Annotated in this window: 58 protein-coding genes and 2 tRNA genes (2 of these 60 cut by a window edge); 3 read left to right on the top strand and 57 right to left on the bottom strand. The window is 42.0% G+C overall.

The genetic code is table 11. The features are described 5' to 3' along the window. From oppC to QM873_RS05590, 4 genes are all read right to left on the bottom strand, one after another. Positions 1-573, bottom strand: the 5' portion of a protein-coding gene (oppC, locus tag QM873_RS05605; RefSeq protein WP_023022222.1) for an oligopeptide ABC transporter permease OppC. The gene continues 354 nt to the left of window position 1, outside the view; 573 of the gene's 927 nt are visible here — the first part of the coding sequence; the start codon lies at positions 571-573; its stop codon lies off the left edge, out of view. After that, positions 573-2,072 carry an ABC transporter permease gene (locus tag QM873_RS05600; protein ID WP_023022220.1) on the bottom strand — a complete coding sequence of 500 codons (1,500 nt, stop codon included), beginning with the start codon at positions 2,070-2,072 and terminating at the stop codon, positions 573-575. Before QM873_RS05600 ends, oppC begins: the two co-directional genes overlap by 1 nt. Before the next feature lie 64 nt (positions 2,073-2,136). Then, positions 2,137-4,122, bottom strand: a complete 1,986-nt coding sequence (locus tag QM873_RS05595; protein ID WP_219074983.1) for a peptide ABC transporter substrate-binding protein — start codon at positions 4,120-4,122, stop codon at positions 2,137-2,139. Between the two features lie 191 nt (positions 4,123-4,313). After that, positions 4,314-6,278: a peptide ABC transporter substrate-binding protein gene (locus QM873_RS05590; protein WP_342992243.1), complete on the bottom strand. Its 1,965-nt coding sequence runs from the start codon at positions 6,276-6,278 to the stop codon at positions 4,314-4,316. 173 nt (positions 6,279-6,451) lie between these two features. Between QM873_RS05590 and pbp3 the strand changes: the two genes are divergently transcribed. Beyond that, positions 6,452-7,693, top strand: a complete 1,242-nt coding sequence (gene pbp3, locus QM873_RS05585) for a D-alanyl-D-alanine carboxypeptidase PBP3 (RefSeq protein ID WP_272125623.1) — start codon at positions 6,452-6,454, stop codon at positions 7,691-7,693. 68 nt (positions 7,694-7,761) lie between these two features. On the opposite strand, the gene QM873_RS05580 is transcribed toward pbp3, so the two are convergent. From QM873_RS05580 to QM873_RS05535, 10 genes are all read right to left on the bottom strand, one after another. After that, positions 7,762-8,331: a hypothetical protein gene (locus QM873_RS05580; RefSeq protein ID WP_414278963.1), complete on the bottom strand. Its 570-nt coding sequence runs from the start codon at positions 8,329-8,331 to the stop codon at positions 7,762-7,764. A 20-nt stretch (positions 8,332-8,351) separates the two neighbouring features. After that, a complete protein-coding gene (sufB, locus tag QM873_RS05575; protein ID WP_129822743.1) occupies positions 8,352-9,764 on the bottom strand; it encodes a Fe-S cluster assembly protein SufB in 1,413 nt (470 codons plus the stop codon). Positions 9,765-9,909: 145 nt separating this feature from the next. Further along, on the bottom strand, positions 9,910-10,344 hold the full coding sequence (gene sufU, locus QM873_RS05570) for a Fe-S cluster assembly sulfur transfer protein SufU (protein WP_125335834.1): 435 nt from the start codon (positions 10,342-10,344) through the stop codon (positions 9,910-9,912). Beyond that, positions 10,331-11,557, bottom strand: a complete 1,227-nt coding sequence (locus QM873_RS05565; RefSeq protein WP_048692027.1) for a cysteine desulfurase — start codon at positions 11,555-11,557, stop codon at positions 10,331-10,333. Before QM873_RS05565 ends, sufU begins: the two co-directional genes overlap by 14 nt. Before the next feature lie 2 nt (positions 11,558-11,559). Continuing rightward, positions 11,560-12,822: a Fe-S cluster assembly protein SufD gene (gene sufD / locus QM873_RS05560; RefSeq protein ID WP_343094296.1), complete on the bottom strand. Its 1,263-nt coding sequence runs from the start codon at positions 12,820-12,822 to the stop codon at positions 11,560-11,562. 41 nt (positions 12,823-12,863) lie between these two features. Further along, complete coding sequence (gene sufC / locus QM873_RS05555; RefSeq protein WP_048692034.1) at positions 12,864-13,634, bottom strand: Fe-S cluster assembly ATPase SufC; 771 nt, start codon at positions 13,632-13,634, stop codon at positions 12,864-12,866. A gap of 86 nt (positions 13,635-13,720) precedes the next feature. Further along, positions 13,721-14,878 (bottom strand): glycosyltransferase family 4 protein, encoded by a 1,158-nt coding sequence (locus QM873_RS05550; protein WP_129822740.1) that lies wholly within the window; start codon positions 14,876-14,878, stop codon positions 13,721-13,723. Next, a complete protein-coding gene (gene mecA / locus QM873_RS05545; RefSeq protein ID WP_129822739.1) occupies positions 14,875-15,621 on the bottom strand; it encodes an adaptor protein MecA in 747 nt (248 codons plus the stop codon). Before mecA ends, QM873_RS05550 begins: the two co-directional genes overlap by 4 nt. A 164-nt stretch (positions 15,622-15,785) precedes the next feature. Beyond that, entirely contained in the window at positions 15,786-16,622 is an 837-nt protein-coding gene (locus QM873_RS05540) for an undecaprenyl-diphosphate phosphatase (protein ID WP_023022205.1), read from the bottom strand. A gap of 159 nt (positions 16,623-16,781) precedes the next feature. Continuing rightward, positions 16,782-18,689: a DUF2207 domain-containing protein gene (locus QM873_RS05535; protein ID WP_343094295.1), complete on the bottom strand. Its 1,908-nt coding sequence runs from the start codon at positions 18,687-18,689 to the stop codon at positions 16,782-16,784. 119 nt (positions 18,690-18,808) lie between these two features. On the opposite strand from QM873_RS05535, the gene QM873_RS05530 reads away from it, so the two are divergent. After that, on the top strand, positions 18,809-20,371 hold the full coding sequence (locus QM873_RS05530) for an ABC transporter substrate-binding protein/permease (protein ID WP_343094294.1): 1,563 nt from the start codon (positions 18,809-18,811) through the stop codon (positions 20,369-20,371). Beyond that, complete coding sequence (locus QM873_RS05525) at positions 20,371-21,111, top strand: amino acid ABC transporter ATP-binding protein (RefSeq protein WP_343094293.1); 741 nt, start codon at positions 20,371-20,373, stop codon at positions 21,109-21,111. Before QM873_RS05530 ends, QM873_RS05525 begins: the two co-directional genes overlap by 1 nt. Positions 21,112-21,306: 195 nt before the next feature. On the opposite strand, the gene QM873_RS05520 is transcribed toward QM873_RS05525, so the two are convergent. From QM873_RS05520 to QM873_RS05310, 43 genes are all read right to left on the bottom strand, one after another. After that, on the bottom strand, positions 21,307-21,522 hold the full coding sequence (locus QM873_RS05520) for a capsule biosynthesis transcriptional regulator (RefSeq protein WP_006594972.1): 216 nt from the start codon (positions 21,520-21,522) through the stop codon (positions 21,307-21,309). A 109-nt stretch (positions 21,523-21,631) separates the two neighbouring features. Continuing rightward, positions 21,632-22,519 (bottom strand): SPFH domain-containing protein, encoded by an 888-nt coding sequence (locus tag QM873_RS05515; RefSeq protein WP_023022202.1) that lies wholly within the window; start codon positions 22,517-22,519, stop codon positions 21,632-21,634. Positions 22,520-22,578: 59 nt separating this feature from the next. Then, entirely contained in the window at positions 22,579-23,829 is a 1,251-nt protein-coding gene (gene ilvA / locus QM873_RS05510) for a threonine ammonia-lyase IlvA (RefSeq protein WP_414278962.1), read from the bottom strand. A 215-nt stretch (positions 23,830-24,044) separates the two neighbouring features. Next, on the bottom strand, positions 24,045-25,067 hold the full coding sequence (ilvC, locus tag QM873_RS05505; RefSeq protein ID WP_223356143.1) for a ketol-acid reductoisomerase: 1,023 nt from the start codon (positions 25,065-25,067) through the stop codon (positions 24,045-24,047). A 64-nt stretch (positions 25,068-25,131) separates the two neighbouring features. Further along, positions 25,132-25,608 (bottom strand): acetolactate synthase small subunit, encoded by a 477-nt coding sequence (gene ilvN / locus QM873_RS05500; protein WP_006594976.1) that lies wholly within the window; start codon positions 25,606-25,608, stop codon positions 25,132-25,134. After that, positions 25,601-27,301, bottom strand: coding sequence for an acetolactate synthase large subunit (locus QM873_RS05495; protein ID WP_414278961.1), 1,701 nt, complete (start codon positions 27,299-27,301; stop codon positions 25,601-25,603). The genes ilvN and QM873_RS05495 overlap by 8 nt, the downstream gene beginning before the upstream one ends. 187 nt (positions 27,302-27,488) lie before the next feature. After that, positions 27,489-28,088, bottom strand: coding sequence for a response regulator transcription factor (locus tag QM873_RS05490; RefSeq protein WP_414278960.1), 600 nt, complete (start codon positions 28,086-28,088; stop codon positions 27,489-27,491). A 1-nt stretch (position 28,089) separates the two neighbouring features. Further along, the gene (locus tag QM873_RS05485) at positions 28,090-29,187 is read right to left on the bottom strand and encodes a sensor histidine kinase (RefSeq protein WP_414278959.1); all 1,098 of its coding nucleotides are present in this window, start codon (positions 29,185-29,187) and stop codon (positions 28,090-28,092) included. Continuing rightward, the gene (locus QM873_RS05480) at positions 29,184-29,924 is read right to left on the bottom strand and encodes an ABC transporter permease (RefSeq protein WP_414278958.1); all 741 of its coding nucleotides are present in this window, start codon (positions 29,922-29,924) and stop codon (positions 29,184-29,186) included. Before QM873_RS05480 ends, QM873_RS05485 begins: the two co-directional genes overlap by 4 nt. Continuing rightward, positions 29,893-30,810 carry an ABC transporter ATP-binding protein gene (locus QM873_RS05475; protein ID WP_414278957.1) on the bottom strand — a complete coding sequence of 306 codons (918 nt, stop codon included), beginning with the start codon at positions 30,808-30,810 and terminating at the stop codon, positions 29,893-29,895. The genes QM873_RS05480 and QM873_RS05475 overlap by 32 nt, the downstream gene beginning before the upstream one ends. After that, positions 30,797-30,994 carry a hypothetical protein gene (locus tag QM873_RS05470; protein WP_048714779.1) on the bottom strand — a complete coding sequence of 66 codons (198 nt, stop codon included), beginning with the start codon at positions 30,992-30,994 and terminating at the stop codon, positions 30,797-30,799. The genes QM873_RS05475 and QM873_RS05470 overlap by 14 nt, the downstream gene beginning before the upstream one ends. Next, complete coding sequence (locus tag QM873_RS05465) at positions 30,991-31,182, bottom strand: hypothetical protein (protein WP_014712940.1); 192 nt, start codon at positions 31,180-31,182, stop codon at positions 30,991-30,993. Before QM873_RS05465 ends, QM873_RS05470 begins: the two co-directional genes overlap by 4 nt. 127 nt (positions 31,183-31,309) lie before the next feature. After that, entirely contained in the window at positions 31,310-31,879 is a 570-nt protein-coding gene (locus tag QM873_RS05460) for an SP0191 family lipoprotein (protein WP_154854537.1), read from the bottom strand. A 161-nt stretch (positions 31,880-32,040) separates the two neighbouring features. Next, positions 32,041-33,705, bottom strand: a complete 1,665-nt coding sequence (locus QM873_RS05455) for a DAK2 domain-containing protein (protein ID WP_048691480.1) — start codon at positions 33,703-33,705, stop codon at positions 32,041-32,043. Positions 33,706-33,707: 2 nt separating this feature from the next. Then, the gene (locus tag QM873_RS05450; RefSeq protein WP_006594986.1) at positions 33,708-34,073 is read right to left on the bottom strand and encodes an Asp23/Gls24 family envelope stress response protein; all 366 of its coding nucleotides are present in this window, start codon (positions 34,071-34,073) and stop codon (positions 33,708-33,710) included. Between the two features lie 142 nt (positions 34,074-34,215). Further along, positions 34,216-34,404 carry a 50S ribosomal protein L28 gene (rpmB, locus tag QM873_RS05445; RefSeq protein WP_001140948.1) on the bottom strand — a complete coding sequence of 63 codons (189 nt, stop codon included), beginning with the start codon at positions 34,402-34,404 and terminating at the stop codon, positions 34,216-34,218. Positions 34,405-34,522: 118 nt separating this feature from the next. Then, positions 34,523-35,218, bottom strand: coding sequence for a LiaF transmembrane domain-containing protein (locus tag QM873_RS05440; RefSeq protein ID WP_195348239.1), 696 nt, complete (start codon positions 35,216-35,218; stop codon positions 34,523-34,525). 4 nt (positions 35,219-35,222) lie between these two features. After that, on the bottom strand, positions 35,223-35,669 hold the full coding sequence (locus QM873_RS05435) for a LytTR family DNA-binding domain-containing protein (protein ID WP_048788766.1): 447 nt from the start codon (positions 35,667-35,669) through the stop codon (positions 35,223-35,225). Between the two features lie 177 nt (positions 35,670-35,846). Further along, a complete protein-coding gene (locus QM873_RS05430; protein ID WP_195348238.1) occupies positions 35,847-36,158 on the bottom strand; it encodes a LiaF transmembrane domain-containing protein in 312 nt (103 codons plus the stop codon). 328 nt (positions 36,159-36,486) lie between these two features. Next, positions 36,487-36,559, bottom strand: a tRNA-Thr gene (locus tag QM873_RS05425). Positions 36,560-36,605: 46 nt separating this feature from the next. Continuing rightward, positions 36,606-37,067 (bottom strand): GNAT family N-acetyltransferase, encoded by a 462-nt coding sequence (locus QM873_RS05420; RefSeq protein ID WP_195348237.1) that lies wholly within the window; start codon positions 37,065-37,067, stop codon positions 36,606-36,608. A gap of 38 nt (positions 37,068-37,105) precedes the next feature. Then, on the bottom strand, positions 37,106-37,891 hold the full coding sequence (locus QM873_RS05415; protein ID WP_195348236.1) for an ABC transporter permease: 786 nt from the start codon (positions 37,889-37,891) through the stop codon (positions 37,106-37,108). A gap of 1 nt (position 37,892) precedes the next feature. Continuing rightward, positions 37,893-38,711: an ABC transporter permease gene (locus QM873_RS05410; protein WP_195550221.1), complete on the bottom strand. Its 819-nt coding sequence runs from the start codon at positions 38,709-38,711 to the stop codon at positions 37,893-37,895. Position 38,712: 1 nt separating this feature from the next. Then, positions 38,713-39,705: an ABC transporter ATP-binding protein gene (locus QM873_RS05405; protein ID WP_195550222.1), complete on the bottom strand. Its 993-nt coding sequence runs from the start codon at positions 39,703-39,705 to the stop codon at positions 38,713-38,715. Between the two features lie 477 nt (positions 39,706-40,182). Continuing rightward, positions 40,183-41,589 (bottom strand): 6-phospho-beta-galactosidase, encoded by a 1,407-nt coding sequence (lacG, locus tag QM873_RS05400; protein ID WP_324252812.1) that lies wholly within the window; start codon positions 41,587-41,589, stop codon positions 40,183-40,185. Positions 41,590-41,802: 213 nt separating this feature from the next. Next, on the bottom strand, positions 41,803-43,503 hold the full coding sequence (locus tag QM873_RS05395) for a lactose-specific PTS transporter subunit EIIC (protein ID WP_195550224.1): 1,701 nt from the start codon (positions 43,501-43,503) through the stop codon (positions 41,803-41,805). Next, the gene (locus tag QM873_RS05390) at positions 43,503-43,820 is read right to left on the bottom strand and encodes a PTS lactose/cellobiose transporter subunit IIA (protein WP_117745228.1); all 318 of its coding nucleotides are present in this window, start codon (positions 43,818-43,820) and stop codon (positions 43,503-43,505) included. Before QM873_RS05390 ends, QM873_RS05395 begins: the two co-directional genes overlap by 1 nt. Before the next feature lie 42 nt (positions 43,821-43,862). Beyond that, positions 43,863-44,696, bottom strand: coding sequence for a transcription antiterminator (locus tag QM873_RS05385; RefSeq protein ID WP_306474854.1), 834 nt, complete (start codon positions 44,694-44,696; stop codon positions 43,863-43,865). A gap of 291 nt (positions 44,697-44,987) precedes the next feature. Beyond that, the gene (gene lacD / locus QM873_RS05380) at positions 44,988-45,968 is read right to left on the bottom strand and encodes a tagatose-bisphosphate aldolase (protein ID WP_048691508.1); all 981 of its coding nucleotides are present in this window, start codon (positions 45,966-45,968) and stop codon (positions 44,988-44,990) included. A 1-nt stretch (position 45,969) separates the two neighbouring features. Then, the gene (locus QM873_RS05375) at positions 45,970-46,899 is read right to left on the bottom strand and encodes a tagatose-6-phosphate kinase (protein ID WP_195550226.1); all 930 of its coding nucleotides are present in this window, start codon (positions 46,897-46,899) and stop codon (positions 45,970-45,972) included. A gap of 11 nt (positions 46,900-46,910) precedes the next feature. Next, positions 46,911-47,426, bottom strand: a complete 516-nt coding sequence (gene lacB / locus QM873_RS05370) for a galactose-6-phosphate isomerase subunit LacB (protein ID WP_195550227.1) — start codon at positions 47,424-47,426, stop codon at positions 46,911-46,913. A gap of 15 nt (positions 47,427-47,441) precedes the next feature. Beyond that, a complete protein-coding gene (gene lacA / locus QM873_RS05365; RefSeq protein WP_195550228.1) occupies positions 47,442-47,867 on the bottom strand; it encodes a galactose-6-phosphate isomerase subunit LacA in 426 nt (141 codons plus the stop codon). A 222-nt stretch (positions 47,868-48,089) separates the two neighbouring features. Continuing rightward, on the bottom strand, positions 48,090-48,845 hold the full coding sequence (locus QM873_RS05360) for a DeoR/GlpR family DNA-binding transcription regulator (protein ID WP_414278956.1): 756 nt from the start codon (positions 48,843-48,845) through the stop codon (positions 48,090-48,092). A 154-nt stretch (positions 48,846-48,999) separates the two neighbouring features. Beyond that, a complete protein-coding gene (locus tag QM873_RS05355) occupies positions 49,000-49,881 on the bottom strand; it encodes a class II fructose-bisphosphate aldolase (RefSeq protein WP_048717658.1) in 882 nt (293 codons plus the stop codon). 177 nt (positions 49,882-50,058) lie between these two features. Next, positions 50,059-50,144 (bottom strand) — tRNA-Leu (locus QM873_RS05350). Between the two features lie 163 nt (positions 50,145-50,307). Continuing rightward, positions 50,308-51,003 carry a B3/B4 domain-containing protein gene (locus tag QM873_RS05345; RefSeq protein ID WP_414278955.1) on the bottom strand — a complete coding sequence of 232 codons (696 nt, stop codon included), beginning with the start codon at positions 51,001-51,003 and terminating at the stop codon, positions 50,308-50,310. 258 nt (positions 51,004-51,261) lie between these two features. Further along, positions 51,262-51,840 (bottom strand): DNA-directed RNA polymerase subunit delta, encoded by a 579-nt coding sequence (rpoE, locus tag QM873_RS05340; protein WP_048691524.1) that lies wholly within the window; start codon positions 51,838-51,840, stop codon positions 51,262-51,264. A 218-nt stretch (positions 51,841-52,058) separates the two neighbouring features. Then, entirely contained in the window at positions 52,059-53,342 is a 1,284-nt protein-coding gene (gene tig / locus QM873_RS05335) for a trigger factor (RefSeq protein WP_414278954.1), read from the bottom strand. Between the two features lie 218 nt (positions 53,343-53,560). Next, entirely contained in the window at positions 53,561-54,124 is a 564-nt protein-coding gene (locus QM873_RS05330; RefSeq protein WP_006595013.1) for a TIGR01440 family protein, read from the bottom strand. 3 nt (positions 54,125-54,127) lie between these two features. Beyond that, a complete protein-coding gene (locus tag QM873_RS05325; protein ID WP_048691530.1) occupies positions 54,128-54,598 on the bottom strand; it encodes an ECF transporter S component in 471 nt (156 codons plus the stop codon). Then, positions 54,588-55,349, bottom strand: coding sequence for a bifunctional hydroxymethylpyrimidine kinase/phosphomethylpyrimidine kinase (locus QM873_RS05320; RefSeq protein WP_414278953.1), 762 nt, complete (start codon positions 55,347-55,349; stop codon positions 54,588-54,590). Before QM873_RS05320 ends, QM873_RS05325 begins: the two co-directional genes overlap by 11 nt. Next, positions 55,342-56,088, bottom strand: a complete 747-nt coding sequence (gene truA, locus QM873_RS05315) for a tRNA pseudouridine(38-40) synthase TruA (protein ID WP_414278952.1) — start codon at positions 56,086-56,088, stop codon at positions 55,342-55,344. The genes QM873_RS05320 and truA overlap by 8 nt, the downstream gene beginning before the upstream one ends. 144 nt (positions 56,089-56,232) lie before the next feature. Beyond that, on the bottom strand, positions 56,233-57,671 hold the 3' end of the coding sequence (locus QM873_RS05310; protein ID WP_414278951.1) for a family 20 glycosylhydrolase. Its footprint extends 2,125 nt past the window's final position; only the last 1,439 of its 3,564 coding nucleotides appear in the window; the start codon falls outside the window, past its right edge; it ends in the stop codon at positions 56,233-56,235.

Genomic DNA, 57,671 nt, shown 5'->3' with positions numbered 1-57,671 from the left:
TTGGACACGGATAGAGTAAGCAATCCCAATCCATCCTGTCACTGTCATCGCCAAAATCAAGTTCCAGAAACCAGCACCAATTGAGTAAGTCAAGACAATAACAATCAACATGAATGGAACATTTGAAATAACGTTATAAACTTCCATCATGAAGCGGTCGATTGATTTTGACACACCCCAAATCCCGCCGATCACTACTCCAATCACAACGTTGATCAAGGTAGCAATAAAGGAGATGATAATCGAATTGCGGGCACCAAACCAAACTCCATCAAACAAGGATTTACCATTGTTATCCGTACCAAAGAAGGCCTTGGTGCTTGGCGGATTCAAACGGGCAGTAAAGTCATTTACTTTACTTACATCATTGTAATCAAAGTTTGAAAACATTGGGTATACAAAACTCATTAAGAGAATAGCAACCAAAACGGCTAACATCAAAATGGTTGATTTCTTTTTGAAGAATTGACGGAATACGGATTTCCAATAGGAGTAAGACGGCGCATCAATTGTCTCAGAGGCAAAATCATCACGTTCCACAAATTGGAATTTCTTCTTATCGATTGTAGACATTATTTGCCTCCTTTCTTAGTTGTTAGTTTGATACGAGGGTCTACCATAACCATAAGGATATCTCCAGCCATTGCTCCAAATACAGCAAGAACAGTAAAGATGAAGACAAGACCAACTACCATGGTATTATTGGATGCCTTGATAGAATCAATCAACATTTTACCCATACCAGGGAAGGCAAAGACAGTTTCTGTCAAAGTTGCCCCTGAAATGACTAGAACCAATTGAACAGGAATCCCTGTAACGATCGGAACCATGGCGTTTTTGAAGATATGTTTGCGGGAAATTTCTTTCTCAGAAAGCCCTTTGGCACGTGCAAAACGGACAAAGTCTTGAGAATGCAAGTCGATCATGTAACGGCGAATCCAAACTGCCAATCCTGGTGCACTCAAGAGACCCAAAATCACAGAAGGTAGTACATAAGAGCGCCAATCCTGAGCCCCTAACACTGGGAAGGAATCTGGTAAGCCGATAGAAGAGCCAGCCAAGCGAACGATGTAAACCAAGGCAATCGTCGGCAATGACATCATAAATGTTAAAGTTGCCGTAGATGCACTATCAAACCAAGTATTCTTCAACAAGGCCATATAAGATCCTAAAGGAATAGCAATCAAGTAGGCAATCGCAATCCCGATTAAACCGATAATGGCTGAGCTCACAATCATGGATGGATTTTCATAGTTGCTCAATGTTGCTGTATAAGCATCTCCTTTACCAAAGCGGGCGATATCTTGAGCATCTGCCTTGCTTGGTGATTTGTATGTACGAGAGTAGATATTGATAGAAGATTCTTTTTTTCCTGTTGGGAAGTTTACTTCACTCTTCTTAGTTGTACCTTGTCCTTGTGTAATAACCTGAAGAACAGGTGTATTTGAATAAGTTGGGTAAGATTCACCCAAGTTTAAGGATACAAAATTTTGATGAATGAACGGGAATTGACCATTGAAATACAAAAGATATTTATGTTTAGTCCCCGAACCAACTACTGACCAACCAATAGCTGGGTCATTTTCAATTCGAATATAGCGTTCAAGTTTTGGATTAGAAGCATCTTTGATGACATTTGGATGGTCAATCTGAATCAGATTACCATAGAATCCAATAACACGTTCAAAGACAGGGACTTCACGAGTAGCGTAAAAACCTTTGTTTTCAGGGAAACGTTTCAATACCCAGCCATTTCCAAGGTTAGAAATGTACTTTTTGTAGATCTTCTCGTTTTCTTTAGTAGGCTCTACTGTTACTGATGAGTCTTCCTTGCTTGCTTTTTCTTTCAAAGCTTTTGAATCAAGATATTCTATATACCCCATGCGATCATAGACTGTATTTTCATAATTGATTTTAGAGTCTTTTGTTTTCGCAATCTTGTTATAGTTAGGGTCGTTTTTGAAAATTAAATTTCTTGGGGTTAGCGTATAAATAATTGTATACGTCAATGTCGTAACCAAAAAGATCGACACCAACGAACGTAAAATACGCATAAATATATATTTTTTCATATTCCGTTCCTTTAATGTTCAAAAGAACTTTCTCCCCTATTAGAGAAAGTTCTGATGAAGGTGATTATTTGACGTGTTTTTCAAGATCTTGCTGAGCCTTCTTGTTTGATTCAGCTTTTTCTTTCAACCATTTTTCACGTGCTTGATCATATTGTTTTTTAGTGACAGGTTCATCTTGAATTTCAACATATTTGAAATAAGTTGATCCTTTGTTACCTGTTTGTGATGAAGGTTCAGAGAATGGAACCACTTTTGAAACCACTGTAGCTGCACCAGAGCTTGTCATAGTTGGAATTACCAATGCGCTATCTGTTAACCAAGCTTGCGCTGCTGCAAATTTTTCATAACGTGTCACTACGTCTAGGGTTTCTTTTTCTGCATCATCAAGCAACTTCGCATATTCATCTAAGCCAACAGCCTTAGCAGAGGCATTATCGACACCACCAGCAAATCCAAGATAAGTCTTAGTTTGGTCTGGAGAAGATGGTTGCAAGGTATCAAGGTAAGTAGATGGGTCATCATAGTCTGGATTCCATCCTACAAGTCCTTGAAGGTCCCAGTCAGTTTCTGCAGCTGATGGTACGTTAAGAGTAATGTTCAAGACTTCATCTTGGTCCATCATTTGAAGGTCCACAACAACGTTTTCTGTACCAAGTGTTTCTTCAACTGATTGTTTGAAGGATTGCATCCGTGACACAAAGTTTGTTGAGTTTTGTGCAACCGGAACATCCAAGTGGATTGGGAATTGAACACCCTCTTTTTGGAGTTCAGCTTTTGCCTTTTCAAACTGAGCTTTTGCTTTTTCCTTGCTATAGAGTCCGTTTTGACTGTCTGCAAGATTCACACCGCTCCATTGATCCCCATAAGTTTGCAACTTGTCTGCTACTACATCACCAAAGTCTTTACCGTTTACTTGAACAAAGGCAGGTGCAGTGTACATATTTCGAATAGCAGCCTTAGCGTATTCTTTACCATTAACTTGTGCTGAATAATTTTCGCGGTTCAAGGCAAAGGTGATGGCTTGACGGAAATCCTTGTTCAAGATAGCTTTCTTCGTAGAAGATTTCTGCTCATCTGATGTTTTAGAAGTATGGTTGTAGGCTTGACGGTCAATGTTGAAACCTAAGACTGCGACACCAGAACCAGGCTGTGTGTTGTAGATATTGTCTTTGTATTTTTCTTCAACAGACGCAAAGTTAGAGCTAGCAGGGTATAGACGCGCCTTGGTATATGAACCATCGCTAAAACCGCGCGCTATGGAATCTTGATCTGATCCATCATAATAAGACAATTTAATCTTGTCAATATGAACGTTGTCTTTATCCCAGTAATCTTCGTTCTTTTCAAAAGTGATTTCTGATTTAGAAGTGATTGATTTCAAAAGGAATGGACCATTGAACAAGATTGATTTGACATTACCTGGTTGACCAAATTCATCACCCTTGCTCTTCAAGAATTCTGTACTAATTGGGAAAAGAACTCCATTAGTTGTTTTTGAATTCCAAAAAGTTTCTGGTTGATTCAAAGTATACTCAAGTGTATAATCATCTATTGCTTTGACCCCAACCTCAGAGAAGTCTGAAATTTTTCCTTCTGAGTAGTCTTTCAATCCTTTGATTGAGTCTTTCACCAATGGAAGAGATTCTGATTTCTTGTCTGCCGCATGCTTCAATCCAGTAACAAAGTCATGGGCTGTTACTTCACCATGCTCTTCGCCGTCGGCATCATACCATTTAACACCCTTACGGATTTTGTAAGTATAAGTCAAACCGTCTTTTGAAACAGACCAATCTTCAGCAATAGATGGCACAAGGTTTCCGTATTTGTCATTTTCCAACAAACCATCTACACCGTTTGTTGTAATATCGTGTACGGAAGCTTTTGAAGATACGGTGTAATCCAAAGTTGTAGGATCATCTGTATAAACATAGCCATACGTTGTATCTTTTTTTGATGCAGACTTGCTATCTTTTGAGCCAGAACATGCTGCAAGGAAAGTTGCTGCGAGCAATGTTACTCCGGCAAATGCAAAAACTTTACTTTTTTTCATTTTGAGTCTCCATTTTATTGAATTTAGATAGAATTATAGCATAAGTAAAGAAAAAAGTAAACTAAATTTTCTGAATATTTGGCAAGTGAAAGGAGCCACTAAGCGGGGGACTGTCTAAAAAATCAATCCTTTTTAGTGGCTCCTTCCCTTAAATAAACTTATGCCTTCTTACTATCCCAATTATTTTTCATCTATTTCGATTCGATGTGGTTCTTTAATTCTTCTTGAGCTTTTTTATTGGATTCAGCCTTTTCTTTTAACCATTTTTCTTTGCTTGCATCGTAATCCTTTGTCTTGATGACTTCTTCTGACAGTTCAAGATATTTATAGTTGGTTCCAGTTCCTTTTGTTCCAACCCATGAAGCCGCACGACTATATGGAACAGTCCGTTGCAACATTGGAGTTCCACCATTTGAAACAGTCGGCAAGATCAATGAACTATCAGTTAGCCATGCCTGAGCAGCTGCGTATTTCTCATAGCGTACAGCTTGATCATTCACTTCAGCATTGGCATCTTTTAAGAGTTCTGCATACTTCCCAAAGTCAACTGCTGGAATAGCAGGACTATTTGAGCCTGCATCCACACCTAGATAGTAGAAAACAGAACCGTTAACAGGACTTAAGCTCTCTAAATAAGTAGATGGATCTTGGTAGTCTGGAACCCATCCACCTCCTGCAAGGTCATAATCTTTCTCAGCAGCAGTATCTGTGAAATAGGTAATATTGTTAAAGTCATCATCAGATAATTTCTGAATATCTACGACAACATTGTCTGCACCGAGAACAGCTTCTACGGATTGTTTAAAGGAGCTAGCCTGTTGTACCTGACTGTTATCTGTTTGACTGACAACGTAATCCAAATGAATTGGGAATTCTACCCCTTCTTTTTGCAGTTGTTCTTTAGCTTTTGCAAACTCAGCCTTGGCTTTTTCTTGATTGTAGAGAGTGGTTTGGGCATCATCTAGATTGACATCTTTCCACTCATCTCCATAGGTCACCAATTGTTTCTCAACAACCTTACCGAACTCTTCTCCATTTACTTGAACAAAAGTCGGTGGAACCAAGGTATTCCGAAGAATCTTGGTCGCCGCATCTGCTCCCGATGTTTGAGCTGCATAGGCTTCACGGTCAAAGGCAAAGTTTACAGCTTGACGGAAGTCTTTGTTTAAAATCGCTTGTTTTGTGGACGATTTCTGAGCATCTGTTGTTTTGGCTGTATGGTTATACTTCTGACGATCAATGTTGAATCCGAGGTAGTATGATGTTCCGTATTGAACACCATAAACAATATTATCACCAAATTTCTTTTTCACACTCTTATAAGTGGAGCTATTTGGCATTACTGTCGCAAATGAATATTGTCCATTCTCAAATTTCTTGATGACAGATTCTGGATCTGATCCGTCATTATAGGTCAACTTCACATGATCAATATGAACATTCTTTTCATCATAATATTCCTTATTTTTCACAAGTTCAATCTGTGATTTTGAAGTTAAATTCTTCAAATAATAAGGACCATTATAGAGAATACTACTTGGCTTCAAAGAACCGAAGTCTTTCCCTTGAGATTCTAAGAAAGCTTTGTTAACCGGGAAGAGGACGCCTGAGGTCGTCTTAGAATTCCAAAAACTTTCTGGACGTTCCAAGGTATATTGAACGGTATAATCATCTAGGGCTTTCACGCCAACTGTATTGAAATCTTTTGTTTCACCTTTGACAAATGCATCTAAGCCTTTAATCGAATTTTGGATTAAGAAAAGACCCTCAGATTTTGCTTCCACAGCGTGTTTGATACCTGTCACAAAGTCCTGGGCTGTTACAGCACCATACTCTTCTCCCTCACTGGTATACCATTTTGCATCTTTTCGAAGTTTATAGGTATACACCAAGCCATCTTCTGAAACTGTCCAGTCTTCTGCCAAACTTGGGATTAAATTTCCATATTTATCATTTTCTAACAAACCATCAACAAGGTTACTTGTAATATCAGACGTCGTTGTACGAGTCGATGCAATGTAGTCCAATGTATTTGGATCTGTTGAATAAATATAAGAATAAGTAGATTGATTGCTGCTTCCACCACCGCAGGCTGTCAATAGAAGAGCGCTGGCTAGAGAAACACCGGCCAGTACGAACCGTTTATTTACTTTCATCACTATCTCCTTATGTTAGGTTTTCTACCATTATACACTATTTCTTCCATTTTACCAACTATCTTTCAAATTTGCCTATGACCTTTGAGTCCTAATAGAGCAAAATAGGATTAGAGCAGTTGCCTTCTTTTATGATACAATAGTAGAGACAAAAAACAATCGAGGATTCAAACGTGAAAAAAATAATCACCTTACTTCTTTGTCTAATACTTGCGCTTCTCAGTACGTCTCCTGTAAAAGCGGAGGACCTAGACCTTGGAGCCCAGCATGCTATTGCGATTGATGGGACAACAGGTAAAATACTCTATGAAAAAAATAGTGATGAGAAAAAAGAGGTTGGCGGAATCAGCAATCTCTTGACTACTTATCTCGTTTACGAAGCCATTCAGCAAGGAAAAATCTCTTTAACTGATGATGTGGATATTTCTGATAAAGCCTATCAACTGACAGCTGTTGAAGGAATCAGCAACGTTCCCATGGAAGCCCGTAAATACAAGGTTAAGGACTTGCTCACTGCTCTCCTCGTATCAAACGCCAATAGTGCCGCCATCGCCTTAGCTGAAAAAGTAGCTGGTAGCGAAGAAAAATTCGTCCTCCTCATGAAAGCAAAGCTCAAAGATTGGGGAATTACAGATGCGACGATTGTGAATGCTAGTGGATTGAACCAATCTATCATTGATGGGGATGAGGAAAATAAAAAGAAAAATACCGAAAATAAGCTGAGCGCTTATGATGTGGCAGTCATCGCAAAACATCTTCTAGAAGACTTTCCTGAAGTTACAAAAATCACCTCCCTCTCCCATGCAGAATTTGCTGGAATTCAATTGGAGAGTAGCAACTATATGCTGGAAAACATGCCCAGCTATCGAGCTGGGGTGGATGGTCTAAAAACTGGAAATTCCGAAAAAGGAGGGATCTCATTTGTCGCTTCTACTAATCAAAATGGGATTCGAATGATTACCGTTGTCATTGGTGTTGAGGCAATCGATGGTGACCCTTACGCACGATTTGTTGCAACAGCCAACCTGATGAATTATGTGAGCCAAAACTTCGTTCCAAGCCTCATTATCAGCAAAGGCGAAGCATACAACAACAGTAAATCAACGGTTCACGATGGCAAGAAAACAAACGCCACTGCTGTTGCCAAGGATGACTTCATCGTGATCGAACGACAAGGAAGCCAAGCAGAAGCTAAAATCACCTTTAAAAGTAACCAATCTTCATTTAGCGCTCCTATAAAGAAAGGTACTTCTCTCGGAACCCTTACCTACACTGATCCAGAACCCATCGGTCGAGGGTATATCGAAGGTAAAGCCCCTAGTATGGAAATGGTGAGCGGAGAAAATATCCAAAAAAGTTTCTTCTTAAAGGTGTGGTGGAATCAATTTGTTCGCTACGTCAACGAAAAACTATAAATACTCATAAACAAAAAAAGAGGTCACCCTCTTTTTTTGTTTATTCAATTCCGTCAACAGAACTTCTATCAAACTTCGAAATAAGGAAAAGCAGTATCGCTGTCTATTGGATGAGTCGGGATTTCTTGTTCAATCACCGCACGCCAACCTGCTACCAATTCTCCAAAAGATAAGCTAGCTTCAGGTGTAGCTGTTGTTAGCTTCCGACCAAACCAAGCCATGGTCGCCGTTTCTAATTGAAGCATGGCATAACTAATCACAGGAACATTGGCAGCTTCGTAATTTTCATTGACTGCATGGGCTACTGCTGGTGCTTGAGGCAAGAATTGAAGGCGGATTTTTTCTACAAGTTCTGGATCCAATTCTTGCCAAGAAATTAATTTCCCATCGATTTGATAATACAAATCAAATGTTTCTTGACCCGGCTTAAAATTCACTAGCATAAAGGCACGATCCGCTTTATCAGGACCGCCAACAGCCTTCACAGCATTGATCAAGAGATTTTGTTCCATCTGTCTCCAATAATCATCTGCTTCTTCTGCTAGATCAATTGTAAAGGGTGGAACAATTTCCTCAACAGGAATTTCGCCCTTATTCGCTTTTTCAACATTACCAAATAATTTTTTTAAGAATCCCATTTGCTTCTCCTTTTATCCCCTTAACCGACAGATCCTTCCATTTCATAGCTAATCAAGCGGTTGAGCTCAACTGCATATTCCATTGGAAGTTCTTTAGTGAAAGGCTCTACAAATCCCATGACGATCATTTCAGTCGCTTCTGATTCTGATAAACCACGGCTCATGAGGTAATAGAGTTGCTCTTCAGAAATCTTAGAAACCTTAGCTTCGTGCTCCAAAGCAACTTGCGAGTTATGGATTTCATTAAATGGAATGGTATCTGACGCAGATAAGTCATCCATGATAATGGTATCACACTCAATGTGACTGACAGATTTCGCTGAATCTTTATTAAAGGTCACTTGTCCACGGTAGTCAACCTTTCCTCCACCTTTCGCGATGGATTTTGAGACGATTGAAGAGCTGGTATGTGGAGCATTGTGGATCATCTTGGCACCTGTATCTTGGTGTTGCCCCGCATTTGCAAAGGCGATAGAAAGCATAGTCCCACGCGCACCTTCTCCATCCAGATAAACAGACGGGTATTTCATGGTCGTTTTAGCTCCGAGGTTTCCATCGATCCATTCAACTGTCGCATCTTTGGTTGCTTTGGCCCGTTTAGTTACCAAGTTATAGACATTGTCGGACCAGTTTTGGATGGTCGTGTAACGCATATAAGCACCATCCAAGGCAAAAATTTCGACAATGGCTGCGTGCAGGCTATTGCTTGAATAAGTCGGTGCTGTACATCCTTCTACATAGTGGACGCTAGCGCCTTCGTCAACAATAATCAAAGTCCGCTCGAACTGACCTGTATTTTCATTATTAATCCGGAAGTAGGTCTGCAACGGAACATCGACCTTTACACCCTTCGGTACATATATAAAGGTCCCACCTGACCAAACAGCTGAGTTGAGGGCTGCCAACTTATTATCCGTTGGAGGTACCAACTTAGCAAAGTATTGCTTAAACAAGTCTGGATATTCCTTCAAAGCCGAATCTGTGTCCGTAAAGATAATTCCGAGCTTTTGGAATTCTTCCTTCATATTATGGTAAACTACTTCAGACTCATACTGAGCAGCTGCTCCGGCCAGGTAAGCACGCTCTGCTTCTGGAATACCAATCCGTTCAAATGTTTCCTTAATTTTTTCAGGCACTTCATCCCAGCTACGTGCAGGTTTATCAGATGGTTTTTGATAATAAATCAAATCATCAAAATCAATATCTGACAAGTCCGCTCCCCAAGTTTGCATCGGCATTTTTTTAAATACTTCATAAGACTTCAAACGGAACTCCAGCATCCATTCTGGCTCATTTTTCGCAGCAGACAACTCACGAATAACCGATTCATTCAACCCTTTTCCTGTTGACAAGATTGGGTCTACATCATCGTGAAAGCCAAATTTATATTCACCAAGATCAATTGGTTTTGGTTCTACTCTTTCTTCTGTCATATCTTTCCTTTCATTTTCTTTTTAGTGCTCTTTACATGTGATTACTTTTTCTAGCCTGGACCATCAGCAGCCGAATGTTAATAGCACTTCTCACCAGAAGCTCGGTTAAAAAACAGACTTGAATCTTCATCACTTTTATTCATCATTAGGCTTGAGCATCGATTGCTTTTTTGAGAGCATTCCAAGCCAGGGTCGAGCACTTGATCCGTTGTGGAAATTTAGCAACCCCAGCTAAAAAGGCTGCATCTCCCAACTGGTCTTGACGGGCATCTTCTTTGCCTTGGACCATTTCTGAAAAAATAGTCGCCAACTCTAGCACTTCTTCCTTGGATTTTCCTAGGACAACGTCTGTCATCATACTAGCAGAAGCCGTCGAAATCGTACAACCTGAGTTGACAAAGGCAATGTCCTTGACTAGTCCTTCATCATCAAACTGAACAGACAAACTAATCACATCGCCACAGGTTGGATTGTTTAAGTTGATTTGTTCAACCCCTTCAATCTTTCCATGGTGGTGGGGATTTTTTGAATGGTCAGCTACTACAGCCATATAGAGGCTATCTAATTTAGAAAGTGCCATTGAAAAACTCCTTTGTTTTTATCAGCGCTTCTACAAGCTTATCACAGTCTTCCTTTGTATTGTAGAGATAAAAGCTAGCTCGAGCAGTCGCTGGAACCTCCAAATACTGGATCAAAGGTTGAGCACAATGGTGGCCTGCCCGAACGGCAACCCCTTCATAATCCAAGGCAGTCGCAAGATCATGAGGATGCAGATCCCCTAAGTTGAAGGAAATCACCCCAGAGCGTTTCGCTAAATCTTGGGAGCCATAGATTTTCAAGCCTTCAATTGCTTGAAGTTTGGGAAAGACGTAGGCAATCAAGTCTTGCTCGTGATGCTCAATTGCATCCATGCCAATGGCCTCCAAATAATCAATCGCCGCAGCTAAACCAATAGCGCCAGCCATATTTGGAGTCCCAGCTTCGAATTTCCAAGGGAGTTCCTTCCAGGTTGCGGATTGTTCATAGACAAAGTCAATCATTTCCCCACCAAATTCAACAGGTGACATTTGGTTGAGATAGTGCTCTTTTCCATACAAGACTCCAATTCCTGTCGGTCCAGCCATTTTATGCCCGGAAAAGACAAAGAAGTCTGCATCTAGTTTTTGCACATCAATTTTCATATGCGGGACTGATTGAGCCCCATCCACTACCATAATGGCTCCTTTTTCATGGGCCAATTGAGCGAGTTCCTGGATAGGATTGATCACCCCGAGAACGTTAGAAGCATGGGTAATGGAAACAAATTTGGTTCGATCTGTCAATTTTTCTCGGAAATCCTCTAGATCCAGACCACCGTCTTTCAAGTAGGCATAGACCAACTTCGCCCCTGTCTTCCGACAAGCTTCCTGCCAAGGAAGGATGTTGGAATGGTGTTCCATAATAGAGATGAGGACCTCATCCCCCTCTTCGAGGATTTCCTCTGCAAACCGCCCAATCCAGTTCAAGCCTGTCGTAGTCCCTCTCGTAAACAAGACCTCTTTGGTCGAGGAAGCGTTTATAAAACGACGGACCGTTTCTCTTGCTGCTTCATAGGATGCGGTCGCCCGTTCCGCCAAGGTATGAACCCCGCGGTGAACATTGGCGTTATCCTCTTGGTAATAGCGATTCACTGCCTCTAAGACAGCTTTTGGTTTTTGTGTCGTCGCTGCATTATCTAAATAGACAAGCGGCTCATCATTCACTATTTGATCTAAAATCGGGAAATCTTTCCGAATCTTTTCGACATCTATCATGTTTATCTCTTCAATAATTTATCTTCAATGGTTTGGATCATTTCTTCACGAACTTCTTTGACTGGAATCTCCACAATCACTGATCCAAGGAAACCACGAACCACTAGGCGTTCTGCAGTTGCCTGATCCAAGCCACGGCTCATGAGGTAGTACATGTCTTCTGGATCTACCTGACCGATAGAAGCTGCATGGCCTGCAGTCACATCATTTTCATCGATCAAAAGAATTGGGTTAGCATCGGAACGAGCTTGGTCAGAAAGCATCAATACACGGCTTTCTTGTTGGGCATCTGCCCCTTTTGCTCCCTTAATAATGTGGCCAATCCCGTTGAAGGTCAAGGTTGCCTTTTCAAGAATGACACCATGTTGGAGAATGTTCCCTACCGAATTGCAACCATAGTTGGTTACGCGGGTATCAATCCCTTGTACCTGACGACCACTAGATAGGGCTACGACCTTAAGGTCTGCATGGCTGCCGTTTCCTATCAAGTCACTATCAAAGTCAGCAACGACATTTCCTTCGTTCATGACACCGATCGCCCAGTCAATGCTAGTATCCTTGCCTAGTTTTCCACGGCGGCTAATGTAGGCAGTGACATTCTCACCAAGACGATCAATCGCAGCAAACTTCACTTGCGCACCCGAACGGGCAATGACTTCTACTGTGATATTAGCAGTTGCCTTAGCACTACCTTCTCCACGTGACTCTAACCGTTCAAGGTAACTAATCTTACTGTTCTTACCAGCGATAATCAAGATGTGCTTGTTAAATGGCACATCGCTATCACTATCCTGGTAGAAGACACCCTCGATTGGCTCCGCGATTTCTACATGATCTGGAATATAGAGAACAGCTCCACTATTGAAATAAGCTGTGTGGTAGGCTGCCAACTTGTCATCATCATATTTAACAGATGACATGAAAAATTCCTCTACGACCTCTGGAATTACTTCCAAGGCTGAGTGGAAGTCTGTAAAGATGACTCCCTGGTTGGCCAAGTCAACTGGAATCTGTTCAAATACTGTATGGGTTCCATGCTGAACCAATTTTAATTGATTGTCAATCGCAGTGAAGTCTGGCACAGCAGTGAGTGGCTCACTTTCTGTGATCGTTCCATCGCCAAGATTCCAACGATGAAATTTCACGCGTTCAATCACGGGTAGTTCTAAATCATCAATTTTATCAAAAGCCTTCTGGCGTAATTCCTGCAACCATTGGGGCTCTGCATGCATTTCTGAATAAAGTTTGATATTTTCTTTGGTCATTTACTCCTCCTCAAAGATCCTGTTCAGTTTTGGACACAAGATTAGAGTTCTTCTTTGTAGTCGTAACCTAACTCTTCTGCTAATTTCGCGTATCCTTCACGCTCCAAACGCACAGCAAGTTCAGGACCACCTGAAAGGACGACACGACCTTCCATCATCACGTGAACCACATCAGGAGTAATGTAGTTTAAAAGACGTTGGTAGTGGGTAATGATCATGGCACCAAAACCTTCGCCACGCATTTCATTGACCCCTTTTGAAACCACTTTAAGGGCATCGATATCCAAACCAGAGTCAATCTCATCAAGTAGAGCAAACTTCGGTTCCAACATCAACAATTGCAGAATTTCATTGCGTTTCTTCTCACCACCTGAGAAACCTTCGTTCAAATAGCGTTCTGCCATTTCTTCCTTCATATTGAGGAGTTCCATTTTCTGGTCCAATTTTGTGATGAAATCACGAACAGAAATCTTTTCGTCCTCTTCTTTGCCTGCATTCATGGCTGCACGAAGGAATTCAGCATTGGTAATTCCTGGAATTTCTGATGGGTATTGCATAGCCAAGAAGAGCCCCATACGAGCACGCTCATCCACTTCCAACTCAAGGATATTTACTCCATCAAATAGAATTTCACCCTTGGTCACTTCATAGTTCGGATTCCCCATGATGGCTGCAGATAGGGTTGATTTCCCTGTCCCGTTAGGTCCCATGATGGCTGCAATTTCCCCTGTTTTAAGGGTCAAGTTCACGCCTTTTAAAATTTCCTTGCCTTCAATTTCTACATGAAGATCTTTAATCTCTAATACTGACATTTGTATTCCTTTCTGCTATAGAGTTTTGTCTTATCTAGTATAACAAAAAAAAGCCTAAAAGGCTTTTCTCATGTTTAGAATCGTTCTTATTTAGTCTTGTTTTTTCTATTTTGTCGAACTTCCTCTCGATAGGCAGAATTCCCTATATAGCGTAAGCAATTGAGGAGCGGACTATGGTGAGGACCTAGGACTCCAATCAATTCTGCTAAGAGCTCCACCCCTAATACCAAACCGATGACAAGCAGAACCCCGCCAATACGAGTAGAGATATTCAACAAAAGAGAGATCATAGCAAAAATCATCGAAATCCCATAGATAACCAAAACGGTTCCGCGATGCGTTAAGCCCAAAGAAAGTAGGCGATGGTGCAAGTGATTCCGATCTGGCGCATAAAACTTCTGACCAGAGAGAGTCCGACGGACAATTGCTAAAAAGGTGTCCGTAATTGGAACTCCCAAGATAATCATCGGCGTAACAACCGCAACAGCTGTCGCATTCTTCAGACCTTGCAAGGACAAAACAGCGATCATAAAACCAATGAAGAGGGCTCCCGTATCCCCTAAATACAGAATCGCTGGATGATAATTAAAGGGGAAGAAACCAGCAATGGCCATGACTAAGACAAAAATCGTCATGGTCAAGAAGAGATTGGGAACTGGGAGAAAGAAATGAGAAACAATCCCCATCGTCACCAAGGAAATAATCGAAACCCCACTGACCAGTCCATCTAAACCATCAATTAGATTGACAGCATTGGTAATCGAAATGATCCAAATGACTGTTAAAATATAGGACAACCAGGGATCAAAATGAAGAAATGGCCCACCGAAAGGGATCTTAAAATCATCCAAGCGAAAATCTGTAAAGAACCAAATCACACTAGCCCCTAGGAAAATCCCCAGCATCTTTAACCGCGGTGATAATTCTTTTATATCATCAACTAAACCAGTCAGGCCAATGATCCATCCTCCAACAACAACTGGTAAAGTATAGGTCAGATAAGATGTCTTAGCTACATAGCCTTTGGTAATCATCGGTAGCAATACCACGGTTGCAATGGTAAAAGCAAGAAGAATGGCTAAACCACCAGCGCTAGGCATGGGTTTCTTATTGATTCGGCGCGCATTTGGATAGTCTACGGCATCTATTTTAAACGCTAATAGCCTCACAAAGGGAGTTAGAATCAAACTGATTAAGAAAGTTGCAATCAGGACCAGGATAAATTGTAATGGAAAAGTAATCATACCAAATTAACCTTTTGAAGTTCGTGAATAGCATCTGAAACGAGCAAGAGATGACCATGTTCCTGGAGGACAGCTCTAGTAGTATCTGTGTCTTCTGCATATTCACGCATGGTTGCCAAGAGCCAACCTGGATAATCTTGCGGGCACCCTTCCAAATCAATCAAGACGGTTAAATAGTAAACCCCGTCCATTTTATAAAGTTCCGAAGTCTCAACCTCATAATGAACTGTTTTTGTAAACCAAATCACTTCTTCTAACTGAGAAAACTGGAGGATATAATAAATATACCGTGTATCTACTGGATGATTCGGTGTATCTTCTTCTGAAAGCTGGTTTTCATCAGCCAATTCCTCAGCTTCTAAATGACGGATAGCATCACCGTCTCCCTTACTCTTTTCAGAGATGGTCTTTTCCAAGGTCTTGATAAATTCGTCCGGAGACATTTGCGACAATTCTTCCATGTCCGGCAAGTCGGAAAAATCATCAAAATTTAGATGTTGATCAATTTTTGATTTGGTCACAAAAACATCGAGCTTATCTGGCTTAGGAGTCACTCGGAAACTCAACATGCCACTGTCTAAGAAGCTTTCTGGCATTTCCAATTCATCTAAGATGGTATAGAAAAATTCTTCTGTTTTTTCTTGAGGCACCAAAAAATCGGCCATTTCCATGCCTCGTTCTTCTAAATCCTCTAATTGAATCGTGATTTTAATGGTTGAATCACTGATTTGCTTCATTTTCATGACTGCACCTCATACTGTTAGTCTTTCTATTATACTAAAAAGGGACATATATTTCAAAACATGACCCCCATCTCAGATATGAAAAAACCTTAAACAAAAGAGTACTTCCTCTCCCCTCAAACATAGCCATTTGAAGAGAAAGAAGAAGCACTCCTATCTCATGATTAGATAAAGATTTTAATCACTGCGTAGACCAGCAAAATCGCTCCCAGAACAATCCGATATTTTCCAAAAACGGTAAAGTCATGAGTTTTGACATAATCTGTCAAGAAGCGAATCGCTACCATACTGACACCGAAGGCAACCGCCATAGCAACTAAAAGGATTGTCCCTTGGCTGAAGCTTAAAGCATTTCCTCCCAAGACAAACTTAGCGACCTTTAATAGACTAGCCCCAAACATGGCAGGAATCCCCAGATAAAAGGTAAATTCTGTCACAACTGAGCGACTAACTCCATTGACCAAACCACCTACAATTGTTGCACCTGACCGACTGGTTCCTGGGAAAAGTGACAAGACTTGGAACAAACCAATATAGAGAGCTGTCTTATAAGGCAACTTGTGTAATTCCGTCACTTCTGGCTCTACTTGTTCCCGTTTTTCAAGGTAAATAAAGGCCCACCCATAGGTGATCAGCATGATGGCTACAGAAAAAGAGTTATGAAAATGAGCTTCAAACCAATCATCCAATTTAAAGACAAAGAGCAAGGGTAGAGTCGCCACAGCAACCTTGGCCCACAATTGCCAAGTCCGTCTCACCTCTTTTTTCGATTTCCCAGGCTTAAATGGATAAAGCTTGTCGAAATAAATCACGACGACAGCCATAATGGCACCAAGCTGAATAACGACATTAAACATCTCCATAAAGGCAGGATTTTGATCCTTAAACTGGATAAAGTCTTGAATCAAAATCAAATGACCTGTACTTGAGATTGGAAGCCACTCAGTGACTCCTTCAACGATTCCAAAAAGAATCGCTTTTATCAGTTCAATGATAAACATCTTCTTCTCCTAAACTTACATTTGCTATATTATAACACATTTCTAGCTATAGAACCAGATGCGTTTGCAAGGGGGCGAAGACTAAAAAAGTGAGGTAGATTCCACCTCACTTCTATAAAATTGTAACTACAACTGTGGTTAGCTAGCACTTGTGCGACTCTAAAAAGCACCGAAGCCACCGCCACCACCGCCACCAGAGAATCCACCACCAGAACTACCGCCCGAAGATACTGTAAAATGACTAGCGGTTGTCGCGGTCGTTCCATAAGTAGACAAGAGATGACTGGAATGGATCAGATTACTACGAAATGGAGTGTAGACATAGGCATCCATACTTGGGTTATCCAAGTGGATTTGACGAAGCTTCATCACTTTACTTACTTGATCTGCAAAACCAAACAGAGTAGCATAGACTAATAAGCGGTTCCATAAAACCAGTGATTGAACTTCTGCTTCTTCCAAATGAGCGATATCCCGCAACATATTACGGAAGCTATCCCAGTAATAGCGCTGCTCTGCACCGATGTCCGTTGGGACTCCATCCCGTCGATAGAGGCTAAACTTTCCTTGGAAGGATGCCGGAAGAATCCACATTACCAACACATAGATCACACAAAAGATAGAGAGCCAATTCAAGATGAAATAAGAAATTAGACCGGCTACCAAAGCAATGCTCCACGCAGCCCATCCAAAGAAGAGACACATACGGCCTGCACGTTCCTCCCCTATCTCTAAAGGACGGTAGTAAGGAGAAAGAGCAAAGGTTTGGATCTTTTGTTGAACTGCCTGAGCAACACGAGAAATCGCTGCATCAATTCGATCTTGCGCTTGTTTTCCTCGCTTGCGAATGGCATCTTGCTTTTTCTCAGAGGCATATTTATAGAGAGAATCCGAAATTTCATAATCTGAAAACAAGTCATCTGTTCTACAATATTTTTGAGAACCGAAAGCAAGTCTAAGAAACTCGTGCTCAAATTCATCCAATGTATCTTCATTTTGAATCGTTAAAACTGTATGAGTGTCGTATTGCTCACAGATGATATTTTTTCGATCAATCAAATCAAGTAAGGTTGCTTGCACCAACTGATCAAATTTAAAGGCGCCCCGAGCGTGTTTTTTGGTTGGAGAAATCTCATCTAGCTCTGTAGAGTATACAATCGAGGCCATTAGTAGAGGCGCAACGTCATTTGGAATCTCATACAAGCGGCTATTTTTCGGAAAGACCCCGGTAGAAGTAACAGCTTGCATGAATCGATGACGATAATAAATAGCGAGAAGAAGGAAGAACAGAATAAGGATTGGGAGTAGGACCTTCATAAATAGGCGAATCCAGGTCCGTTTTTGAACAATTCCTGCTTCCGTCCGATGATAGTTGGACTCCTCCATCAAGCCTGTATCTCTATCTGATTCCCCAAAGGAAGCTATATCCGATTTCCGCCAGTAAGCATAAATCTCAACACCTTCTTTTCGTTTCAGATTCTCTAGAGTAGCCTTATAGTTTGCTTCTTCTTTCTGAACAGTTGGCTCAGCCCCCATATATGCCGTATGGATATTCAGTTCCGATTTCGAGGCGGCTGTAGCAAATTTCGGGATAACCTGTAACTCTACTTTTTTGACCTCTTGATCCCCATCACTAATCGGCTTCCAGTTCAATAATAGGATATCTTGGTGAACATAGAGCAGGTTTTTTAAGCGCCAGGTAACCTTTATCTTGACAGTATCCCCTGCACTTCCGCCGTTATAAATCTTTACCTGATAACCATCGCCTAAATTTTGAACTTCTGGTTCTTGCGACAAGGTTCTACCTTCCACTTCCACCAAAGGAGGAATTACTATTTCAAAACCTTGAGGCATTTTACCTGCACTTCCCAAGGTGACATATTGACCATTATAGGAAGTTGTAAAATGATAGACCAATTCTTCCTCATAAGTAGCATCATCCCAAGTTTCCAAGGTAAGAGTCCCCCGATAAGACTGAACCTCATAGGAAGGACCATCCGCTTTTACAAAACCTGTTACAAATAGACAGGCCATCACTGCAAATAGAACATACAGAATTTTTTTCATTTTCCTATACTCCTTTGGTTTATTATAGCATTTTTTCATGAAAAGGCTATCAGGTTTGAAAAGTAGACCAATTTCCTGTACAATAAGATGATACTATTTATAAAGGAAGAGGAGACTACATGAAAAAAACAATTTATGCTCTCTTTACCGGACTACTTTTGTGTCTGGGAATGAGCCATATTGTCCAAGCAGATGAGTATCTCCGGATTGGAATGGAGGCTGCGTATGCTCCTTTCAACTGGACTCAAGAAGATGACTCAAATGGAGCCGTTAAGATTGATGGCACCAACCAATATGCCAACGGATACGATGTTCAAATCGCCAAAAAAGTTGCTGAGGGACTAGGTAAAAAACCTCTAATTGTAAAAACATCTTGGAACGGTTTAATCCCTGCCCTCACTTCTGGGAAAATCGATATGATTATCGCTGGGATGAGTCCTACTGCTGAGCGTAAGAAAGAAGTCGCTTTCTCTAATAGCTACTATACCAGTGAGCCGGTCATGCTGGTGCGTAAAGACGGAAACTATGCAAATGCCACTAGTCTAGATGACTTTAAGGATGCAAAGGTCACCTCTCAACAAGGGGTCTACCTCTACTCTCTCATCTCCCAACTCAAGGGTGCAAAACAAGAAACTGCAATGGGAGACTTTGCTCAAATGCGTCAAGCTTTAGAATCCGGCGTTATCGATGCCTATGTTTCTGAGCGTCCAGAAGCCTTGACAGCTGAATCCGCTAATTCAAAATTTAAGATGATCCAATTCAAAAAAGGCTTTGAAGTTGGGGAGGAAGATGCAACCATCGCTATCGGGATGAAGAAGGGTGACACTAGAATTGACCAAGTCAACGCGGCACTCGCTAAGATTTCGTCTGAAGACCAAGTCAAACTCATGGATGATATGATCAAGAAGCAACCCGCTTCCAGTGATGCTAGCGATGATGAGCAGACTTTCTTCAGCCAAATGATGAAAATTTTGAAAGATAATGGCCCTCAGTTCTTACGTGGAACTGGTATGACCCTCCTCATCTCCATGACAGGGACCATTGCTGGTTTGATCATCGGTTTGTTAATCGGTGTCTTCCGGACTGCTCCTACGTCTAAAAACAAGGCCCTCGCCGCCTTGCAAAAATTCTTTGGTTGGTTCCTCAATGTCTACATTGAAATCTTCCGCGGAACTCCGATGATTGTTCAATCCATGGTTATTTTCTACGGTTCAGCCCAAGCCTTTAACATTTCCCTGGATCGTACCTGGGCCGCCATCTTTATTGTTTCGATCAATACAGGGGCTTATATGAGTGAGATTGTTCGGGGAGGAATCTTAGCAGTAGATACTGGCCAATTTGAAGCAGCTACCGCTCTGGGGATGACCCATGGACAAACCATGCGTAAGGTCGTTCTTCCTCAGGTCGTTCGGAATATCTTGCCAGCAACAGGTAATGAATTTGTCATCAACATCAAGGATACATCGGTCTTGAATGTTATCTCTGTGGTTGAACTCTACTTTACAGGAAATACGGTCGCAACTCAAAACTACCAATACTTCCCAACCTTTACTATTATTGCGGTTATTTACTTTATCCTGACTTTCACTATCACCCGTATCCTTCGTTATATCGAACGTCGCTTAGATTCTGATACCTATACAACTGGTGCCAATCAAATGCAAGTCAAAGAGGTGAAATAATGGCAGAAAAAATACTTGAAATCAAACACTTAAAAAAATCCTACGGTCAAAACGAAGTTTTGAAGGACATCTCTCTTTCTGTTGAGAAAGGCGAAGTGATCTCCATCATCGGGAGCTCTGGTAGCGGGAAATCTACCTTCCTTCGCTCCATTAATCTCTTAGAAATGCCGACTGATGGGGAAATCCTCTACCGGGGGCAAAACGTTCTCGATCCAGATTACGATCTCACCCACTATCGGGAAAAATTGGGCATGGTTTTCCAAAGCTTCAACCTCTTTGAAAACTTAAATGTCTTAGAAAACACCATTGTCGCTCAAACAACTGTCCTAAAACGGGACCGAGAAACGGCAGAAAAGATTGCTAAAGCGAATTTGGAGAAAGTTGGCATGGGAGAACCTTATTGGGCTGCTCGTCCAAAACAACTTTCAGGAGGGCAAAAACAACGGGTCGCTATTGCTCGTGCTCTCTCTATGGATCCAGATGCCATTTTGTTTGATGAGCCAACCTCTGCTCTGGACCCTGAAATGGTCGGAGAAGTTCTTAAAATTATGCAAGACTTAGCCAAAGAAGGCTTAACCATGATCGTGGTCACCCATGAAATGGAATTTGCACGAGATGTGTCAAGTCGTGTTATCTTTATGGACAAGGGGGTCATCGCTGAACAAGGTGATCCGAAAGAAATCTTTACCAATCCAAAAGAAGAACGGACCAAAGAATTCTTACAACGTTTCTTAAACTAAAACAAACTCCCTCACTGGAAATCCTTCCGATGAGGGAGTTTTTAAATACCATCAATTGAAAGCACGATTCCACACATAAACTTGTTGAAATCCTTTGATAGATATGAAGTAAGCTAGTGATACTTTCCTACGATATCCTGATTTATACTATATAAAAAGAAGGGAAGCTTTTTCCCTTCTTTTTTATATCTAAGTTTAATTTTCGAATTTTTGATGATTCTTATCATAAAAATCGATCAAGCCAAGCGCAGTTTCAAACGAAATGTTTTTCACTTTTGCACGACCTTGCGCAAGTGCAATGATAGACATTTCACGGGCGTTCGTTTCTTTACTGATACGATAGCCAGTGATCTTTTTATCACGTACCCAACCAACAACTGATTCCACTTTTTCGAAGTTCGATTTAGCCATGATTCTTCTCCTATATTATTATTTCCAATACTAATATAAAATTTTTTGCATATTTTGTCAACCATAATAGCTGAAAATACGAACAATTTTAAAAAAGTCAGATATTTTGTTATTTAGCTTTTAAAGCTGAGAGGATTTGGGTGCGAATATTCTCTACGCCATCCGGATTTGCTGGTAAGAAGAGGGTATTGGTACCTTGTTTTTCTGCAAAGTTATTCAAAGTATCCAAATATTGGTTGGTCAAAAGAATCGACATAATCTGTTCTTCTGTCAAATTCACATTGGTGTCTTTCAATTCCTTGATAGAATCTGCCAAACCATCTACAATAGCCTTCCGTTGCTCTGCAATCCCGACCCCGTGAAGGCGATCTTTTTCAGCTTCCGCTTCGGCTGCAGTAACAATCTTAATCTTGTCCGCTTCAGCCAATTCTTGGGCAGCCACACGTTTCCGTTGAGCAGCGTTGATTTCATTCATTGACTGCTTCACTTCAGCATCTGGTTCAACCTTGGTAATCAAGGTTTTTACAATGATATACCCGTAGGTTGACATTTCTTCAGCTACTTGTTTTTGAACCTCAAGGGCGATTTCATCCTTTTTCTCAAACAATTCATCCAAGGTCAACTTTGGAACAGATGAGCGCAAAGCATCTTCGATGTAAGATTTGATCTGAGCTTCTGGGCGCATCAATTTGTAGTAAGCATCCGTTACATTGTTTTCATTTACACGGTATTGTGTCGCGACATTCATGGTAACGAATACGTTATCTTGTGTCTTCGTTTCAACCACAATCTCGCTTTGCAAGAGACGCAATTGCACACGCGCAGCAATTTTATCGATTCCAAATGGTGCACGGACATGAATCCCACTGTTGCTGATTTTTTGGTAGCGTCCAAAACGCTCAATAATCGCAACAGATTGTTGTTTCACCACATAGAGTGAGCTAATGAATACAGTAGCTCCAACTACTAGAATAGCCAATAGAAAAATCCAAATCATTTCCTGATTCTCCTTTTTATTTTATTACTTTTTTAAGTGACTCTTTGTTAAAGAAGCCATCATACCAACATGTTATAGAGGGTTTCATTTCCATTTAGGTTAATGAAAGAAGGGTCAAATTGTTCAATCCGATTGATCAGACCTGCATAGTCATGCTTATCTGCCAAAGCAACCCCAATCAAGACTGGGCCAGTCCCCTTACTTGCTCGTTTGATGTACTCAAACCGCGTGATATCGTCATTTGGTCCTAAGATATCATTTACAAATTCTCGAAGAGCTCCTGGACGTTGCGGGAAGTTGACGATGAAGTAGTGTTTGATCCCATCATAGATCAAAGCTCGCTCTTCCATCTCTGGCATCCGGTTAATATCATTGTTCCCCCCAGAAATCACACAGCAAATGGTCTTCCCTTTGATATACTCTCTCAACACTTCTAAGGCTGCAACACTGGCAGCTCCAGCTGGTTCTGCAACCAAGCCTTGCTTAGAATAAAGATCAATCAAGGTCTCAGAGATCAAGCCCTCGTTGACGCCAATCAAGGTCTCAACATTTTTTTTCGTTGCTTCATAAGTTAACTGGCCTACCTTTTGAACAGCAATCCCATCCGCAAACTTATCGATTTGTTTGAGTTTTACTGGGCCTCCAGCTTCAAAGGCTGCCTTCATCGACCGAGCACCATCTGCTTCGATCCCAATAACCTCGATTCCCGGCGCTTGTTCCTTGATATAGGTGGATACTCCGGCGATGAGGCCTCCCCCACCAACTGGTACTAACACCGCATCGAAGTCGATGGACTCTTTCTTAGCTTCCTCTAGAATTTCGTAGGCTACAGTTCCTTGACCCGCTTGGACATTGGCATCATCAAATGGATCAATGAAGGTACAGTTTTTAAGCTCGGTATATTCCTGCGCCGCCTTAGAAGAAGCATCAAAAGTATCTCCTACTAATTTAATGGTCACATACTCTCCACCAAAGAAACGAACTTGGCTAATCTTTTGCTGAGGTGTCGTAATCGGCATAAAGATGGTCGCTGGGATTTTCATTTCCCGGCAGGTGTAGGCAACTCCTTGAGCATGATTGCCCGCCGAGGCACAGACTACTCCTCGCTCTCTCTCTTTCGCATGTAACTGAGAAATCGCGTAGTAGGCTCCACGAATCTTAAAGGAACGAACCCGTTGCGCATTTTCCTTCTTCAAATAGATTTTTGCTCCATACTTTTCGGATAAATAATGATCATAATCTAAGGGAGTATCAACAACCACACCCTTTAAGACCTTGTGGGCTTTTATGATATCTTTCGATGTTATCATGGTCTTCCTCTTCTTCTCCTTATTTCATCTAATTATATCAAAAGACTGCAAAAATTTCAGCGTGTTTTCCAAATTTTCAGAAAAATCACCCAAAATGTTCGATATGGCACGTCTCTTCATACAGACTCTGCTAAATGGTTGAAAATACCTTCCAATCCATCTCTGCTATTGATGAAAAAGAAGTTGGGATTTCTCCCAACTTCACCATCACCTCATTAGTTATAGATTTTAAAGGCGTCGTCGTCATTTTTTCCAACGAATGGCATTGCTTTACGCAATTCAGCACCAACTTTTTCGATTTCAAGGTTAGCCGCTTGTTCACGGTAAGCAGTCAATTTTGGACGACCAGCTTTGTAGTCGTTCACAAAGTCGTTGGCGAATGTACCATTTTGGATATCCGCAAGAACGGCTTTCATGTTTTCTTTCACTTGTTCAGTGATCACACGTGGACCTGACACGTAGTCACCGTATTCAGCAGTGTTAGAGATTGATTGACGCATTTTCTTGAATCCACCTTCGTAGATCAAGTCAACGATGAGTTTCATTTCGTGAAGTACTTCAAAGTAAGCCAATTCTGGAGCGTATCCAGCTTCCGTCAAGACTTCAAAACCTGCTTCGATAAGGGCAGTCAAACCCCCACAGAGAACGGCTTGTTCACCAAACAAATCTTCTTCAGTTTCTTCTTTATAAGTTGTTTCCAAAAGACCAACGCGTGCTGAACCAACACCTTTACACCAGTCCATGGCGATATCTTTAGCATTTCCTGTAGCATCTTGGTAGACAGCGTAAAGTGCAGGAACACCAAATCCTTCTTCATACGTACGGCGTACCAAGTGACCAGGTCCTTTAGGCGCACACATGAAGACATCAACATCTGCAGGAACTTTGATGAATTCGAAGTGGATGTTGAAACCATGTGCAAATCCAACAGCATTACCAGCTTCCAAGTTTGGAGCAATTTCTGCTTCGTACAATTCTTGTTGGATTTCGTCTGGAGCCAAGATCATGATAACGTCAGCCAATTTAGTTGCTTCTGCTACTGTGTAAGTATCAAAACCATCTTCTTTTGCTTTGTCAAAAGATTTACCTGGACGTACACCGATGATCACATCATGACCTGAGTCACGCAAGTTTTGTGCGTGGGCATGACCCTGTGATCCATAACCGATAACGGCGATTTTTTTACCGTCAAGTGCTGCTACTTTTACATCTTTTTCGTATTCCATTTGAACTGCCATAGTTTTTTCTCTCTTTTCTATTTTTATTGCCTATTAGGCTATTTTAACAAATTTAGGTTGGATTTTAATCGCGAGTAAAGCCAGTTGCACCAGTCCGTGCGACATTTTTAATCCCATAAGGACGAATGACACGCAAGAGAGCTTCGTTCTTCTCTGCATTTCCTGTCATCTGCACGGTGATGGAACTTGGAGCCACATCTACCACAGTTGCGCGGAAGGGCTGGATAATAGCCAGCAATTCTGCCCGTTTCTCTGCTGGTGCAGAGACCTTGATCAGAATCACTTCACGCTCTAGGTGAGGTTTATCTGTAATGTCTCGGACGCGAATCACATCGACCTGGCGATTGAGTTGCTTGATGATTTGTTCGACTTCATCATGAGAGGCAACATCGATGATGATGGTAATCCGTGATACATTCGGATTTTCTGTTGCTCCTACTGAGATGCTCTCAATGTTGACTTGTCGTCTAGACAAGACACCAGTGAAGCGATTGAGAACCCCAGACCGGTTTTGAAGTTTGGCTGTTAACATTCTACGCATTAAACTTCACCCCCAACATCTCATGATTGCTCTTACCAGCTGGTACCATTGGTAAAACGTGCTCTTTCCGAGAAATGTCGATCTCGATGAACATTGGTACATCTTCGGTAATGACTTCCAAATCTTTCTCAAGGGTTTCAGGATTATCAAATTTGTAATTCTTAATCCCATAGGCTTGCGCCATCAATTGGAAGTCAGGCAAGGTTTCAAAGACAGACTCTGATGTCCGCCCATCATAGAAGGCTTCTTGCCACTGACGAACCATCCCAAGTGAATGGTTGTTGAGCATGATGACCTTGATTGGAATCTTGTAAACATTCAAGATAGCCAATTCCTGATTGGTCATCTGGAAACCACCATCTCCGACAAAGAGCACAACTTCTTTATCCGGATTAGCAATCTTAGCACCAATGGCGGCTGGCACACCGAAGCCCATGGTCCCTAGTCCACCAGAAGTCACCAACTGCCGTTCATTTTGATATGGGTAGTACTGAGCTGCCCACATCTGGTGTTGGCCAACGTCAGTCACGACGATGGCACCGCCCTTAGTCAACTCACCCACGCGTTCAATAACCGCTTGGGGTTGGACGACACGTTCTTTCTTATCATAAGAACGAACCCGATTTTTATCTTTGGTAACCTTCTCGACCCATTTCTCCGTATTGTTATGAACTACCGGCTCTGCTAATAACTGTTTTAAGGCTTTTTTGGCATCACCAACGACTGGAATATCGACTGCAATGATTTTACCGATCTCTGCTGGGTCAATATCAATGTGAGCGACTTTAGCATTCTTCGCAAAGGTTTTTGGATTTCCTGTCAGTCGGTCATCAAAACGACAACCGATGCTAATCATGAAATCTGCTTCTGTCATGGCAATATTGGCCGCAAAGGAACCGTGCATGCCTCCCATCCCAAGGAAGAGAGGGTGACTGGTCGCAATCGTCCCCTGTCCTAGAAGACTAGTTACCACAGGAATCTGATAGCGCTCTGCCAAGGCTACCAATTCGTCCGCCGCTTCTGCATAGCTGACGCCGCCTCCAGCCAAGAGGACTGGTTGTTTAGCCTTGCCCAGTTGCTTCAAGATTTTCTTAATCTGCAATTCATTAGGGTCAATGGTCGGCTGGTAACTTGGAATATTGATGGCCGGATTGAAAATATAATCTGTTTCTAAGGCAGAGACATCTTTTGGAAGGTCAATGACGACGGGGCCTGGACGCCCAGTTGTCGCAATGTGGACGGCTTCCGTGATAACCCGTGGAATATCCGCTGTCTCACGTACTTGGTAATTGTACTTAGTAATCGGCATGGTAATCCCAACAATATCTGCCTCTTGAAAGGCATCTTTCCCAATCCCAGAACGATTGACCTGTCCAGTAAACACAAGAAGTGGAACACTATCACTCATGGCATCTGCAATCCCTGTAATGGCATTGGTTGCCCCAGGTCCACTTGTGACGACGGCCACACCTAGCTTCCCAGTTGATTTGGCATAGCCTTCAGCTTCATGCAAGCAACCTTGTTCATGTCGACCAAGAATGTGTTTGATCCCTTTAAAACTATAAATAGCATCATAAAGGGGCAAAACAGCTCCACCTGGGTAACCAAAAATGGTATCGATTCCAAGGTCTCGAAGCGTTTCTAGTACAAGCTCTGAACCTGTCTTTGCAGTTTCTAAGGTAATTTTCTCCATGTCTCTCCTTTCTGTTTCTTTGATTATCAAATGAGCATGCTACTATCATACCTTTTTTCAAATAACTTTTCAAGTAAAAATCACAAATTTTCTGAATTTTCTATCCAAATCCGAATAATGAGATATTTCCTGAAAAAAGAACAATCCAATCAAAAAAGTCTCTAGGAATCCTAGAAACTTTGCTTGCTTATAGCCAGCCCCTTTCTTGGGCAATCTTTGCTGCCTCGGTCCGGTTCTCTGCATCCAATTTAGTCAGAATCGCTGACATATAATTGCGGATGGTCCCGTTAGAGAGAAATAAACGATCAGCAATTTCTTGGTTGGAAGCTCCTTTGGCGACTTCTTTTAGGACTGCTTGCTCCTGAGAACTTAGAGGATTGGGATGGGTCAAGATTCCCTCCATTAATTCAGGAGAATATTCTTTTTGACCTGCCAAAACCGTATGAAGAGTAGCCATCAAGTCCGTGATGCGGCGTTCTTTTAAGACATAGGCATCGACTCCAGCCTTCAGGGCCCGCTCAAAGTAACCCGGCCGCTTAAAGGTGGTAACGATGACAACCTTGAGCTGGGGTTGTTGACTTTTGGCCCATTCCAACACTTCTAGCCCTGTTTTGATGGGCATCTCAATATCTAAGATAGCAATATCGACTGGATGGGTTTCGAGTAAGCGAATAGCTTCTTGCCCGTCTCCAGCCTGCAAGACTTCTTCTACATCCTCTTGCAAAAGCAAGAGCTGACAGAGGGCATCGCGTAACATACTTTGGTCTTCAGCAACTAATAAGCGCATCTTATTTCCTTTCTTGATAGGGGATCCGTATTTCTATGCGGGTTGGCTTGTGACGACGACTGATCTCTAACTCTCCTCCCAATAAGGCAATCCGTTCGCGGATCGAGTGCAGATCCTTATCGGAAACTTTACTAAAGCCGATGCCATTGTCTTCTGCAACCATTTCTACACCTGTCTCGGTGGAGCAATAAGAGAGAAAGGCCTGCGTCGCTTTGGCATGTTTGATCATATTAGTGGCTAATTCCAGAGACACCATGGCCAGAGCAGACTCTAGGATCGGCGAGATGCTAGCTGTATCGAGCTCATTCTGAATCTCCACTTTGACTTGCGCCACTTCTAGCATTTGCTGGACAGTTTCTAGCTCTCTTGTCAGGGTTCGCTGCTTCAAGTTCTCCACAATCTCTCGGACTTGGTGCATGGACTCTTGGCTAATGGCTTGAATCTCTTGTACCTGCTCCTGAGCCTTCTCAACCTGTCCTAATGCTAAAAATTGATCGGCTAGATCTGCCTTGACACTGAGCATGGCAAAGGTGTGTCCCAGGCTGTCATGTAGATCGCGGCCAATCCGATGGCGTTCGTTTTCAGCCAGCAAGAGATTGATCTGGGCGTTTTGCTTGGCATGGTCGACTTTCAACTCCTCCATCATTCGAATCCGGACCATGCCGTAGGTCATAGCATGGGTAAAGAAAAAAATGATGATTAAAAATACCCATTCATATTCCATCGCACTCTGTTTGAAAAAGATAATCCCAAAAAGCAGGAATTGTGACAGAAAAACTGTCCAAAGATAGGGAGAGCGCAAATTGCGTATTTCAAAGTGATAGACCAACAGATTGCTGATGAAGAAATAAAACCAAAAATAGTTGGGATTAATATAAAGAGTATTTCCTGCTACATAGGCTAGGAGATAAAACCAACAGACCCAGGTCAGCTTTTTGTTTTCTGTCATCAAAATCTCTAAATAGGAGGCAATAAACAAGAGGGCTAAAAAGAAGTGCCAGTAGGGAACCTCCCCTAATAAAATAGAGATAAATGGAAAGCCCATAAAAACTAGGCTAGCGTAAAACATATAATGGATGCGTTTGAGTTTTTCAATCATGCACGAACCTCAGAATGACGACGATAGACGATGACAAGAGCAAACAAGAGCAAGGTAAACAAGGTTAAATAGAGACTAGCCAAGACATTAACCTGCCCCTTGTTTAAAAAGGTCTTGATCAGTTCCATCAATTGATAGGTTGGCAGGCATTTGCCAATAGCTTGCATCCATTCTGGAAAGACACTAATCGGCATCCATAGGCCACCCATGACAGCCAGTCCCATATAGAGGAGATTGCCCGCAACCGACATCAATTGACTGGAAGGAAGCAAGGTCAAGACCAGACCGATAGCTACAAAAGCTAGACTTCCTAGGATGAGAAGGAAGGCTGCTAAGACCCAATCCTGTAAGGGCATGTTCACATGGCGCACCACATGACCCACTGTAAAGACGACCCCAATAGAGAGAAGAAAGTCTACAAAGAGACCCGCAACCTTTATTAGATAATATTCTACCATAGATACGGGGGTATGGCTCAAGACTTTTTGCCAATTATTAAGCCGATCGGTTTCAAGAACTGTTGGAAAAGAAAACAGAGCCGTAGACATCATGGAAAAAGCCGTCATGGAGAGGAGATAATCCCTCATAAAATGAGCCGGTGCCCCTGGTGTGTCCTGGTACAGCCCTGAAAAGAAGAGATAAAAGGCCGTGGGCATCCCAATTGATAACAAGTAATAAATGGCTTGGCGTCGAGTCAAATGCCACTCAACCACGCCGAGAGCTTTCATGCGTTTCATCTTCTCTACCTACTTCCTTTGTATTTTCAAAAATAGAATCCAATAAACTTCTATTGGTCACCTCGATCTCTTGGATCGAACAGCCTTCTTCCTGCAATCGCCTCCACAAACGATTGGCATCACCTGTCACAACCTGAAGGGCATCGGGTTTGACCGTCACTTGACCAATCCCTTCCATCTCGGCCACTAGAGCTTTGTAACGCAAAGGAAGGGTGAAATGTTTTTCTACCTCTTCGCTTCTCATAGCGAGAGGTGTCGTATCCCGAAGCAAATGGCCCTGGTGCAAGACCAGGATCCGGTCAGCTGTATGCTCTACTTCCTCGATGTAATGGGAAGAATAGACTATAGTCACACCTTGGTCCTTTAAATGCCCTACGATCTCCCAAAAGCGTTGGCGAGTGGACGTATCCATGGCAGCCGTTGGCTCATCCAGAAACAGAAGACTGGGACGACCAATCAAGGTCAACACAAAGGATAGGAGACGCTTTTGCCCACCAGACAGCTTACTGGCTAATTGCTTCTTTTGTTCTGGAGTAAAACGCAATAAATCATCGATGTCATTGACCGTTAAAGGGTTGGGATAAATGGAGCGAAAGAAACTGATCAGTTCCTGCACGGTTAGCTTTTGCACGATGGCATTCTCTTGAGGGAGATAAGAGACACTAGCCTTTAGTTGAGGATGGCCAGGAGCTTTTCCTTCTATTTCAATGATTCCAGAAGTCACCTTCCTATCTCCTAGGAGGCAATTCATCAAGGTTGTCTTCCCTGCCCCGTTTGGCCCAATCAAGGCCAGACAGTCCCCTCTCTCGACTGTAAAAGAAAGATCTTCTAGGATCACCTTTCCTCTGATACTTTTGTTCAAGTTCTCTACTCTAATGACACTCATGAGACTCTCCTTTCAACCAAATCTGGCCAGCTGGAATGATGACATAGACGACCAAGGTCACTCCCCAAACCGTTTGGAAAAACCAGCTAGGAAAATGGGCAGAAAACCAGCCCGTCATCATCTCAGTTACCCAAAGGAGCAAACACAAAACAGCTACCAATCCAATTTCAAGTTTCTTTTTCATTGCTCCATCTCCTTTTTAACAGCCTTGATCATCTTCAATCCTTCTTGGACCGCCCAGCTCATGATGCCAATCCCAGCAAATAATTCCCAAGGGAAATGGTAATAGAGACTATCATCCTTTGAAAAGATCAAATAGACGACCATCCCAACCACTGTTAACGTAAACACTTTATAGAACCATTGTTTCATTTTTCCTTACCTCTTACTTTCTGACTATATTATAGCGAAAGGAATAACTGCCCACTAGATGATTTTGTCACTGGCTCACATGACAAATGTCATGGAAAATAAAAAAAGGCCGGACAAGAGTCCGAGCCTATGGTGCTGGGGTTTCTTCTTTGAAACCATGGAGTTTTAATCCTGTGAAAACGGTCGATGCCTTGATGTCTTTTAGGTCACCGATACCAAGATCTTTAAAGTAAGATAGATCTTTAACCTTGTCCCAATCAATGGTTTCCATATCAACAGAGACTGTTGAGGCTAATTTTTTCTCTGGAGTGACCTTATATTCGATACTGAAGCCAGCTGTGTCTTTCAGAGCCTTGTATTCTGAATCTGACTGCAAACCTTCATTGATAATTTTTGTCATTTCTTCAGGACTTAAATTAGCTGAATTAGTGGCAATTTTTTCTGGTAGGGCCGATAAAACATCTAACTTTAATTTCTGAACCTTATCACCTTTTGTCGTGATGGTGTAGCGATGTTGATTGCCATTGATTTCTGCAGTGAGAACCTTGGTTTCTTCCTTTGCCTCACTGGTAACAGTTTCACTTTTTTCTATCGAAGTAGTGGTTGAGCTTTTTGATGTTTCTGTGGACTGGGACTTAGTAGCACAACCCGTCATCACAAAAAGCAAAGCTCCTAAAAAGCAGATTACCTTTTTCATTTGCTTTTTTCTCCTATTTCTATTTTTCTAAAGTATAACATATCAAATAAAAATTGTCTAAAAACACCTATCTAATCGCTTTCATAAAGCTTTTTTTATCAAAAAAAGGGCCAAAAAATCATTTTTTGGCTCTTTTTCCTGCTATTTTTGAAATTTTTTGATTATTCAACGCTAAACAAATATGGGTAAACTGGTTGATTTCCTTGATGAATTTCGACTTCGACGTCCTCATATTTAGCCATCAAGTTTTGAGCCAAGTCATTGGCTACTTCTTCTTTACCATCTTCACCGATATAAATCGTGACAATTTCACTATCTTCGTCCAACATCTTGTCAAAGGTTGCTGTCAAGGTTTCCATCATATCTGGATTGGAAACGACGATCTTACCATCAACCATTCCAAGATTGTCGTTTTCATGGATTTCAAGACCATCAATAGTGGTATCACGAACGGCTGTCGTCACACTACCTGAAACAACATCTTCCAATGAAGCGCTCATGCGTTCGTAGTTTTCTTCGATCGACTTGCTCTCATCAAAGGCAAGAAGACTGGTCAATCCTTGAGGGATGGTCTTCGTCTCTACGACTGCTGCTGGTTGCTCAATGACTTCTGCTGCAGATTGAGCCGCCATCAAGATGTTTTTGTTATTTGGCAAGATAATGATGTTGCGCGCATTCAACTCTTCAACAGCTTTGACAAAGTCTTCTGTCGAAGGGTTCATGGTTTGACCACCAGAGATGATGTAATCCACTCCTTGCGCTTTGAAGATATCCGCTAAACCGTCACCCGCAACGACTGCAATAATCGCATATTCTTTTGCTTCAGCTGGTTTCGCTTGACGTTCTTCTTTTTCAACTTGTGCTTCGTGCTGGTTGCGCATGTTGTCGACTTTCACCTTAACCAAGCTTCCGTACTTAAGACCTTCTTGCATGACAAGACCTGGATCTTCAGTATGGACGTGGACTTTGACGATTTCATCATCGTTGACGACTAATAGAGAATCCCCAAGATTGTTCAAATAATTACGGAATTCGTCGTAGTCAAAGTCTTTGACATAGGTTGGACCTTGTTTCAAAGCGACCATGATCTCAGTACAGTAACCAAAGGTGATATCCTCGGTTGCCACATGGCCCGCTACGGACTTGTGGTGTTCTGCATTGATCATTTCTGACATGGTTGCTGGAGTCGCCACAAATTCTTCAGAAGCGATGAACTCTCCTGTCAAAGCTGATAGGAATCCTTCATAAATGAAGACCAAACCTTGACCACCAGAGTCCACTACACCAACTTCCTTCAATACAGGAAGCATATCTGGTGTTTTGGCAAGAGCTGTCTTAGCTCCTTCAAGGGCCGCACGCATGACTTCAACAGCATCATTGGTAGATTCTGCTTTTTTCTTAGCACCGATGGCAGCACCACGAGAAACGGTCAAGATGGTTCCTTCGACAGGCTTCATAACAGCTTTATAAGCTACTTCAACCCCTGCTTGGAAGGCTGCCGCAAGAGCTGCTCCATCCAATTCATCCTTGTCTTTGACACTTTGAGAAAATCCACGGAACAACTGAGAAGTAATAACCCCTGAGTTTCCACGCGCTCCCATCAAAAGCCCCTTCGCAAAGATATTTGCTGCTTCTCCGACAGTTGAAGCAGAGCGATCAGCTACTTCTTTTGCACCATTTTCAATGGTCATTCCCATGTTGGTTCCAGTATCACCGTCTGGTACAGGAAAAACGTTCAATGAATTGACATACTCGGCTTGTTTATTTAAGCGAGTAGCCCCTGCTTGGACCATTTCTTGAAATAAACTAGTTGTAATTTTAGACACGATTATTCTCCCACAATTTTAATGTTTTGGATATAGACGTTGACTGTATCCGTTGTGATTCCAAGTTGATTTTCTAAACTGAATTTGACACGCTCTTGAATATTTTTTGAGACTTCGCTAATCTTTGTACCATAGCTCAAAACAGTGTAAACATCAACCGCAATACTTCCTGCTTCCGCTGTTTTCACAACGACACCCTTAGAGTAGTTTTCCTTACCTAAGAGAGCTTGGAAATTATCTTTAATCGCGTTTTTGCTGGCCATTCCAACCACTCCAAAAATTTCAGTGGCTGCACCGCCTACAACAGTTGCGATGACATCATCGGTCAATTCAATTTGACCATCTTTTGTATTGATTTTTACTGTCATAATTTCTACCTCAAAAGTATTTTATATTCTATTTTACCATAAAAGAGGGCGCGTGTAAAAGGGATACACCTTTCTCCTATCGGTTGATACAAATGTCCAAAAAGAGAAAAGAAAAGGATCTCCAAGAGATCCTCATTTCTGATTAAACGCGTTCTACTTTACCAGATTTCAATGCACGAGCTGAAGCCCAAACTTTTTTAGGTTTACCATCGATAAGGACAGTTACTTTTTGAAGGTTTGGTTTTACGGCACGTTTGGTTTGGTTCATCGCGTGTGAACGGTTGTTTCCTGATACAGTCTTACGACCAGTAAAATAACATACTTTAGCCATTCTGTTTTGCCTCCTATTAGATCTAATATTACGGATGTGCTAGCACCACATACCGTACTATATTACCAAAAAAACTTTCTCTTGGCAAGACCTTTGAATAAGTTTTTCTTAGATCGGCTTATGAAAAGTTATTCTCACCTACATAGATGATTTCTAGATTCCCCAGTGAGACCTCTCCGACGATGTAAAAGTCTTTGCTGGTTAAATTGCTAGGATTTTCCTGGTGTTGGATAGCTGACAGAGAACTTTCTACATTGACATGAACCCGCCAGTCGCTCGGGACATAGAGACTCAAACTTCCAAGGGAGACATCCACCGCAAACTGGGCTGAGGGTCCTTCTATCCGGCAATTGTCAAAATAGATAGAAGCTTCTCCCAAGCTCACATCCGCACTCCCACCCGTAAAATTCTGGTCATTCAAATACTTGGTCACTGTAGAGAAGGAGACGTCGATGTCATTGCCAGCAGTTTGCGAAGATGTTCCTGCTGAGTAGGAGTTCCAAGTAGTTTTTGCTTTTTTGGAAGGCTTGAAGAGAATATTGAGACCGATTACCGCTAAAATAGAAGAAAAGATGACCACCGAATTGGATACTGGAAGAAAATGGTATTGGCCATTAAGGGAGAAGAGGGCCAAGATCCCATATAGGAAGCCCCAACCAAAGTGGCGCTTCAAGAAACTAGAGAGGGAAAGGACTGCGAGCAAGACAACCCAAGCCAGCGTCCAGATACTGATCTCCCATTTTACAAAATAGCCTTGTAAGAGCACCAAAGCTGCTAGGAGGATTAAGAAAATCCCAATTAATTTATTTTTCATTTTGTTACCTCATTTCCTTTAACCGTTCTTTTAAGAGTTGATAATAGTGTCGGGACACGTGTACCTGCTTATGGGTTTGATAAAAGTTTACTGTACTGGTTCCCGAAAAAGATTTTTCGATGGAATAAATCTGCTTGGTATTGACGATGGTCGACTTGGAGATGCGACAGAAAGCAATCGGCAAGATTTCTTCCAATTCGTAGAGTTTTTGACGGACCTCATAAGCCTCTTCTCTGGTATGTCCATAGATCTTTTCACCATCTGTCTCAAAGAAGAGAATTTCTGACACATCTACAAAGTACTCGCTTCGATCCTTGTAAAAGGTCAAGGGCGTCATTTTTTGCTCCAAGATCAACTGTTGCAAGCGGGCGACATCCTCCGTCAATCGAGGAGCCCGAATGATCATTTCTGGCTCATCCATCTGCGGATCTAATTCGATACGAACTTTCATAGGACTCCTTTCTTAACCTTTGTTAGTAACATTATAACAGCTGTTCGAAATCTTACAAGACCTTTTCGGTAAGTGGTTCTTTTCAGCCCCTAAGTGGTTCTTTCAGACAGCTAAAAAGGACTTAGTCTGAAGAAATCTCTTCATACCAAGCCCCTGAAGCGAATAAAATTGGAAGCATTATTTTTCTTTTGGTGCGTCTGGAAAAAGAAAACCGAGACCAAGACAAGCCAAGACACCCGCAGTAATCACGACCCCATTTGAAATCGGAAGAAGGTCATAGATGGCATTGGCAATGATAAAACCAATGATGGCACAAATCAAGCTGGACTTGTAGTCTTTCTTGAGTGCATTTTCAAGCGTAAAGAAAGCAAACAAGACAACTGGAACCAAGGGCCAAAGATTGGCATCTATTTTCGGATAACCAACCATACTAAAGGTGATGACAGCAATAGCTGCAAGGATAAATCCAAGCCCAATTAATTTTTTCATGATACTACCTCTTTTTGTAATGTTATCAGAAGACTAGCTTCTTTTGATAAACCTACTATAACAAACAGAGGCAAGGGTGACAAGGAAATTTGGATAAGCGGTCAAATTATCGGACTATCTGGTCACATGAACATGAATGAGCCAGATGAACTAGCCATTTTTAGGGGATGGTTCCCCTCCTTCATGAAACCATTCCAGTCCATGACGATTGAGAAAAGCAAAGATGAGTTTGAAAATTTTTTTAATCATTTGGTACAAATTTTGGTACAAAAAGTGATTCGACATCAAAAAAAGCCCGTCACAAGGGGCTTTTTCTTGTATAGTTTAATGCCGAATGCAGGGATCGAACCTGTGACCTACGCGTTACGAGTGCGTTGCTCTACCAACTGAGCTAATTCGGCGATTACTTTCTCAGTATAGCACTCTGATAGCGGATGTCAAGCACTTTTAGTTGATCTTTTTAATCAAAATCTGACAAGGATTTTGAGGCCCCCAAAGTTGTGGAAAAATCTCTAGTTTTTTAAAACCAAGACTGCGATAAAAGATATTGGTTCGGTCATAATCCTTGTTAGAACCTTCTGCCACTGTTTTTACCTGTAAATAGTCGACTTTTTTGCAGGCTTCACTTTCCAAAGTAGCAAGCAACTGACTTCCAATCCCCCTGCCTTGATGAGCTTTTTTTACACCGAGACAATCAATCTCTGCACAATCTTCACTAGAATAGGACAAGCTTACAAAGCCAAGCAAATCACCCTCCTGATAGGCAGCCCACACTTGCAAGTCCTTGGCTCCTTCGATGTAGGCTTGCGTGCTTTCTGGCATTCCAAACCATTCTGGCAAATCCTTTAAAACCTCGGCGACAACTGCCATTTTTTGCTCTTCATCCTTAACTTCTTTAATAACAAGCATCATAAGTTCCTTTCTTGATTTTAGTCCTACTTTACCTCTTACGAACCAGCACTTTCGTATGAGTCTAATCCCCTATCCCAGAGTTTCAGAGAGATGCAAAAGAAGATAAGAGAAATCAGAATCAAACCACCGATATTAAAGAAGACATCCTTGTCCTGCAAGAAATAGCTGGCAGGATAGTAGGCCGTAAAGGCGAAAGGTACAATAAAGCTAATTAACCAACGAAGGAGCGAATTGTAAATGGAAATCGGGTACTTGGCAAAATCATTAAACATATAGAAAATGTAAATCATGGCGCCTGACTGCTTGGTCCAAAAAGCGATGCTGGCTGTAGCAATTTTCAAGGAAGTGTAAATCAAGGTTGCAAAAGGAATGCAAACTAGAAAAATCAGGAATTTCGGTAGAGTCCAAGCAATGCTAGAGACCGTTGTCGCTAGTAAAATTCCACCGACCAAAAGTTCACCCAAGGCATCAATCTGAAAGGTCTCAACGAGGATGTGAAAGAGAGGATTGATAGGACGAGTCAGATACTTGTCAAACTCCCCTTTTCGGACTAAGCGTTGACCTAGTGCCCAGAGATTGTCAAAAAAGAGGTGGTCCAGTCCCTTGGGAATCAAGGAAAAACCATAGATAAAGGCAATTTCTTGAAAAGTCCAGCCTTCTAGCGAGGGGATGTGTTGAAAGATGACATTGAGAAACAAGAGGTTCAAGCCTTGGGTCAGAAAAACTCCTAGCACACCAACCACAAAATCGACCTTGTATTCCATGATTTGTTTGATGTATTGTCTGATAAAAATCAGATGCATGCGTTGATATTTTTTCATACTAACCTCCCTGAATGGTGATGAAGGACTGGACTCGTTTCCAAATCAACTGAGACAAGCCTAGCATCACTAAGAGCCAGAAGAACTGGAGCAAAAGCGCTTGAAGAATCTGACTGGCATCGTATTTCCCAACAATGATCATAACCGGAGTATAAATCAAGGATGAAAATGGCAAGAAGGACAGAATATCTGAAACAACCTTGGGAAAGAAAGCCAAGGGAATCAGACTCCCTGACATAAAGGCCACTATGGAAGTCTTAAGTAGATTAGAACCCCATAGATTTTTAAACACAAAGGCTGAAAATCCAAAGCAGATATTAAAGAAAAAGTTGATTAGGTAGGCTAGGGTTAAGCTAAAGAGATAAAGGATGGTTAATCCCAGTACTTCTACAATGCCTTGTCCTGATAAGATTTTCATCAAGACAATGACACTTAAAAATGGCAGTCCAACGCTGATAAAAATCAACCACTTGGATCCAAGCTCTGTAAAGAGGTAAGAAGCCGCAAAATGCACTGGTCGCAACAAACGCATGATAATGGAGCCATCCTTAACCTCCTCTCCAATCATAAAGGAGCTATCTGACCTGGTCAAAAGATTAGTCACAAAACTCATGATGATGTAGAGGGTAATATCTGCCATGCTGAAACCCTGAATCAAGGACTCTTGCGAGGAATCAAAGACTGCTTTCCAGAGATAAAAGGCCACAAAAGCCCCCATGACATCGCCAATCCGATAGAGAAGAAAATTGACTCGATAGGAGATCAACTCCTGAATCCCTGCATTGATAAAGGGTTTATAACGTCTCCACAATTTGACCATCTTAGAGCTCCTTTCGATAGAAGCGACGGATAATATCTTCAATATCCGTATCTACCATCTTCAAATCACGGACTTCAAAATCAGATAAGGTTTGCTTGATAATATCAGCTGATTGGTAGCGGGAACTATCAAATTCAATAGTCAGGTTATTTCCTTGTCTATCAATGGATATATCAGGTAAGCCTTCATAATGAGAGACGAGATGACTTTGACCTGGCGTCAGATCGAAGGAGAGAGTCTTCATCTTGCCAAAGGTCTCCTTGAGCTGGCTCACCGTCCCATCAAAAATCTCCTGCCCCTTGTCAATCATAAAAATCCGATCACAGAGTTGCTCAATATCGCTCAAGTCGTGAGTGGTCAAGAGAATAGTTGTCTCTTCCTCCTGATTAATCTGGGTGATAGCACGTCGAATGTTGTCCTTGACCGACACATCCAAACCAATAGTCGGTTCATCTAAAAAGAGAACTTTGGGATTGTGAAGCAAGGAAGCCGCAATATCCGCTCGCATCCGTTGACCTAGTGAAAGAGTCCGCACAGGATCCTTGATAAAATCCTTCAGATCCAAAACTTCATTCAAAAAGTCCATGCGCTTATGGAAAAGCGAGTCCGGTACATCATAGATCTCTTTCAAAACCGTGTAGGTCTCTTGCAGTGCCAAATCCCACCATAGCTGGGTGCGTTGCCCAAAAACAACCCCAATATCCTTGACATAATCTTGGCGATTATCCTGCGGAATCTTGCCATTAATCCGACAAAAACCAGATGTCGGTTTTAAAATTCCTGTCAGCATTTTGATGGTGGTTGACTTCCCAGCACCATTTGCCCCGATAAATCCTAAAATCTGCCCTTTTGGAACTTCAAAAGTTAAATCCTTGACCGCTTCAAAGGTCTGCCTTTCAGGATGAACAAAGGAGCGCAAGGCTCCCTTTAACCCCGGCTCCTTAACTGTCTTCACAAAATTTTTCTGAAGATGTTGCACTTCTATCATTGCCATATCTATCTCCCTATCGTAAGAAGCAACATTGTATTTTTGACTACAAATATTCTAAATCCTTACTTTCTACACTTTCTCAATATTATTACAGAAGGCTTTATACCAACCTATTATAATCTAATAAAAACAGGAATGCAAGCGTTTGCTTATTGATTATGAAATTAGAGATTTCTCTCTTAAAATGAAACTTTTAATCAAAAATTCTGTTAAAAAGTTTCCTTAAGACACCAAAAAACCTGCCCTTAGGGGCAGGCTACGAATTGTAAAAAGGCAAACTATTTTGATCAATATGAATCATAATCTCCTAATATTAACTCAACAATTTAATTATATCATGTAAAAACTATATTGGCCCTTCAAACAAAAAATTATTACTAGAAATGAGTGAATTGTTTTGTTTACAATAAACACTTTTCCAAATAAGAGAACCAAAAAAGACCTACCCTTACGGATAAGCCTTCTTACATGTTTATTTCTTTATTCAATTACTTGGCTTTCTGCCACTTTCTTGTACCAGTGAGCTGACTTCTTCGGATAGCGCTCTTGGGTTTCAAAGTCCACATAAAAGAGACCATAGCGTTTTTCGTAACCATTTGACCAAGAGAAGACGTCCATGAGTGACCAAATGAAGTAGCCTTTAACGTTTGCCCCATCCGCAATCGCATCGGACAGAACTTCCAAGTGTTGCTTCACATAATCAATCCGTCCATCGTCATAAACCGTGTTGTCCACAAACTCATCTTTGTAGCCCAGTCCGTTTTCAGTGATGTAGATTTTCTTATAGTTTGGATAATCCGCCTTCACACGCATGATCTGATCATATAGCCCTTGAGGATAAATGATCCAGTCCCAGTCAGTGCGTGGTACATAGTCAGGAGCTACACGACGACCAACACCTTTAATTTGGTACTTAGAGCTTCCTTTTTCCCCTTTACCATTATGAATGATTTCTGTTTCACCATCAAAGGCTTCCATCCAGTCACTCATGTAGTAGTTAATTCCAAGGAAGTCGTTTAAATCTTTAGCTGCTTCAAGCGCTGCAAAGTCTTCCTCACGAAGATCCAAGCTACCACCATTAACTGAAAGAATGTGGTTTACACCTTCCATGGTTTTATCGGAATAGTGTCCAAGGTAGGTTGCATCTAGAATAAACTTGTTATGGATGATATCTTCCAACTCAGCCGCACGAACGTCTGCTGGATTTTCTGGATCCAACGGATACTTAGTTGGAAGGGCGTGAACAACCCCGATTTCACCTATATATCCTTTGTCTTTGTACAATTTCACAGCTCGGGCATGCGAAACCATCATATTGTGGTGTGATTGGAAAACTTTGGCAAGGTCATACTGAATCCCTGGAGGGAATTTTCCTACTAAGTATTGACCATCACCGATTGGTCCAATTTCATTAAAGGTTGTCCAATAGTTGACTTCTGGGAATTCTTCAAAACAGAAGGCAGCATAATCTACGAAGTGTTCGATATTTTCACGATTTAAGAAGTCTCCGTTTGAGTGAAGAGATTCAGGAGTATCAAAGTGGTGAAGAGTTACGAATGGTTCTACATGACGTTTGTGGCATTCCGCAAATAGATTGTGGTAGAATTCAACCCCTTTCTGATTTACTTCACCATAGCCAGTTGGAAAAATACGTGACCAAGCAATAGAAATACGAATTCCGTTTACGCCATATTCTTCAGCCAACTGTAAGTCTACTGGATATTTATTGTAGAAATCGCTTGCTGGTTCTGCTGTATACCAATAGTTATCAGCTAAGTATTTGTCCCAAGCAACTGGTCCTTTTCCGTCAGCATGGGTAGCTCCTTCTGCTTGATAGGCAGCCGTTGCCCCACCAAAAATAAAATCTTTAGGAAGTGTTTTTGTCATTTTTTCACCTATTTCTTGATTGGTTAAAATGAAAAGTGAGGGGAGAGGAGTTAGTGAGCCATCCATCTCCATCTCACTTCTTATTCCAAGCCACCGAATTGTGACATGAGGAGGTAAAAACGATATATTTTTACCGACGAATTAACAAGTCGATTAGGAAAATCGCCATAGCGATTTCCGTTACGATAGGAGACTGTTTCACAGTCCCTATCGTTAATCGAATTGCGCTTGAACAAAGGCTAGAGCACCTTGTCCATCGCGTGTCAATTTAATGTACTGAGCACCTTCTGTCTTCGCCAATTTGATGCCTAGTTTATCTGTTTCAGCCTTCATATCTTCGAAGTTGGAAGCAACCTGAGGCGCCAAGATAACAAGGTCAAATTCTGGCAACATTTCACGGTGAGCACCGTAACCACCAGCAGCAGCCTTCACAGGAACCTTGTATTCTGCAGCAGCTTTATTCAAAGCATTGGCAAGAAGTCCACTAGTTCCACCACCTGCACAAAGAACCAATACGTTTGTTTCTTTTGTGATATTGTTTTGAACTGGTTCACCTTCAACACCAGCTTTTGCAAGAATAGCATCTGCTTTTGCAGTGTTAAAGTTTGCAGCTACTTTTTCTTTTAATTCATCATTAGCTTTACCTGAACGTTCTTCTTCAAGAATTTGTTCATCATAAACCTTGAGGAATGGATAGTAGATAGCAATATCTACTACAATTAACAATGCTGCAAGAGCGAATGATAAGAACTGGAAGTTTGTACCAAGAACAATACCAAGAGGTCCTGGTGTAGTCCATGGAAGGTTGGCAGTAAATGAGTTCATGCCAAGTGTTTCAATAAAGAACTTAAAGATCCATACGTTTGCAATTGGTGCAAAGATGAATGGGATAAAGAAGATTGGGTTCAAAACAAGCGGTGCACCAAACAAGATTGGTTCGTTTACACCGAAGAATGTAGGAACTACTGAAGCACGTCCAATAGCACGATTTCGTTTTGATTTACATAACCACATAAACATGAACGGAACAACAAGAGTTGCACCAGTACCACCCATAGTAACGATGAACATTTGTGTACCAGATGTAAGGATCTTATCAGCGTGCATACCTTGTTGGAGAAGGTTCAAGTTGACTTCAGCATTTGCATAAGTAATCGCTGCAATCGCAGGTTCAACGATAGATGGGCCGTGAATACCAATAAACCAGAAGAAAGCAAAAGCACCAAAAATGATCGTAATACCAACATAACCGTCTGCTGCTGAGAAGAGAGGCGCAAGGAGAGTACCAATAGATTCAGCTACTGTTACACCCAGACTTCCCTTCACAATCAATTCAAGTCCATAAAGGAGAACAACAGATACAGTGAATGGGATCAAGTCTTTAAATACTTGAGAGATATTCGGTGGAACTTCGTCTGGCATGCGAATCGTAACATTGTTTTTCACGCAGACTTTGTAAACATTAACGGTAACGAAGGCTGCAATAAAGGCTGTCAAAAGACCTTTTGTTCCCATGAAGGCAGTCAGAAAACCTCCTTCTTTCGCTGGTTCAGCTGCCATTAGTAGGAAACCAACCATAGATGCCAACATAGTTGACAAGAAGTTGATCTGGTTTGTTGCAGGTAAATCACGGTTGACAGAATCTGTCAAAGCTTTGGCTGTGGTTCCACCTACGAAGAAAGCCAGAATTCCCATCGAATAGCTATAAGGTGTCATCAAGAAATTCTCAATTTCTTTTGACCAATGGAAGCCCCACGCATTTGGGACGTAAGCAATCAATATAAAGATAGACGAGAATAAGATCACAGGCATCCCCGCGATAAATCCATCACGAATCGCACGCAAATATTTATTACGAGAAATCTTCTCGAAGAAAGGTTTTCCTTTCTCAATTAATTCAATTAATTTATGCATTATTTTACTCCTCTTTTGTATAATTCAATGAGATGATGAATCACATCTTTTAATAGGATCGTTGTCATTAAGTGGTCCTGTCCATGCATCATGGTAATGCTGTAGGGGAGGTCTTCTCCTGCTGCTTCTTGCGCTAGCATAGTTGTTTGAGACTTGTGAGCCTCTGCGATACAGCTTCCTGCTTCTTCTACCAAGCTTTCCGCTTGAGCGAAGTCACCCTTCTCAGCCGCCTTGAGGGCCTCCAAGAGTTTAGAACGAGCATCCCCTGCATACGCAACGATCTCAAAACCTAATAGTGTCATTTCTTCTTTGGTCATGACCAATTCCTCCAATTTGAATTTCTTAATATTTAAAAGTTGTTACAATAAGCGTTGAATGTGCAAGACCAGATAGACTCGTTCACTCTTGTACAAGTCAACCCCGGTCTCCCTAGAAATCACATCATAAATCTTGGAACCAATCTCAAAGGCTTTGGGATAGGAGCTTTTGATATGTTCCTCCATATCTAGAAGCGATTGATTATCATCCCGATTGCGATCCAGGTAATCCAAGAAGTAGTTAAGATGAATCATGAAACGATCATAAAAGTTGTTGTTGGTCTCGGTTCGTTTGATTGAATAACTATCCAAAACCTCTTCCACACCTTTTAAGATTTCTTTGCGCTGGTCCATGGAATCCACGACCTCCGCTCCATTTTCACCTTCTGCGTTGATGAAATGATAGGCGATACGAGTGACCTCATCTTCAGGGAAGCTAGTTGTGAGCTTCTCCCGATAGATGTCTACTGCCTCTTTGGCAATCTCAAAAGCCACTGGATAGTTCTCTGAGATATCCAAAAGATTACTTTCCTTATACCTGCCTTGGGTCACTGCCTGGTAAGAGCAAAACATGTGGTCGGTCAAGGTCACATAGATATATTCTTGAACGGGGTAGTGATACTTTTTGCTCAAGTAATCGATCATCTCGTAGGTCACTGTGATGAAGTCTAATGGAACATTTTTTAACAGGGTCATAAAGTTCTCTCGGGATTCCTCTGTTTTCATCCGAAAGAGCTTTTCTACCTTTTCTTTAGGGACTAGGTCACCCTTCTTTTTCCCAAAAACGATTCCTTTTCCAATGACAATCAGTTCTTCCCCTTTGTCATTCCTCACCAGAGCAACATTGTGATTAAGTGGATTTAAAATCCGATACATGGTACTCTCCTTGCTAGTTTATTCAAGGTTTGAGGTATAAAAAATGATCACAAATGAGATTAGAGAGAGTCTTCCCTAATTCATCTGTGATCATGCGTAATCTAACTTACTAACACTCACCTTGTATTCACTTATGGATTAAGTATAGCACACGCTTTTGTTTTTGTAAACCCTTTCTTAACAACTTTTTAACTTTTTTGTTTTTTTCTAACAAATAGCTGTTTATCGTTGTATTCTCTGGGCTCTTCAAGGAAATTCGAACGACCATCGTTAAAGGAGTGGTCTACACTGTTAAATACGCTCTTTCCAAGAAGTTGCGACTTGGTCTAAGACTTGGTTGAGCTCTTCAATGTTGCGACGACCTTCGGTACGGAGCCATTCACGAGCTGCTTCTTCCCCATTCTTGATGTAGGCTTCTACAGATCCAGCCCAAGTTGCACGACCACAAAGGACCCCGTTAAAGTTCGCGCCTGCTTCATGCGCAAAGACGAGGGTTTCTTGGAAGAGTTTGGCAGATACACCGGCACTCAAGTAGATATATGGAAGGTTGGTTGCTGCTTCTTGTTCTTTAAAGAAGGCTGCCGCTTCTTCACGGCTATGTACGATTTCTCCATCGCCAAAGCCTTCAACGTATTTGACGTTGACTGGCACTTCCACCTTCAAAACATCGATGTTGAAGCGTGGGTCTGAGAAGACTTTCATAGCTTCGATGACCTTGCGAGGTTTTACTTTCGCATATTCTACAGATCCGGCATCCGCAATAGTTTCATCATAAGCCAAGATTTCAAGGAAGAATGGAATTTCTTCTGCAGCACATTCTGAACCAATGCGTTCGATGTAGGCTTGTTTTTCTTGGTTGAGTTCATCAGCACTATCCACATCATAGTAGAGCAAGAATTTCACTGCATCTGCACCCTGTTCTTTGATGCGTTTAGCTGACCAAAGGTTAAGGCAGTCTGGCAGACGTTTTGTGCTAGAAGTGTCGTAGCCAGTTTTTTCATAAGCCAACAAGAGACCTGCTTCTGCATCCAAGACCTTGGTTGCTGGAAGTCCATACTCAGGGTCCAAGAGCATAGAAGATGCGAATGGTGTCAATTCTTCAGCCACCAAGACCTTCAATTCTTCCATTTGAGCCACGGTTGGTTCTGTGTCTTGGTACTGAGCCATGAGGCGTTTCAAGGCACCACGTTGGTCAAAGGCCAAGGCTGAGATCACACCCTCTTTGGTGCTCAATTTTTCTAAATAGTTGCGTTTTTGTTCTGTTAATACCATCTTATACCTCTTTTACATTTATCTGTTGATACAAATCATCATAGCGATGAATATTGATATGGCCTGTCGTTGCTTCTTGAGCATTCAACATGCCAAGGACATTGGCTTTGGTTAAAAGTGCTTGGTCGTCTTCCTTATGATAGAGAGCTGAAGCAATCCCAGCAACTGTCGAATCACCAGATCCCACTGGATTAACCACTTCAATTTTTGGAATATCTACTTTATAGAAGACATCACCATGTTTGGCAAAGGCACCGTCAGCTCCTAGGGAGACAATGACCCAGTCAATCCCTTTAAACAAGTCCGATTGAAGGACCTCTTTTAATTGATCTAGGTCCTTGGTCACCTCGTAGCCCAAGAGTTGGGATAACTCTTCATTGTTGGGTTTAATCACCGTCGGTTTTACAGGTGCTGCTAGAGCTTTTTCCAGGGAAGCACCTGAGCAGTCCAGAACGACTGGTTTTCCTGCCTTCTTAGCCCGTTCGACCAGTTGAGTATAATAATCAAGTGGCAAGCCAGCTGGCAAACTTCCTGAGATAGCAACGACTGCTACATTAGGAAGCAAGGCTTCATAGTGATCAAGAAAGGCTTGCCCTTCTTCTTCAGAAACAGACGGACCTTTTTCCAAGATTTCAGTTTGTTGTCCTTCGTGAAGGATCGCAATACAATTCCGGGTCTCCCCTTGAATTTCAAAGAATTCTTTGCCGATTTCCTGATCCAGATGGTCCAAGATAAATTGGCCTGTTGAACCACCAATCAGACCAGTTGCCGAGACAGGATCTCCAATCTCTGCAAGGACCCGTGTGACATTGAGACCCTTCCCTCCTGCGGTTTTGCTTACCTTGTCAACTCGATTGACCGTATCCAAGTGTAAGCTTTGTAATGGATAGGAAATGTCGATTGAAGGGTTCATGGTTACCGTTAAAATCATAGACTCACCTCTTAGTCGCGGTATTCCCCACGGTCCCATTTTTCAAGAAATTCTGTGAAGAAATCCTCATCTTCTTGACGGTCGTTGTGGGTTTCCAAATGTTGAATCTTGGCAATCAATTTCTTATTTTCTTCACTTGGTTTGTATTCTGCATGGATGAAGGCTTCCAAAATATCACACATCAGAAGTTCTCCTGTGACCTTCCCACCAAAACCAATCACGTTGGCATTGAGTTCTTCTTTGGCATAAAGAGCAGAGGTCATATCGCGGACCAAGGCTGAACGGATTCCAGGGACCTTGTTAACCGCGTTGTTAATTCCAACGCCAGTTCCACAGATACATACACCAAGATCTGCTTGACCACTCACTACTGCTTCTCCAACCTTTTTCCCAAAAATTGGGTAGTGGGTGCGCGCATGGTCATAGGTTCCGAAGTCAAGGACTTCATAGCCTTTTGATTTCAAAAATTCAGAAACAGCCATTTTTTCATTTGTGACAATATGGTCACATCCAATTGCAATTTTCATTCGTTTACTCCCCCCTTAGCACATCTTGTTGAGCATATCGACACGGATTTGGTGGCGACCGCCATCATACTTACCGTTTACAAAACCTTTAGCGATATTTTTTGCCAATTGGTCACCCACGATTTGAGCACCCATGGTGATCATGCGAGAATTGTTGTGTCCACGGGTCATGTAGGCAGAGCGTTCATCTGAAACTTCTGCTGCAACCATTCCCTTAATTTTAGTTGCGACCATGAATGGACCAGCTCCGTATGCATCAATGACAATACCCAGATTATCTTCTGCTTGTTTGACTTCTTTAGCAACAGCCAAGGTCACATCAACAAAGTCTTGCCCTTCTTCAGTGACATCCACCACTTGGAAACCTTCTACTTCCAAATATTCTTTGACTACTTCTTTTAAGCGAATACCTGCTGCATCCGCACCAACTACAATTGCCATATACTTCTCCTTTTTGCATTTCTGTCAACAAAGAAAGCTCTCCTCTTTCTTCATTCGACTTCGTTTTGTTATTCACAAACACAGTATAGCGCTAATTTTGTTTGTTGTCAACTATTTTTTGTTTATTTTTTTCTTTTTTCTTCATTTTTTACTATTTTTAGCCCTAAATTGTTTGTAATAAACAAAAAAAGAGAGAATCGCTCTCTCTTTTCAGTTTATTATTTATACAATCACACGTGTATATTCCTCTAATTCTTCATGTGCTTTTTCAAATGCATCGTCCGTTATCACCGCAGTTACTTTTTTCAAGGAACAGATAGAGGTAAAGTCTTCCTTGCCAATCTTGGAGGAATCAATCAGTAGGTAAGCTTCAGAAGAACGTTCTAAGGCTAACTTTTGCGTATAGGCTTCTTCAAAAGAAGAGGTCAGAACGCGTCCATCCACAATGCCATTCCCACTAAAAAACATCTTGTGGAAGTACATTCTTTCCATGAGAGTGTTCGTTATCTCGCCGACAAAAGCTTGACTGGTTTCTCGAAGTTCCCCTCCTAAGAGGATTACCTTAAAGGTATCACTTTTCTTCTTTAACAACTCTTGGAAAATCGGCAGACAGTTGGTCACCACACGCAATTCCTTATTATTAATGGCTTCTGAAAGAACCTCAACAGAGGTCCCCGGCCCAAGGAAGATACTCTCACCTTCTTTTATCAGTTCGCTAGCTTTCTTCGCTACCTCACGCTTAGCCAGAATATTCTTGAGTAACTTCTCTTCATGGGGAAGCTCTCGTGAAGGGAGGAATTGGTTACTTTTGGCTCCATTTCGAACACGAATAAGGAGCCCTTGCTTTTCCAATTCAATCAAATCCCGACGGACCGTCATATCCGACACCTGCATACTTTCCATGATGTCTTGAACATAAACGGTTCCAGCTTTATTGACCAGATTGATAATCTCATTCAGTCTTTCCTGTTTTTTCATTCCCTACCTACTTACTTCGTTTTTGTTTATTATAACCTTAAACTGTCAGAATCGCAATCATTTTTTGTTTACAATAAACACTTTTCCAAATAAGAGAACCAAAAAAGGCTTATCCTTGCGGATAAACCTCTGGTTAATAACGTTTCAAGCAAGATTAAGCTTTGTTTTCGCTACCAAATACGTCGATACGTTCTTCAACTGAAGCTGTGATTGCTTCGAATCCTGGTTTCAAGAATTTACGTGGGTCGAAGAGTTTCTTCTTGTCGTATTCTGCTTCGTTTGCATCGTATTCACGTACGAATTGACGAGTTGCGTTAGCGAATGCGATTTGGCACTCAGTGTTAACGTTAACTTTCGCAACACCAAGTTTGATAGCTGCTTGGATTTGCTCATCAGGGATACCTGAACCACCGTGCAATACGATTGGGAATCCTGGAAGAGCTTCTGTCAATTTCTTCAAGTGGTCAAGGTCAAGACCTTCCCAGTTTGCTGGGTATGGACCGTGGATGTTACCAATACCAGCTGCCAAGAAGTCGATTCCTGTAGCAACCATTGCTTTAGCATCTTCGATTGGTGCCAATTCACCTTTACCAACGATACCATCTTCTTCACCACCGATTGTACCAACTTCAGCTTCAACTGAGATACCTTTAGCGTGAGCTTTTTCTACAACTTCTTTCGCCAATTTAAGGTTTTCTTCAACTGGAAGGTGTGATCCGTCGAACATGATTGAAGTGTAACCAACTTCGATACACTCAAGAGCATCTTCGTAATGACCATGGTCAAGGTGGATTGCAACTGGTACAGTGATACCCATTGCTTCAACAAGGTTAGCGATCATGTTGCGAGCTACTTTGTAACCACCCATGTATTTAGCAGCACCCATAGAAGTTTGGATCAAAACTGGAGCTTTTTTAGCTTCTGCTGCACGCAAGATAGCTTGAGTCCACTCAAGGTTGTTTGTGTTAAATCCACCAACTGCGTAACCATTGTCACGAGCTGCTTGGACAAATTTTTCTGCTGAAACGATTGCCATTAGTAGTAGGCCTCCTCTAATTTATTGTGGTTAAACCACTTACATTGTTTATTTTATCACTTTTTCATTGAAAATGCTAGCTTTTCCTGAAGCTTTAAAGCGTTTTCTTCTCTTTCAAGCAATCTTTCTACTAAATGAACAAGAAAAAAGACAGCCGAAGCTGCCTTGATTATCCGATGCGGAGAGAGGGACTTGAACCCTCACGACCTAAAGCGGTCACAGGATCCTTAGTCCTGCGCGTCTGCCAATTCCGCCATCCCCGCGATTGAGTACCTTACTAGTATATCAATCTTCTACTTTCTTGTCAAGATTTTTTTCAAACTTTTTTCAAAGTTTGCAGATTTTCACAGGTTAAGCAGAGCGTCGGCAGCTTCACTTGTCTCACCTGTTCAAATGAGGATTCATCCCTATTACAGAAGGGCTCCTTTAAGGGACTGGAATTGTCTCACTGGGGGTAACCAGATATTTTTCAAATTCTAAATCGGGCATGCAAGAGGACAAATCTTCTCTAATCCGCTCCAGTGCTTCCAAGCGCATCTCTACAGAGGTCGCTCTGTTTCCCTGGATGATAAAGAGGGCATTGCGGGTAGTCTCCTCCATCTTATAGCGCTCACCATCTCTCACATCTAGCCAGGCCATAATACCCTCTTGATCTCGGTAGACCGGATCGGTTTCACTAACATGCTTTTCTGTTGATAAGATGGGCAAAAAGGTATCCTCTCTTTGACTAATCGTAAACTCGATTGGTTCCTGGATTTTATCCAGATCATGCCCTCCGATGGCTAGAAAGGAACCGAGGCATTCGATATTATAGATATCAATCACACTATTAATCGTAGGAAGGAAGCCACGACTTTGAATGTTCTTAATCAAAGCAAGAATAGTTGGTGGGTTCTTTTTAACACTACGCCCCACTTCCTTCAACAAGTCAAGGTAGCCTTGTACTACCGGCTCCTCTTTCACCAAGCCAAGATCACAATTTAAGGCCCAGGCTTCCATCTCCTTCTTTTTAGCTAGAACAGCTTCAGACAAGGGAGCTTGCGGATCCACCTGTTTGGCCACTCCAATTACAACTGTCTCAATCCCTAAGTCCACCAAACTTTGATCAAGTATCCAGTCCATAGGTCCTTCCTCCTTCTGCACTACGTCAGGCTTACACCCTTATTATACTCCTCCTTGAAGCGTTCTTCAAGTAAAGAAAGAGAGTGGGACAGAAATCGGTCATTCGTTAGAATTCGATTTCGTCGTCCAACCTCCGCACAGTTGAGTAGGGCTATAAAAGCCGATGAAATCAGCGTAGTAGAGCCCACTCAACCACTGCGTTCGACAATCCAAATAAACATAGAAAGAGGCTAGGAATTTTGTCCCAGCCTCTTTGGATTATTCTTCTTCTTCGTAAGACTCTTCTTCGTCTTCTTCGTCACTTAACTCAACTTCTTCATCCAACTCGTCTGGTGAGATTTCATTAATTTCAGCGTCATAGGCTTCTACTTCATCCTTCTCATCTTCTGGGTTTTCATCATCGTAAGTAAGCGCTGGATCTGCTTCGTAGACATCTTCGTCTTCTGGATCATCCGCATTGTAATCGATCGCGTCTTCGTCTCCATCCATAAAGGCATTGACGCGTTTTTTCTTACGTTTCTTAGGCTCTTCGTCTTCATCAGTTTCTTCAAGAGCGATGATTTCTTCATCTACCTCATCGATCGCATACCATGAGCGAAGTCCCCATTTGTTGTCTCCTAGTGGGATAAAGCTTCCGTCCACATTTAATTCTGTATAGAACAAGGGAAGAGCTTCACGAATTTCACTGTTTGATTTTTCGAGGTAGTTTTGAATTTCATTGACCAGGTCATTGAAATACATTTCATGATCACGGCCACGTGATTCTAAGATCGCACGGGCTACTTCAATCATTGAAAGTTCACTTTTTTCTTGTCCAGCAAATACTTCTAATTCCAAGGTAGATCTCCTTCATTTTTATCTCAAGGCAACACTCTTTTTCATTAAAAAAGAGGATACCCCTAGAATACATCATTTATCGTTACACTCTATTGTACGATAATTTTCCCCTTTCGTCAAAGGAAAATTCCACGCCAATAAGAAGAGAAAAGCCGGGACACATGGCCTCAGCTTTTCTTCTTATGACTTGTTTCCATCAAGATGGAAGATCGTCTTTTTTATTTTACTTTTGCAGTGCTTGTGATCACTTCAACAGCTTTCTTCACAGCAATATCGTGTTTCAACATTTCTGGTGAAAGCAAGCTACGAACTTGTTCAACTGGCATGTTGTAGTCTGCTGCCAATTGTTCGATTTCTGCAGTTACTTCTTCGTCAGTTGCTTCGAAGCCTTCTGCTTTAGCAACTGCTTCTACGACAAGGTTTGTCTTAGTACGTGCTGCTGCATCTGCTTCATATTGTTTGTGAAGATCTTCTTGAGTTGTACCAGTGATTTGGAAGTACATGTCTGGAGAGATTCCTTGACGTTGCATGTTTCCAAGGAATTCATTGACAGCACGGTGTACTTCTTCGTGGATCATTTCTTCTGGAAGGTCAACGATTTCTGCATTTTCTACTGCAAGGTCAATCGCTGCTGACTCAACTGCATCTTTGTAAGCTTCTTCTTTCGCTTCAGCCAACTCTTTGCGGTATTTTTCTTTCAATTCAGCAAGAGTTTCAACTTCTTCGTCGATGTCTTTTGCCAATTCATCGTCAAGAGCTGGTACTTCTTTTGCTTTTACTTCGTGGATGGTTGTCACGAATTTTGCTTCTTTACCTGCAAGGTCAGTTGCTTGGTAGTTTTCTGGGAAAGTTACGATGACATCAACTGTTTCACCAGCTGAGTGTCCAACCAATTGGTCTTCGAAACCTGGGATGAATTGACCTGAACCAAGTCCAAGTGAGAAGTTATCTCCTTTTCCTCCGTCAAACTCAACACCGTCAACAGAACCTACAAAGTCGATCACAACTGTATCACCTTCAGCTGCTGGTCCTTCTTTGATTACCAATTCAGCCAAGTTGTTGCGTTCGCGTTCGATACGTGCATCTACATCTTCATCTGTTACTTCTTTAGAAACTTCTACAGATACTTCAAGGTCTTTGTAAGCACCCAATTTTACTTCTGGTTTTGTTACAACAGCTGCTGTCAATGTCCAATCTTGACCTTTTTCCATTGATACAACGTCAAAAGTTGGTTGAGCAACTACTTCAAGACCTGCTTCTTTTACTGCTGCTTCATAAGCTGCTGGAAGAAGATCGTTCAAAGCATCTTGATAAAGTGATTCTTCACCAAAACGTTGGTTGAAGATCGGACGTGGAAGGTGACCTTTACGGAATCCTGGTACGTTCAAGTTTTTCTTAACAGACTCAAACACGCGGTCTAAAGCTGGTTTAATTTGGTCTTGACTGATGGTAAAAGTCAATACTCCGCGGTTTGTTTCTTTGTTTTCAAATGATACAGACATTCTGTCTCTCCTTAAAATAATATAGTCATTCCTAATAATTTTACCATAAAACTTCGAAAATGCAAGTTTTTGGGCATCTTGGTTTTGTAGAAACTGCTTCTTTTTAGAGGAATTTTATAGTGGTTTCTGAAGACAAAAAGATTTAAAATTTCTTTCCTATCTCAAAAATTGTCCCGGAATAAAAAAACTAGTCCGTACCTGAACTAGTTTCCTTCCTATTAGGACTTCCGAAGTGGGTCTTCCTGGTAAGTAGCACGCGCCCCACCGATCAACTTTGGACGACTGGCTAGAGCCGTCACATGAGCGCCACCCAGTTCTTTCAAGACAGGGCGAACGGGTACTTGCACATGCTTGACATGCATTCCAATCGAAGTATCCCCGATGTCCAAACCAGCCTGAGCTGTGATGTATTCCACTTCGACAGGGTCTTTCATATAACCGAAGGCTGCCAACTGTCCTGCGCCCCCCGCATGGAGGCTCGGTAGTACATTGACGATTTCTAAGTCTTTCTTTTCTGCTAGTTCACGTTCGACCACTAGAGCGCGGTTAAGATGCTCACATCCTTGGACAGCTAAATAAATCCCTTTGGGAGTTAGGGTATCCAGGATGGTTTTCACAATGGCTTGCCCAATCTCTAGACTTGAGTTCTTCCCGATACTTGCGCCAGCGACTTCACTGGTTGACAGGCCTAATACAAGGATTTGTCCCTGATGCAGATTGGCCTTGGATAAAAGATCCAGCAAGATCTCCTGGGTTTCTCTTTTTAATTGCTCTAACTCCATCTTCTAATTTCCCTTCTTTGGTAAGAAATGATACAGAGCATATCCCAGAGCCATCCCAACGAAGTTTTGAACCAGATTATGAGGAACCTCTTCAATGGCCGCTACCCAGGTATTTCCTAAAAAGAGTGCTGAAGCTAGAGCATAACCACCTACCATGATAACCGTTCCTAGAAGCAGACCGATGTAACGGGCTTTTCCTTTAAAACCAGCAAAGTAGCCTTGAGCTCCGTGGAACAAGAGACTAAAGAACATCCATTGAGGATAGCCAGAGAGGAGGTCTAAGAGAAAGGCACCAAGACCACCAACCACTGCTCCTTCTTTGCGCCCCAGATAAAAGGCGGTAAAGTAGACACCTAAATCCAGCAAGGTCACCATCCCAGTAGGAGTTGGCAACTTGGTATAATAGCCTAGTACAACTGTCAAGGCGGTTAAAATGGCTAAATGCGCGATTACTTGGGTACGGTTATTGGTCATATTGAACTACTCCATATTGATCTGATTTTTGAATGGCTTGGTAGACGAACGCTTTTGAAGCCTTAACAGCTTCTAAGGTTGCCTTCCCTTGGACTAACTGGCTTGCTATGCTAGAGGCAAAGGTACAACCAGCTCCTGTATTATTCTTTTCTAAAACATCTTCTTCGAAGACCGTATAGTCTTGGCCATCATAAAAGACATCGATGGCTTTTTCCTTGTTAAGGCGGTTGCCCCCTTTGACCACGACAGTGGCTGCTCCCAATTCATGGAGCTTACGAGCAGCCTCCTTCATGTCATCGAGCGATTGAATCTTGCTTTGGGTCAAGATTTCAGCTTCTGGTAAGTTTGGCGTGATGATGGTCACATAAGGGATGAACTTGATCAATTCGTCTCGAAGGGCTGACACTTCCACGTCATGAGTTTCCTTGCAGACCAAGACAGGGTCTAGTACCACAGGAATCTCCGCATGGGCTTTGACATAGTCCAAGGCTAAGTCTGCCACTTGGACATTTGGCAAGAGGCCGAGTTTAATAGCAGAGAAAGGAACATCCTTGAGAGAGTGGAGCTGTTGGGCAAAGGTCGTCGGATCCACCGGAATCACTTCAAAACCGTGCTCCGTCATAGCGGTCAAACAAGTCACTGCTACAAAGCCATGCTGTTTGTTGGTTGTATAGGTGGCCAGGTCAGCGTGAAGACCTCCCCCACTAAAAATATCATTTCCTGAAATAGCTAGAATCAATTCATTACTCATAACGGATCTCCTTTAAATATAAGCCATTTGGCGCTGCTGTAGGACCTGCTAGATTGCGGTCCTTCTTTTCTAAAATCAGATCGATCTGCTCGATCGGCATCCGATCATTTCCGATCTTCAACAAAGTCCCCACCATATTGCGGATTTGCTTGTAGAGAAAGCCATTGCCCGAAAAGGTAAAGATAAGGCGATGATGTCCTGCATCCTCGACCAAGCGAGCCTCTGTAATCGTACGAACCTTATCTTCCACGCTGGTTCCTGAAGCTGTGAAACCGCTGAAATCATGGGTTCCCTCCAACTTTCGGATGGCTGCTTGCATCTTGGCCACATCCAAAGGATAAGGATAGTGGGTGGCATAGTGACGCATCATGGGATTCTTGGGACGACCATAATCCACGATGAATTCGTAGGTCTTGCTGTGCTTCTGGTAGCGCGAGTGAAAGTCCTCGGGAACTTGCTCCACCCGGATAAAGTCAATATCCTCTGGGGTCTGGGTATCGAGGGCAAAGCGAAGCTTCTCCTCATCCCGCGCTTGAGGGAGATCAAAATGAATGACCTGACCAAGAGCATGGACACCTGCATCTGTCCGGCCGGCTCCATGGATGGTCACAGGATTTCCTTGATTGAGAGGCATCAAGGTCTTCTCGATTTCTTCTTGCACACTACGGGCATGCGGTTGTCGTTGAAAACCTGCAAATAGAGTTCCATCGTAAGAAATGGTTGCTTTGTATCGTGTCATGTTTTTATTTTATCAAGTTCATCCAAGCTGAACAAGGCGGAAAATCGACAACTGTCCGGGTACAGTTTCTGAGAAAAAAAAGAACCAAGTCTTTCCTCTTCCATCTCTAGAAAATAGAAAGACTTAGTTCAATCGGGGGGCTGATTAGTCTTCTTTCCGTCCTTTGAGACTCATCCCTGTCGCTCCTAAGATTGCTCCAAGCAAAGCCAATCCTAAAATAGACTCTTGTCCAGTCTCAGGAAGCTGATGACTAGCCGATGTTTGGTCTTGCACCGGTGCTGGCTGAGCTTCTTCTACTGTTTTTTGTTCTGAAGCGACTGGAGCTGGCTGAGCGTTCACAAGTGGCTTCACTTCAGGAGCTACTGGTCTCACTTGATGATGACCTCCTTGATCAACTTGAGGTAAGTCTGGTTGAGGACTTGGACCATCCTGTAAACCTGGAGTCGGAGTAACTACTTCCGCCTCCTTGGTTCCCACTTCCACAATCTCAGCAACAGCTTCTTTCGATACTTCTGTCCCTAGCACTTGGCGACTCTCATCAATGGCAGAGACCACAACAAATTCACGCTGCTGGCCTTTGACACCTGCTTGAACCACTTTTCGTTCACCCTTGGCTAAATCTGGATTGGTCCGTTCAACAACTTCAAAATCCAGTTCTTTTTCGACAACTTCCAAACTTGGTATGTCTGCTACCAAGGCTCTGACATCATCTTCTGCTTGGCTTCCCACTTGGGTGATTGGTTTCAATTGACTGAGAGCTTGAGTTACCTGTTCAACCTGCTCTGCCACTTTTTCTTGGTGAGCACGACTGATCTTCCAATTTAACTGATCTAGCACCGTTGCAAGAGCTGAACGAGATTCCTCAGTGTAGATGGAAAGATCTGTTGGAACATTGGCAAGGACCGCACGAAGGGCTGTATAGTCAGCTTTGAAGTAGTCCTTATTGTGGTTGGCAAATGCTTCCATGACCTGGAAGACTTCTTCTTCCTTGTATTCAGCGCTTGGTCTATCTGCCCAGATAGCTACCATACTACCAACAGTAGGAAGATCAACCTCAGGATATTTAGTTGAAGCTAGCTGGTTGAATGGAGTTTTTTCAGTATTTTCGATAGCTTTCTTGAGGAAGCCACCACCATCTTCAGGTTTTTGACCGAGGATATAGTACCAATCTCCGTTAGTGTTAAGGAACTTATACCCCTTGCTTGCTAGATATTGAGGAGATGCGAGGTTATAGCCCCACCATCCTTTAGACCAGTAAGAAATTAAGACATCCTTGTCAAAGGCAACATCATCTTCGTCTCCATAGTAGAAGCCATCGTTAAAGGCCATTGGCTGCAAGCCTTTTTCGCGGGCCATGGCAGCAAGACTGTTGGCGTAGTCCGCAAATTTACCATAGAGCTCATACCATTTGAGGTAGTACCAACCTTGAGCATTAGTGGCATCATTGGCGTATTCGTCTGTTCCGTAGTTAAAGATCTTAGACTTGCCTTTAAAATAGTCCATGTATTTGCCAATTAGGGCCTTAGTAAAGTTGACTGCTTCTTCGTTGGTCAGGTCCATAGTTGTCTTGGAAACCGTATCAA

Origin of the sequence: Streptococcus australis (genome assembly GCF_047463015.1) — a bacterium.
Lineage (GTDB): Bacteria > Bacillota > Bacilli > Lactobacillales > Streptococcaceae > Streptococcus > Streptococcus australis_F.
This window is presented reverse-complemented; position numbering and strand designations above follow the sequence as displayed.

Coding starts and splice junctions, on each gene's coding strand:
- QM873_RS05600 (WP_023022220.1), bottom strand. CDS start 2,072: ATGAAAAAATATATATTTATGCGTATTTTACGTTCGTTGGTGTCGATC.
- QM873_RS05595 (WP_219074983.1), bottom strand. CDS start 4,122: ATGAAAAAAAGTAAAGTTTTTGCATTTGCCGGAGTAACATTGCTCGCA.
- QM873_RS05590 (WP_342992243.1), bottom strand. CDS start 6,278: ATGAAAGTAAATAAACGGTTCGTACTGGCCGGTGTTTCTCTAGCCAGC.
- QM873_RS05580 (WP_414278963.1), bottom strand. CDS start 8,331: ATGGGATTCTTAAAAAAATTATTTGGTAATGTTGAAAAAGCGAATAAG.
- sufB (WP_129822743.1), bottom strand. CDS start 9,764: ATGACAGAAGAAAGAGTAGAACCAAAACCAATTGATCTTGGTGAATAT.
- sufU (WP_125335834.1), bottom strand. CDS start 10,344: ATGGCACTTTCTAAATTAGATAGCCTCTATATGGCTGTAGTAGCTGAC.
- QM873_RS05565 (WP_048692027.1), bottom strand. CDS start 11,557: ATGATAGATGTCGAAAAGATTCGGAAAGATTTCCCGATTTTAGATCAA.
- sufD (WP_343094296.1), bottom strand. CDS start 12,822: ATGACCAAAGAAAATATCAAACTTTATTCAGAAATGCATGCAGAGCCC.
- sufC (WP_048692034.1), bottom strand. CDS start 13,634: ATGTCAGTATTAGAGATTAAAGATCTTCATGTAGAAATTGAAGGCAAG.
- QM873_RS05550 (WP_129822740.1), bottom strand. CDS start 14,878: ATGATTACTTTTCCATTACAATTTATCCTGGTCCTGATTGCAACTTTC.
- mecA (WP_129822739.1), bottom strand. CDS start 15,621: ATGAAAATGAAGCAAATCAGTGATTCAACCATTAAAATCACGATTCAA.
- QM873_RS05540 (WP_023022205.1), bottom strand. CDS start 16,622: ATGTTTATCATTGAACTGATAAAAGCGATTCTTTTTGGAATCGTTGAA.
- QM873_RS05535 (WP_343094295.1), bottom strand. CDS start 18,689: ATGAAAAAAATTCTGTATGTTCTATTTGCAGTGATGGCCTGTCTATTT.
- QM873_RS05530 (WP_343094294.1), top strand. CDS start 18,809: ATGAAAAAAACAATTTATGCTCTCTTTACCGGACTACTTTTGTGTCTG.
- QM873_RS05525 (WP_343094293.1), top strand. CDS start 20,371: ATGGCAGAAAAAATACTTGAAATCAAACACTTAAAAAAATCCTACGGT.
- QM873_RS05520 (WP_006594972.1), bottom strand. CDS start 21,522: ATGGCTAAATCGAACTTCGAAAAAGTGGAATCAGTTGTTGGTTGGGTA.
- QM873_RS05515 (WP_023022202.1), bottom strand. CDS start 22,519: ATGATTTGGATTTTTCTATTGGCTATTCTAGTAGTTGGAGCTACTGTA.
- ilvA (WP_414278962.1), bottom strand. CDS start 23,829: ATGATAACATCGAAAGATATCATAAAAGCCCACAAGGTCTTAAAGGGT.
- ilvC (WP_223356143.1), bottom strand. CDS start 25,067: ATGGCAGTTCAAATGGAATACGAAAAAGATGTAAAAGTAGCAGCACTT.
- ilvN (WP_006594976.1), bottom strand. CDS start 25,608: ATGCGTAGAATGTTAACAGCCAAACTTCAAAACCGGTCTGGGGTTCTC.
- QM873_RS05495 (WP_414278961.1), bottom strand. CDS start 27,301: ATGGAGAAAATTACCTTAGAAACTGCAAAGACAGGTTCAGAGCTTGTA.
- QM873_RS05490 (WP_414278960.1), bottom strand. CDS start 28,088: ATGCGCTTATTAGTTGCTGAAGACCAAAGTATGTTACGCGATGCCCTC.
- QM873_RS05485 (WP_414278959.1), bottom strand. CDS start 29,187: ATGATTGAAAAACTCAAACGCATCCATTATATGTTTTACGCTAGCCTA.
- QM873_RS05480 (WP_414278958.1), bottom strand. CDS start 29,924: ATGAAACGCATGAAAGCTCTCGGCGTGGTTGAGTGGCATTTGACTCGA.
- QM873_RS05475 (WP_414278957.1), bottom strand. CDS start 30,810: ATGAGTGTCATTAGAGTAGAGAACTTGAACAAAAGTATCAGAGGAAAG.
- QM873_RS05470 (WP_048714779.1), bottom strand. CDS start 30,994: ATGAAAAAGAAACTTGAAATTGGATTGGTAGCTGTTTTGTGTTTGCTC.
- QM873_RS05465 (WP_014712940.1), bottom strand. CDS start 31,182: ATGAAACAATGGTTCTATAAAGTGTTTACGTTAACAGTGGTTGGGATG.
- QM873_RS05460 (WP_154854537.1), bottom strand. CDS start 31,879: ATGAAAAAGGTAATCTGCTTTTTAGGAGCTTTGCTTTTTGTGATGACG.
- QM873_RS05450 (WP_006594986.1), bottom strand. CDS start 34,073: ATGACAGTAAAAATCAATACAAAAGATGGTCAAATTGAATTGACCGAT.
- rpmB (WP_001140948.1), bottom strand. CDS start 34,404: ATGGCTAAAGTATGTTATTTTACTGGTCGTAAGACTGTATCAGGAAAC.
- QM873_RS05440 (WP_195348239.1), bottom strand. CDS start 35,218: ATGAAAAATAAATTAATTGGGATTTTCTTAATCCTCCTAGCAGCTTTG.
- QM873_RS05435 (WP_048788766.1), bottom strand. CDS start 35,669: ATGAAAGTTCGTATCGAATTAGATCCGCAGATGGATGAGCCAGAAATG.
- QM873_RS05430 (WP_195348238.1), bottom strand. CDS start 36,158: ATGAAAAAATTAATTGGGCTTGGATTTATCCTTGCAGCTATTGCTGTC.
- QM873_RS05420 (WP_195348237.1), bottom strand. CDS start 37,067: ATGCTTGTTATTAAAGAAGTTAAGGATGAAGAGCAAAAAATGGCAGTT.
- QM873_RS05415 (WP_195348236.1), bottom strand. CDS start 37,891: ATGAAAAAATATCAACGCATGCATCTGATTTTTATCAGACAATACATC.
- QM873_RS05410 (WP_195550221.1), bottom strand. CDS start 38,711: ATGGTCAAATTGTGGAGACGTTATAAACCCTTTATCAATGCAGGGATT.
- QM873_RS05405 (WP_195550222.1), bottom strand. CDS start 39,705: ATGGCAATGATAGAAGTGCAACATCTTCAGAAAAATTTTGTGAAGACA.
- lacG (WP_324252812.1), bottom strand. CDS start 41,589: ATGACAAAAACACTTCCTAAAGATTTTATTTTTGGTGGGGCAACGGCT.
- QM873_RS05395 (WP_195550224.1), bottom strand. CDS start 43,503: ATGCATAAATTAATTGAATTAATTGAGAAAGGAAAACCTTTCTTCGAG.
- QM873_RS05390 (WP_117745228.1), bottom strand. CDS start 43,820: ATGACCAAAGAAGAAATGACACTATTAGGTTTTGAGATCGTTGCGTAT.
- QM873_RS05385 (WP_306474854.1), bottom strand. CDS start 44,696: ATGTATCGGATTTTAAATCCACTTAATCACAATGTTGCTCTGGTGAGG.
- lacD (WP_048691508.1), bottom strand. CDS start 45,968: ATGGTATTAACAGAACAAAAACGCAACTATTTAGAAAAATTGAGCACC.
- QM873_RS05375 (WP_195550226.1), bottom strand. CDS start 46,899: ATGATTTTAACGGTAACCATGAACCCTTCAATCGACATTTCCTATCCA.
- lacB (WP_195550227.1), bottom strand. CDS start 47,426: ATGAAAATTGCAATTGGATGTGACCATATTGTCACAAATGAAAAAATG.
- lacA (WP_195550228.1), bottom strand. CDS start 47,867: ATGGCAATTGTAGTTGGTGCGGATGCAGCAGGTATTCGCTTAAAAGAA.
- QM873_RS05360 (WP_414278956.1), bottom strand. CDS start 48,845: ATGAAAAAACAGGAAAGACTGAATGAGATTATCAATCTGGTCAATAAA.
- QM873_RS05355 (WP_048717658.1), bottom strand. CDS start 49,881: ATGGCAATCGTTTCAGCAGAAAAATTTGTCCAAGCAGCTCGTGACAAT.
- QM873_RS05345 (WP_414278955.1), bottom strand. CDS start 51,003: ATGGACTGGATACTTGATCAAAGTTTGGTGGACTTAGGGATTGAGACA.
- tig (WP_414278954.1), bottom strand. CDS start 53,342: ATGTCTGTATCATTTGAAAACAAAGAAACAAACCGCGGAGTATTGACT.
- QM873_RS05330 (WP_006595013.1), bottom strand. CDS start 54,124: ATGGAGTTAGAGCAATTAAAAAGAGAAACCCAGGAGATCTTGCTGGAT.
- QM873_RS05325 (WP_048691530.1), bottom strand. CDS start 54,598: ATGACCAATAACCGTACCCAAGTAATCGCGCATTTAGCCATTTTAACC.
- QM873_RS05320 (WP_414278953.1), bottom strand. CDS start 55,349: ATGAGTAATGAATTGATTCTAGCTATTTCAGGAAATGATATTTTTAGT.
- truA (WP_414278952.1), bottom strand. CDS start 56,088: ATGACACGATACAAAGCAACCATTTCTTACGATGGAACTCTATTTGCA.